This window comes from Burkholderia sp. BCC1638, assembly GCF_902833195.1.
Lineage (GTDB): Bacteria > Pseudomonadota > Gammaproteobacteria > Burkholderiales > Burkholderiaceae > Burkholderia > Burkholderia diffusa.
The window spans coordinates 1-48,607 of the sequence record NZ_CADFEC010000039.1 but is presented as its reverse complement, the minus strand read 5'-3'; the positions used below and the strand labels follow the sequence as shown (position 1 = coordinate 48,607).

Sequence of the window (48,607 nt, the reverse complement as noted above, 5' to 3'; positions counted from 1 at the left end):
ACGCCCTTCACGGCTTCCCCTTCGCAACCGAGACTCCCCGTACCCTAAAATGCAGCTTCCTTTAACGACCATCCAGCTCCAAGTACTCCGCTCCCGCCAGGCTCCTTTTGGTTTTGGAAAGTACTGAGGCGCGGACGGACCGCAACAGGCGCTGCCCGTCCGGTTGCCGCAAGCGGCGCGTGATGCGGGCCGTCAGCGGCGGCGCATCAGGAACACGAACGTCTTGTCCTGGGTCGTCACTTCGACGATCTCGTTGCCCGTCTGCTTCGCGAACGCCGCGAAATCGCGCTGCGAGCCCGGATCGGTCGCGAGCACCTTGAGGATCTGCCCGCTCTCCATATCGGCGAGCGCTTTCTTGGCGCGCAGGATCGGCAACGGGCAATTGAGCCCGCGCGCATCCACTTCCTTGTGAATCTGCATCGGCTGTCGACCTTCGAATGACGCGCCACACGGGCGCGGGAGGAAGCGGCGATTTTACCGCAGCGCGGCCACCCCTGCCCGCGCGGCCGGAGCCCGGCCATGCGACGCGGCGCGGCCGCCCTCGCCGGTCAGGCGCCCGTGAAACCGCCCGCGAGCCGCTCGCGCAGGTGCCTCACGAGCGCGCGCACCGCGCTCGGCACGACCGGGCTGTACGGCCGGATCGCGAAGATGTGGTCGCCGAACGCGCCCGACGGTCGCCAGCCGTCGAGCAGCGCGACGAGCCGGCCGGCGTCGAGATCGCGCCGCGCGCTGAAATCCGGCAGCAGCGCGATGCCGAGCCCGCCGAGCGCGGCTTCGCGCATCGCCTCGCTGTTGTTCGCCGCGAAGCTGCCGCGCACGGGCACACTCACGCGCTGGCGCCGGCGGCCGTCCGGCTCGAAGCTCCACGCCGCCGGTTCGTTGTCGCGCAGGTAGCACAGGCAGCTGTGGTCGACGAGCTCGCTCGGGTGGCGCGGCGTGCCGCGCGCGTCGAGGTAGTCCCGGCTCGCGACCAGCAACGAACGCGTGTCGCACAGCTTCCACGCGACGTGGGTTTGCGGCGCGGTCGTCGTATGGCGAATCGCGAGGTCGAAACCCTCCTGCGTCAGCGAATGCAGCCGGTCGGACAGGTCGAGTTCGATATGCACGCCCGGATGCTGCCGCAGGAAATCGGGCAAGTGCGGCACGACCTGCTGGCGCCCCAGCGCGACGGGCGCCGTCACGCGCAGCAGCCCGCGCGGCTCGCCGGCCAGGTCCTTCACGCGCGCGAAGTGCTGGCCGATCGATTCGAACGCGTCGCGCGTGCTGTCGACCAGCGTCTGCCCCGCGTCGGTGAGCCGCACGCTGCGCGTCGTGCGCCGCACCAGCGGCACGCCGGCCGCCTTCTCGAGATCGGCGATGCGCTGGCTCATCGCGGCCTTGCTGATGCCGAGCCGCTGCGCGGCGGCAGTGAAACTGCCTGCCGCCGCCAGCACCGTCAGCGAATGGATATGCGGCCAGAGCGCCTGGACATTTTGCTGATTCATTCGCTGATTATTCAGAATTCTGAACAGTGAATCAAGCTGCGCGGCCTTCTCCCGCCCCGCCGCTTTGCCTAGACTAGGTTCCGTCCACCCCCATATCAGGAGACACGATGAACCCGGTTCCCGCCTACACGTCCGACGCCGACGTCGGCCACTATGTCGACGGCGCGCCCGTTGCCGGCCGCAGCGGCCGCTTCCAGGACGTCCTCAATCCGGCGCTCGGCCGCGCGGTGCGCCGCGTCGCGCTCGCCGGCGACGACGAGGTGCAGCAGGCCGTCGCGTCCGCCCACGCCGCATTCCCGGCCTGGGCCGCCACGCCGCCGATCCGCCGCGCACGCGTGCTGCACCGCTTCCTGCAGCTGATGAACGAACACCGCGACGTGCTCGCGGCGATCATCACGGCCGAGCACGGCAAGGTGTTCTCCGACGCGCAGGGCGAAGTCGCGCGCGGCATCGACATCATCGAATTCGCATGCGGCGTGCCGCAGCTGCTGAAGGGCGACTTCACCGATCAGGTCAGCACCGGCATCGACAACTGGACCATGCGCCAGCCGCTCGGCGTCGTCGCCGGGATCACGCCGTTCAACTTCCCGTGCATGGTGCCGTGCTGGATGTTCCCGGTCGCGCTCGCGACGGGCAACACGTTCGTGCTGAAGCCGAGCGAACGCGACCCGTCGGCGGCGCTGTTCATGGCCGACCTGCTCACGCAGGCCGGCCTGCCCGCCGGCGTGTTCAACGTCGTGCAGGGCGACAAGGGCGCGGTCGACGCGCTGCTCGACCATCCGGACGTGCAGGCCGTCAGCTTCGTCGGCTCGACGCCGATCGCGGCCTACGTGCAGCAGCGCGCGGTGCAGTCGGGCAAGCGCGTGCAGGCGCTCGGCGGCGCGAAGAACCACCTCGTCGTGATGCCCGACGCGAACATCGAGCAGGCGGTCGACGCGCTGATCGGTGCCGCGTACGGCTCGGCGGGCGAACGCTGCATGGCGATCAGCGTCGCGGTGCTGGTCGGCGACGTGGCCGACAAGATCGTGCCGGCGGTCGCCGAGCGCGCGCGCAAGCTGGTGATCGGCGACGGGATGTCGCCGGAAGTCGAGATGGGCCCGATCGTCACCGGCGAAGCGCTCAAGCGTATCGAAGGCTATATCGAGCAAGGCGTCAGCGAAGGCGCGCAGCTGGTGGTCGACGGGCGCGGGCTGCGCGTGCCGGGCCGCGAGGCGGGCTTCTTCACCGGCGGCACGCTGTTCGATCATGTGACGCCCGACATGCGCATCTACAAGGAAGAAATCTTCGGGCCCGTGCTCGGCTGCGTGCGCGTAAAGGACTTCGGCGAAGCGGTCGACCTGATCAACGCGCACGAGTTCGGCAACGGCGTGTCGTGCTTCACGAGCGACGGCGGCATCGCGCGCGAATTCGCGCGGCGCATCCAGGTCGGCATGGTCGGCATCAACGTGCCGATCCCGGTGCCGATGGCATGGCACGGCTTCGGCGGCTGGAAGAAGAGCCTGTTCGGCGACATGCATGCATACGGCGAGGAAGGCGTGCGCTTCTACACGCGCCAGAAATCGGTGATGCAGCGCTGGGCGTCGAGCATCGGCAAGGGCGCGGAATTCGCGATGCCGACCGCGAAGTAAGCGCGATGGGCATGCCGCCCGCCGGATATGCCCGCGGGCGGCACGCATGCGCAAGGCCGGCGTCAGCCGGCCTTCGTGTCGTGGCCGCCGTCGGCGGTCGGCAGGTACGACAGCTCGAGCCGATAGGCGAGCGCCACGAACAGGCTCTGCGCGAGGCCCATCGTCGCGGTCAGCGCACGGAACCCGAACGTCGCGCTGTCCTGCACCATCAGCGTCACCTCCGCCTCCCGCGCCAGCGGGCTCATCCGGCTGTCGGTGATCGCGATCAGGCGCGCGCCGCGCTGCACGGCCTGCTGCGCGACCTGCACCGTCTCGTCCGCATACGGCATGAACGAAATCACGATCATCACGTCGCCCTCGCGCACTGACCGGATCTGCCCGAGATGCATACTGCCGAGCGCGCTGAACAGGCCGATGCGCTTGTCGGTGTGCTGCAGCGCGTAGTCGAGATAGACGGCGATCGGAAACGCGCGGCGCGAGCCGGCGATCCAGATCGCCTGCGTGTCGGCGAGCAGGTCGACGGCCTGCGCGAGCGCCTGCGGGTCGAGCGTCTGCCGCAACTGCTGCATCCCGGCAATGCTGCCCTTGATGAATTCGTCGGCGATCTGCTCGGGTTGCAGGCTCGACGAGCCCGATTCGATCACGTCGCGCAATCGCAGGTTGTACGCGCGGCCCGGCGCGATCTGCTGGGCCAGGCCCTCGCGGAACAATCGCTGCATCTCGGAGAAGCCGGAAAAGCCGAAATGCTTCGCGAACCGCACGACGGCCGACGGCTGGACCCCGCACGCCTCCGCGAGCGACTGGATGCCTTCCAGACCAAGCTGGTCCCGATGCGTTTCCACGTGACGCGCGATCACCTTCAGGCGATTGCTGAGGCCGTCGTACTCCTGCGTCAGATGCTGCAGGAACTGCTCGACGGTGGCGGGAGGTTTCTCGGATGAACTCATCGGATAGCGCGAAGTTGACGGCCCCGATGCGCGCGCGATACCGACGCACGCCGCCCGGGACTCACCTGTACACATGCATGAAGGGCGAATTTAATCACGTTTGCGGCACGGACCGCGCCGCACGCTCGCTCCCACGCGCTCGATCATCACCTGCACACGCTCCACGGCGGTAATGGAAACGATTTTCCAACGCGCTCGCCGTGCCGTAAAGATTAGGGCGTTTACCGACGCGGACGCCGACAACCGCCGCTGGCCGATGTCGCGCATCGGCCGTCCATGGCTCAACGATAGTCGACCCACACGCCGCCCGCATCGGCGGACCGCACGCAGTTCTCGACCCAGCGCACGCCTTCGACGCCCGCGTGGACGTCCGGAAAGCGGATTTGCTTCAATGCCTGCGCATCGCCGCGGTCGGCCGCGTCCATCGCGAGCGCGAAACGCGCATACAGGTTCGACCACGCTTCGAACAGCCCTTCCGGATGCCCGGCGCCGATGCGGTCCTCGCGCAAGGCGTGCGGATGCAGATAGCCCATTCCGCGATCGAGCACCTGCGCGGGTTGCCCCTGGATTTCGTAGCGCAACTGGTTCGGATGTTCGTCCCACCATTCGACGCTCGCCTTCGAGCCGATCACGCGCACCTTCTGCCCGTGCATCGAGCCCGCGTTCACCGCGCTCGACCAGACGTAGCCGATCGCGCCCGTGTCGTATTCCATGATCGTGAACGCGTTGTCCTCGAGCGGCGCGCGGCTCTTCACGAAGCTTTGCCGCGAGCACATCAGGCGGCGGATCTTCAGCTCGGGCGCCATCACTTCCGAGATGTACAGCGGATGCGTGCCGATGTCGCCGAGCACGTAGCTCGGGCCCGCGAATTTCGGGTCGACGCGCCAGCGGGCGGCCGCGCTCGCGGCCTCGACGCCCTCGCTGTGGAAGCCGTGCGCGAACTGCATCTGCACGATGCGAATCTCGCCGAGATCACCGCGCGCGATCATCTCGCGCGCCTGCTCGATCATCTGGTGACCTGAATAACCGTACGCGACGCCGACGATGCGGTTCTTCTCGACCGACAGCCGCTGCAGCGTCTCGGCCTCCTCGGTCGTGAAGCACAGCGGTTTCTCGCACACGACATGCAGCCCCGCGTTCAGCGCCGCGCGGCAAATTTCGAAGTGCGTGTTGTTCGGTGTCGCGATGGACACCGCGCGAATGCCGTCGGCGCGCTTCGCCTCGGCCTCGAACATCGTCCGATAGTCGGAATAGCAGCGCTCGGCGTCGACGCCGAGCTTCACACCGAACTGCCGGCCGCGCTCGGCATCGATGTCGAATGCGCCGGCGACCAGCCGAAAACTGCCGTCGCGCAACGCGGCCGACCGGTGGCTGTAGCCGATCTGGCTGCCGAGCCCGCCGCCGACCATGCCCCAGGGAATCGAATGTCCGAGCAGAATCTGTCCGTCGATCATGATTGTCGTGTTCCTGTCCGTGTTCAGTGTTCAGAATGTCGGGCCGACGGCCGATTACGCGAATCCGGCCGACGCGAGAAACGCGCGGCTCGCCGCGACGTCGCGCAGGCTCGTGCCGGCATTGCGCGGATCGCGCTCCTGTTCGATCGTGATGTAGCCCGCATAGCCGATGTCGTCGAGCGCGCGACGGATCGCTCGGTAGTCGAGCACGCCATTGCCGATCGGGCACATCACGCCGCGCGCGCACGCCGCGAAGAACGCAATGTGTTCGCCCATCACCGCGTGATACACGGCCGCGTCGATATCCTTGAAATGCACGTAGTCGAGCCGCGCCGCGTGACGGCGCAGCCACGTCTCGGGATCCATCCCCGAGTAGTACAGGTGCCCGGTGTCGAGACAGAGGCCCGCCGTATCGGCGGCGATGTCGGCGACGATACGGTCGATCTCGTCCGCGAACTCGATGTAGCCGCCCGCATGCGGATGGATCACCGCGCGCACGCCGAATTCGTCGCGCGCGATCGTCGCGATTTCGCGAATGTGGTCGACCATGCGCGCCCAGCGTTCGTCGGACAGGCGCGGCGCACGATCGGCATGGCCGGCCGCGTAGTCGCGTTCGTCGTGCCCCCAGTCCATCACGACCAGGTACGGGGCCGCATGGCGCTGACCCGGCTGCGTCGGCAACTTCGGCAAGCGCGAGATCAGCGCGCAAATCTCGCGCGTCTGGCGCAGCAGGTTCGGCAGGTTCTCCGGCGACACCAGGTCGTCGAAGATCGTGCCGGCGGTGATGCTCAAGCGCTGCCGTTCGAGCTCGGCGCTCACCACGTCGAGCTCGAGCGGGATGTAGCCGTACGGGCCGAGCTCGATGCCCGAATAGCCGGCCTCTGCAGCTTCGGCGAGCACGTGCCGCCACGGCGGCAAGTGCGGGTTCTTCACATCGTCGACGCCCCAGCAGCAGGGCGCGCAGCCAATCTTCATCGTCATGTCGTTCGGTTCATCAGGAAAGCGGCGCGCGGCCGCGAGCGTGGCCGCATGAACACGCGGCCCGGTATCAGCTTGTTCAGCCGGTTCAGCCGCGATAAAACGCCGGACGTTCGGCCATCGCGATCGGCTCGACCGCCCCGCTCTGCTGCGCGCGCACGCACGCATCGGCCGCGACTGCCGCCGCATAGCCGTCCCATGCGGACGGGCCGGTCAGCGCACCCTGTCGCACGCCGTCGATGAACGCCTGCAGTTCGACGTCGTACGACGCGATGAAGCGCTCCTTCCAGTCGGTCATGATCTCGACCGACTGCCGCGCGGCATGCTTGAGCCCGACCGCGGGCGGATCGGGCAGCTTCGCGATGCCGTTCTCGCCGACCACCTCGCATTGGATGTCATAGCCGTACTGGCAGTTGACGAAGATCTCGACGTCGATGCGCACGCCGCTCGCGGTTTCGAGCAGCACGATCTGCGGATCGGCGAGATGCGCGCTCGCATGACGCGTCTTCTTCGGGTAGACGACCTGCGCGCTCGTGTAGTCCTCGCCGAGCAGCCAGCGCAGCACGTCGAGCTCGTGGATCAGCGTGTCGGTGATCGCCATGTCGGTCGTGTAGCGCTCGCCGACCGACTGGTTGCGGTGCGCGCAATGCAGCATCAGCGGCGCGCCGATCTCGCCACCGTCGATCACGCGCTTCAGCGCGCGATAGCCTTCGTCGTACGGCCGCATGAAGCCGACCTGCACGAGCCGCTTGCCGTGCGCGACCTCGGCCTCGACGATGCGCATGCAACCGTCGGCCGTCACCGCGAGCGGCTTCTCGCAGAACACCGGCTTGCCGTGCGCGATCGCGTCGAGCACGAACGCTTCGTGCGTCGGCCCCCACGACGTGACGAGCACGGCCTGCACGTCGGCGGCCGCGACCACCTCGTGGCCATCGCCGTAGATTTCCGCGTCGAGCCCGTACTTCGTCACCGCGTCGCGCGCCTGCTGCGGATCGATGTCGTTGACGGCCACCACGCGCGCGCCGGACAGCGTGCGCGTGAGCCTGCGGATATGGTCCTGGCCGATCGCGCCGCAGCCGATCACGCCGATTTGCAAGGTCATCCGGATATCTCCAGTCTGTCGTTCATCAACGGCACGGCCCGTGCCGCGCCGGTCAGCAATGGTTCCAGGCGGGTCAGCGCGCGGTCGCCCGTTCGAAATGGCGCTCGACGTAGCGCTGGATCGTGTCGCGCATGTAGCGCGACGATGCTTCGGCGCGGTCCTCCCACGCGAACACGCACGACGACATCACGCCGTCGAAGCCGACGCTGCCGAGTGCGCGGAAAAACACGTCCCAGTCGATCTCGCCCTGCCCGATGTCGAGATGCTGGTGCACGCGGATCTGATTCGAGCCCGGCGGGTTCACGATGTAGCGTAGCTGGCTGCTCTTGCGGTGATCGAAGGTGTCGGCCACGCGCACGTGCGCGAGGATCGGCGCGGCGGCCGCGATCATCGCCGCCATGTCGTCGCCGTAGTAGAACGTGTGCGGCGCGATGTACGACAGTTTCAGCGACGGCGAGCCGATGTTCGTGACGATGTCGATCGCCGGCTGCAGCTGCTCGATCCAGTCCTCCGGATGCGGCTCGACCGACAGCACGATGCGTTCGCGCTCGAGGATCGGCAGCAGCTCGTCCATCGAACGGAACCACGCGGCTTCGCACAGCTCCTTCGGGTTCGCGCCCGGCCGTTCGCCGACCGAGCGCTCCGGCGACGCGCCGCGCCCGAATTCGGACACCATCAGCGGGCATTCCATCTCGAGCGCGACCTCGATCGCCTTCTTCCAGCAGCGCACGGCCCACTGCCGCTCGTCGTCGAACGGGCTGGCCCAGCGGTACATCGGCTGCAGCGACGCGAGACCCACGCCGCTTGCGCGCAACGCGTGCCGGAACGCGGCCATGCGCTCGCGCGTCGCGCGCGGCATCACCCACCAGTCGAGAAAGTCGCTGCGCGGCGACAGCTCGATCTGATCGTAGCCGAGCTCGGCGACGGCATGCGGCAGCCGGTCGAGCGGCAGGTGACGAATCATGTAGGGATCCAGAGCGATCTTCATCTTCTTCCCGGAAGGTTGAGCATTCGGCCGTGGCGAATCAGCGCCGCGACTTCTTGTTGCGATACTGGTCGGCGATCACGGCAGCGACGATGATCGCGCCCTTGACCATTTCCTGGTAATACGCGTCGATCCGGATGAACGTGAAGCCCGACGTCATCACGCCGAGGATCAGCACGCCGATCACGGTGCCCGTCACGCGCCCGAGACCGCCCGACAGCGACGTGCCGCCGATCACGACGGCCGCGATCGCGTCGAGCTCGTACATCACGCCCATGCCCGACTGACCGGAGATCGCACGCGCGGCCGTCACGGTGCCCGCGATCCCGCTCAGCAGGCCCGCGATCGCATAGACGAACACCAGGTGGCGCGTCACGTTGATGCCCGACACGACGGCCGCGTGGCGGTTCGCGCCGATCGCATACGTGTACTTGCCGAAGCGCGTGTAGCGCAGCACGACGTGGAAGATCGCCGCCACCACGACGAAGATGATCACCGGGTTCGCGCCCGCGCCGATCGCCGCGAACTGGTCGGTCAGCATCGACACCGGCATCCCGTTGGTGAACCACTTTGCGAAGCCGCGCGCGGCAACCATCGTGCCGAGCGTCGCGATGAACGGCGGGATCCCCGTCAGCGCGATCAGCGAGCCGTTCAGAAGGCCGACCAGCAGGCCGACGCACACGCCGGCCAGCACCGGCCAGATGATCGGCAGGTCGGTCAGGTGCGGGAACACCGCGCGCGGAAAATCGGACACCTGTGCGAGGCTGGCCGACACGACGGCCGCCGCGGCGACGACCGACCCCGACGACAGGTCGATCCCGCTGGTGATGATCACGAGGTTCACGCCGACTGCGATGATGCCGATCACGGCCATCTGCAACACGATGATCTCGAGCCGCTCCGCGTTGAACAGGAAGCTCTGGCCGACGACGAGCCAGCCGATCACCTCGAAGAACAGGCTGATGCCCACCAGCACGAGGAAGATGCTCAGTTCGGGCGGCCACTTCGCGTGCCGCGTCTTGATCGTCATGGACTGCGCGTCCGCGACCGGGTTCAGGTTGCCCATTTCAGTTGTCTCCATGCTTGTTGCGGCTCAGCGCGAGGCCAGGTCCATGATGCGGACCTGGTCGGCGTCCTTGCGCTCGACGATGCCGGTCATCCGGCCTTCGTGCATCACCATCACGCGGTCGCTCATGCCGAGCACTTCCGGCATTTCCGACGAGATCATCAGAACCGCGACGCCCTTGGCGGCGAGCGCGCTGACGAGCCGGTGGATCTCGGCCTTCGCGCCGACGTCGATCCCGCGCGTCGGCTCGTCGAGGATCAGGATGCGCGGTTGCGTCAGCAACCATCTGCCGATCAGCACCTTCTGCTGGTTGCCGCCCGACAGGTTCTGGATTTCCTCGTGCAGCCCCGGCGTCTTCACGCGCAGCATCCGGCTCATTTCCTCGCAATCGCGCTTCAACTGCGCCTGCCGCACGAAATTGAACTTCACGTAGCGGTTGCTGAGCACCGCCGCTTCCATGTTCGCGAGCAGGTCGAGATTCAGGAAGCAACCGGTGTCCTTGCGGTCCTCGGTGAGGAACGCCATCCCGTGCTTCATCGCCTGCGCGGGCGTGGAAATTCGCACCGGCTTGCCGTCGATCCGGATCTCGCCCGAGGTCGCCGGCACGACGCCGAACAGCGCCTCCGCGACGTTCGAGCGCCCCGAGCCGACGAGGCCCGCGACGCCGAGGATCTCGCCCGCGCGCAGCTCGAAGCTGACGTCGCGGAACACGCCGTCGACGCCGAGGTTCTTCACGGCCAGCACGACGTCGCCGATCGGCACCTCCTCCTTCGGGAACATCTGCGTGATCTCGCGGCCGACCATCATCCGGATGATGTCGTCGCGCGTGACGTCGGTCGACGCATGCGTGCCGATGTACTTGCCGTCGCGGAACACCGAGAACTCGTCGGCGATCTCGAACAGCTCGTTCATCTTGTGCGTGATGTAGACGATGCCCTTGCCCTGCTCGCGCAGCTGGCGAATGATCCGGAACAGGTGCGTGACTTCCTTGTCGGTCAGCGCGGAGGTCGGCTCGTCCATGATCAGCACGTCCGAGTCGAACGACACCGCCTTCGCGATCTCGACCATCTGGCGGCTCGCGACCGTCAGCGTGCGTACGTCGGCTTCGGGGTCGATGTCGATCGACAGCCGCTCGAACAGCGCGGCGGTGCGGCGGCGCAGCTCGGCGTGATCGATCAGGCCGAAGCGGTTCTTCGGTTCGCGGCGGATCCAGATGTTCTCCGCGACCGTCATGTACGGCATCAGGTTGAGTTCCTGGTGGATCATCGCGATCCCGCGATCGAGCGCGTCGAGCGGACCGCTCAGCACGACCGGCTCGCCGTTGATCAGGATCTCGCCCTGGTCGGGCGTGTAGACGCCAGCGATGATCTTCATCAGCGTCGACTTGCCGGCGCCGTTCTCGCCCATCAGCGCATGCACGGTGCCGCGGCGCACGCGGAACTGCACGCCGTCGAGCGCGACGACGCCGGGAAACGACTTGCCGACGCCGCGCACCTCGAGCAGGCAATCGTCGACGGGCGCACCGGACGAACCCGACGCGGCGAACGAGGCGGCCGGCGCGCTTTCGTTGGCCATCGAGCGCGCCATCCTGGCTGTAAACATGGACGTTCCTCGAAAGTCACACGCGAACCCGGACGCGCCGGGCTCGCGCAGTTCAGCGGAAAAACCGGTCAGTGCTTCGCGTACTGGTTCATGTTCTCCGGCGTGACCAGCTCGAACGGCACGTTCACGTAGCGGTCGACCGGCTGCTTCTTCGCGAGCTTCAGCGCGGTCGCGACGGCCTGCGCCCCCTGCCCGGCCGCATTCTGGTACACGGACACTTTCAGGTCGCCGCTCTTCATCGCCGCGAGCCCGTCCGGCGTCGCGTCGATGCCCGCGACGACCGTCTTCGGCGTCAGCTTGCGCGCGGCCTTCAGCGCGTTGATCGCGCCGATCGCCATTTCGTCGTTGTTCGACACGATCGCGTCGAACTTCGTCCCCGAGCTCAGCCAGTTCATCGTGATGTCCTGGCCCTGCGTGCGGCTCCACTTGCCTTCGCGCTTGTCGACGATCTTCATGCCGGAACAGTCCTTGGTCGCGATCACGTCCTCGATGTCCTTGGTGCGCGCACGTGCCGACTCGTTGGACAGCTCGCCCATCAGCACGAGAATGTCGCCCTTGCCGCCGAGCAGCTTGCACACTTGACGCGCCTGCAGCGTGCCCGACTGCTTCTCGTCGGACGCGACCACCGCGACGCCGGCCGGCAGCTTGTCGAAATCGACCGGCTTGCGGTTCACGTAGACGAGCGGAATCTTCGCGGCGGTCACCATCTTCGTGATCTTCGGCGTCGCGTCGGTGTCGACCGCATTCACGATGATCGCGTCGACCTTCTGCGCGATCATGTTCTGGACCTGGCTCAACTGCTTGCCGACGTCGTTGCCGCCGTCCTCGATCTGTACGGTCGCGCCGTCCTTCTTCGCCGCGTCGCCGATGCTGTTGCGCAGGATCGTCAGGAACGTGTCGTCGAACGATGCCATCGTCACGCCGATCTTCTCGGCATGCGCGAGCGGCATGGCCAGGATCGCGGCGGCCGCGGCGGCCATCAGCTTGGTCTTCATGATCACTCTGTCTCCTCATCTCCGGGGGGCGGAAAACGGCGCGTTGCGCGCCGCCGGGCCGAGTCCGATAACGGACTGAAGCATCCGGATGAAACTGTAGATCACTTCGTCGAAAATTTGGAAATTTATTTCTACGTGATTTCACCTAGGGAACTGGATTTCCAAAAAGTCTAGACTCCGTTCCGTAGCCCGAGTCGTTGCGGCACGCGCATTCGCGTCGCGTCGCGACATGCGACGAAGATCCGTCGCTGGATCGGTCCCCAATCCGCCGGCAAGGTCGAACGCCGGCCGCGAGCGTGATACGTGATATGAGCCCGTTGAACTTTCCGACTGACCGCCCCATCGATCTCGCCTGCCTCGGCCGCGTCGCCGTGGACCTTTACGCGCAACAGTACGGCAGCCGCCTGGAAGACGCGCGCAGCTTCCAGATGTATCTCGGCGGCTCGTCGGGCAACGTCGCGTTCGGCGTCGCCCGGCTCGGGCTGAAGACCGCGATGATCTCGCGCGTCGGCGACGAGCAGATGGGCCGCTTCGTGCGCGAGACGCTCGAGCGCGAAGGCTGCGACACGAGCCAGCTGCAGACGGATCCGGAACGGCTGACCGCGCTGGTGCTGCTCGGTCTGAAGGATCGCGACACGTTTCCGCTGCTGTTCGTGCGCGAGAACTGCGCGGACATGGCCGTGCGCGCCGACGAAATTCGCGAGGACTTCATCGCCGGTTGCCGCGCGCTCGCGATCACCGGCACCCATCTGTCGACGCCGGGCACCCGCGAGGCATCGCTGACCGCGCTCGGCTACGCGCGCCGCCACGGCGTCGTGCGCATTCTCGACATCGACTACCGGCCGGTGCTGTGGGGGCTGACCGCGCGCGGCGCGGGCGAGAACCGCTACGTGCCGGACACGCAGGTCACGCGCCAGTTGCAGCAGGTGCTCGGCGAGTTCGACCTGCTGGTCGGCACCGAGGAGGAATTCCTGATCGCGGGCGGCCTGCCGCACGACCTGATCGCATCGCTGCAGGCCGTGCGGCGCGCGAGCGGCGCGGCGCTGGTGGTCAAGCGCGGTGCGCTCGGCTGCTGCGTGATCGAGGGCGACATCCCCGCGCGCATCGAGGATGCGCCGACCTTCCACGGCGAGCGCGTCGACGTGCTGAACGTGCTCGGCGCGGGCGACGCGTTCCTGTCCGGCCTGCTGTCCGGGCTGCTGCGCGGGCGCGACTGGGCCGAATCGACGCGCATCGCGAACGCGTGCGGCGCGATCGTCGTGTCGCGCCACGCGTGTTCCGCCGCGATGCCGACGCCGGCCGAACTCGCGCACTGGTTCGGCGGCAGCCGCAATCCGCGGGTGGACGCCGATCGCACGCTCGCGCACCTGCATCGCGTGACGGTGCCGCGCCGCGAATGGGACGACCTGTGCGTGATGGCGTTCGACCATCGCAGCCAGTTCTACGAACTCGCGGTGCAGGCCGGCGCGGACGAGACGCGGATCAAGACGCTGAAGCGCCTGCTCGTGCGCGCGGCCGAACAGGTCGAACGCGATCGCCATATCGAAGGCCACGTCGGCGTGCTGATCGACGGCGGTGCGTACGGCAGCGACGCGCTCGCGTCGGCCACCGGCCGCGGCTGGTGGGTCGGGCGCCCGGTCGAATTGCCCGGCTCGCGGCCGCTGTGCTTCGACGACACGCGCTCGGTCGGCTCGTCGCTCACGCACTGGCCGACCGAGCAGGTCGTGAAGTGCCTCGTCCACTACCACCCCGACGACGACGTCGACCTGCGCGTCGCGCAGGAGCAGCGCGTGCTGGAGCTGTGGGAAGCCACGCGCGCGAGCGGCAACGAGCTGCTGCTGGAAATCATTCCGCCGCGCGCGGTCACGCCGGCCGGCACCGAGGACGACGCGGTGCTGCGCACGGTCGCGCGCTTCTACAACCTCGGCGTGATGCCCGAGTGGTGGAAGCTCGCGCCGATGAGCGCCGACGGCTGGGCGCGGCTCGAAGCGCTCGTAGCCGAGCGCGATCCGTACTGCCGCGGCGCGGTGATCCTCGGGCTGAACCAGCCGTTGCAGTATCTCGTCGACAGTTTCCGCTCGGCGACCAACCCGATCGTCAAGGGCTTCATGGTCGGCCGTACGCTGTGGGCCGACGCGTCGCTGCACTGGCTCGCCGGCCGGATCGACGACCAGGCGCTGATCGACGAAGTGGCCGGCAATTTCTCGCAGCTGGTCGACGCCTGGCTCGGCCGCCGTGCCGCCGCGCGCGCCGCGGCGGCAGCCTGATGCAGATGTCCGTGATGACCACCCGACTCCTCCTGATCGACAGACGATGACCACCACCGTGAGACTGACCGTCAGCCAGGCGCTCGTGCGCTACCTGGCCGCCCTGCGCGCCGAAGTCGTCCAGCCGGACGGCCGCACCGAAATCCTGCCGTATTGCGGCGGCGTGTTCGCGATCTTCGGGCACGGCAACGTGGCCGGGCTCGGCGAGGCGCTGCACGCCGAAAAGGACCGGCTGCCGACGTTCCGCGCGCACAACGAGCAAGGCATGGCGAATGCGGCCGTCGCGTTCGCGAAAGCGAATTTCCGCCAGCGGATGATGGCCGCGACGTCGAGCATCGGCCCCGGCGCGACCAACATGCTGACCTCCGCCGCGCTCGCGCACGTCGGCCGGCTGCCGCTGTTGCTGCTGCCCGGCGACGTGTTCGTGTCGCGGTTGCCCGACCCGGTGCTGCAGCAGGTCGAGGATTTCGAACAGGGCGACGTCAGCGCGAACGACTGCTTCCGGCCGGTGACGCGCTACTTCGACCGGATCACGTCGCCGGAACAGCTGCTCGTCGCGCTGCCGCGCGCGATCCAGGTGATGACCGACCCCGCGCAGTGCGGGCCCGTGTGCCTCGCGCTGCCGCAGGACGTGCAGACCTTCGCGTACGACTGGCCGGAAGATTTCTTCGCGCCGCCGGTGATCCGGATGCGCCGGCCGCCCGCCGACGCGCTCGAACTCGCGGACGCGCTGGACGTGCTGAAGGCCGCGAAGAAGCCGCTGATCGTCGCCGGCGGCGGCGTGCTGTACAGCCAGGCATGGGACGCGCTGCGCACGTTCGCCGACACGCACGGCGTGCCGGTCGCCGAATCGCAGGCCGGCAAGGGCAGCCTCGCGTGGGACCACCCGCTGAACCTCGGCTCGATCGGCGTGACGGGCTCGCCCGCCGCGAACCGCGCGGCCGCGCAGGCCGACGTGGTGTTCGCGGTCGGCACGCGCCTGCAGGACTTCACGACCGGCTCGCACGCGCTGTTCGGCAACGCGACGCTGCTGAGCCTGAACGTACAGCCGTTCGATGCGGGCAAGAAACGCGGCCGGCAACTGATCGCCGACGCGCGCACCGGCCTCGGCCAGTTGTCGGCCGCGCTCGCGGGCTGGCAGGCGGATGCGGCGTGGACCGCCGCGAACCGCGACCAGGCCGCCGCGTGGAACGCGCGTGTGACCGAGCTGACCACGCGCGTGCCGAAGGACACGCTGCCGTACGACGCGGAAGTGATCGGCGCGGTGCGCGACTCCGCGGCCGACGCGGGGCGCGACAGCGCGCGCGACGATCTCGTCGTGTGCGCGGCCGGCACGCTGCCGGCCGAGCTGCACAAGCTGTGGCGCAGCGGCGTGCCGGGCAACTATCACATGGACTACGCGTACTCGTGCATGGGTTACGAGGTCGCGGGCGGCCTCGGCGCGAAGCTCGCTCGGCCCGAGCGCGAAGTGATCGTGATCGTCGGCGACGGCTCGTACATGATGCTGAACGCGGAGCTCGCGACGTCCGTGATGCTCGGCCGCAAGATCATCGTCGTGATCCTCGACAACCGCGGCTACGGCTGCATCGAGCGGCTGCAACTGAACTGCGGCGGCGCGAGCTTCAACAACATGCTCGACGACTGCGTACCCGAAGGCGGCGAACGCTCGACGATCGACTTCGCGATGCATGCGCGCGCGATGGGCGCCGAAGCCGTGCACGTGCGCGACGTCGGCGAGCTGCGCAGCGAAATGAAGCGTGCGCGCGCGGCGAAGACGAGCCAGGTGATCGTGATCGACACGACGCACGAGCGCACGACCGCGGACGGCGGCGCATGGTGGGAAGTCGCGGTGCCGCAGGTGTCCGCGCGCGCCGGCGTCGGCGATGCGCATCGCGCGTATCTCGACGCGAAAACCCGGCAGCGGCGCTGACACGCTCTCCGTTTCAATCCTCCGCCCCGCGACGACAACAATCGAACCAAGGAAGCAAGTCATGAGCTGGAACGTTCGCATCGGTATCAATCCCCTGTCGTGGATGAACGACGACCTGCCGTCGCTCGGCGGCGAGACGCCGCTCGAGACGGCGCTGAAGGAAGGCGCCGAAATCGGCTATGCGGGCTTCGAGCTCGGCAACAAGTTTCCGAAAACGGGCCCCGAGCTGAAGGCGAAGCTCGCCGAGTTCGGGCTCGTATGCGTGTCGGGCTGGTATTCGGGCTTTCTCGCGGAAGTCGAACCCGGCATGAGCGACGCCGATGCGCTCGCCGCCGAAATCGAGCGCTGCCGCGCGCACATGACGAAGCTGCAGTTCAACGACGTGAAGGTCGTGGTGTACGGCGAATGCGCGGGCACGATCCAGGGCAACATCGACACGCCGGTCGCGAAGCGTCCGCGTTTCGTCGACGACGAAGCCTGGCGACGCTACGCGGCACGCCTCGACGCATTCGGCGCGCACCTGCTCGAGACCTACGGGATCAAGCTCGCCTACCATCACCACATGGGCGCATACGTCGAATCGCCCGCCGACGTCGACCGGCTGATGGCGCTGACCGATCCGGCGAAGGTGTTCCTGCTGTTCGACACGGGCCACGCGTATTTCGGCGGCGCGGCCGATCCGGTCGCACTGCTGAAGAAACACGTGTCGCGCGTCGTGCACGTGCACTGCAAGGACGTGCGGCCGCAGGTCGTCACGCAGGCGCGCAACGGCGGCTGGAGCTTCCTGAACGGCGTGATCAACGGCACCTTCACGGTGCCGGGCGACGGCGCGCTCGATTACGAAGCGACGCTGCGCACGCTGAAGGACGCCGGCTACGAAGGCTGGCTCGTGGTCGAGGCCGAGCAGGACCCGGCCGTCGCGCCGAGCTATCAGTATGCGAAGAAGGGCTACGAATCGCTGCGCGCGATCGTCGACCGGTTGAGCGCGTAAGCCCCGTCACCCCGCTGTCACCCCATTGTGGAGCCCCGTTCCATGACGATTTCTCCCCTGCTGGTCAAGGCATCCGCCGACCGCGAAATCTGCAACGTGACGCCCGAGTCGGCCGGCTGGAAACACGTCGGTTTTCGCGCGCTGCGCCTGAGGACCGGCGACACCGAAACGCTCGATACCGGCGCGCGCGAACTGTGCGTCGTCGTGCTCACGGGCACGCTGCGTGCGCAAGTCGACGGCGAAACCTACGATGCGCTCGGCAAGCGCGACAGCGTGTTCGAGGAAGTGTCGCCGGACGCGCTGTACGTGCCGGGCGGCAAGACCGTCACGCTGGTCGCAACGCGCGATGCGGAAGTCGCGCTGTGCACCGCGCCTTACGCGAGCGGCGACAAGCGCGTGCAGCGCCTCGACGGCGAACGGATGCGGCGCGCGGTGCGCGGGCAAGGCACCAACACGCGCTACGTGTGCGACATCCTGATGGGCGACAATCCGGCCGCCGATCGCCTGCTCGTCGTCGAAGTGATCACGCCCGCGAGCCACTCGAGCAGCTATCCGCCGCACAAGCACGATCGCGACGCGGCGCCGGACGAAACGTCGCTCGAGGAAACCTATTACCACCGGATCGATCCACCGCAGGGTTTCGCGTTTCAGCGCGTGTACACGGACGATCGCAGCCTCGACGAAACGTGCGCGGTCGAGAACCACGACGTGGTGATGGTGCCGCGCGGCTATCACCCGGTAGTCGCGCCGCATGGCTACAACCTGTATTACCTGAACGTGATGGCCGGGCCGAGCCGCGCATGGGCGTTCAAGAACGACCCCGCGCACGAATGGATGCTCGACGCGGCACCGAGGCGCTAACGCGCTGATGCGCTGAACGATCGACGGCTGGCACGCGACACGCAGGACGAGGACGCGCGTGAGCCGGATTTGCGACGACACGGAGCTGCCATGGCGACCACCTTCCCGCGCTTCGCACCCGCGCCCTTCTGCGACACCGCGTCGACTCCAACGCTGTCGCACTTCGATGCCGACGTCGCGCGCCGGCTCGGCGACATCGCCGTCAATCTCGCGGCGCGCCGCGGGCTGCCGATCGCGGTCGGCATCGTCGGCGAAGCCGCGCCGCTGTTCTACTGCGCGCTGGACGGCAGCCGCGCGAACGACAGCGACGCGATCCGCCGACGACAGAACACGGTGTTCCGTTTCGGCGTCAGTTCGCTCGAGGTCGGCGCGCGTTTTCGCCGCGCCGGCTGGTCGTTGCAGTCGCAGGGATTGTCGGACGCCGACTATGCGCTCGACGGCGGCGGCGTGCCGTTGCGGCTTGCTGGCGGCGGCATCGTCGGCGCGATGACGATCGCAGGGCTCGACGACGCATGCGATCACGCACTCGTCGTCGAAAGCCTGCGCTGGCATGTCGGCGCGAACGCGCTCGCGATGATCGCGTAGCCGCGCGCGCCGACTCGCGCGATCAGTGCAGCCCGCCGCTCGCGACGAGGCGCTCGCCGGTCAGCCAGCGGGAGTCGTCCGATGCGAGGAACACCGCGACCGACGCGATGTCGTCCGGCTCGCCGAGGCGGCCGAGCGGCGTTTCGCTGCGCACCTGCTTCTCGAGATCCGAACCGATGATGCCCGCGCTGTGCGTGCCTTCGGTCACGATCATGCCCGGGTTGATCGCGTTCACGCGGATCTTGCGCGGGCCGAGCTCGAGTGCGAGCACGCCGGTGATCGCGTCGACGGCGCCCTTCGTGCCGCTGTATACGGCGCTCGCGGGCGGCGTGATGCTCGTCACCACCGAGCTGATGTTGATGATGCTCGCGCCTTCGCCGAGATGCTTGACGGCAGCCTGCGTGGTCAGCAGCACGCCGAACACGTTCGTGTCGAATTGCCGGCGGTAGTGCTCTTCGGTGATCGCCTCGATCGGCGCGAATTCGTACACGCCGGAATTGTTGACCAGCACGTCGAGACGGCCATAGGTCTCGATCGCGGTGTCGACGATGCGCTGTGCGTCCGCTGCCTTCGACACGTCGCCGCCGACCGCGACCGCGCGGCCGCCCGCCTCGACGATCGCGCTCACGACCGCGTCGGCACCGGCCTTGCTGCTCGCGTAGTTGACCACGACCGCCGCGCCTTCGGCGGCCAGCGCCTTCGCGATCGCGGCGCCGATCCCCTTGGAGCCGCCCGTGACGATCGCTACCTTGCTTGCCAGCTTGCTCATGATTTCATTCCTCAGTCGGAAGACTTTCGATGGATGGGTGCCGATCGCGCCTGTCGCGGCGCACACCGGCCTTGCTGGCAATCTTGGCGGTTCGCGCGGCGGCGATAAAGCGGCTCGATGCGAATTGACTGGCGGAGTTATCCGAACAATCGGCGGACGGACGGTCAGCCGGCACTCAACCATGCACTGACGACGTCGGCGCCGAGCCCGTCGAGCGGGCCGTCGTAGACGATCCGACCGCGCCCCATCACCGCGACGCGCCGCGCGAGCCGCGGCGCGAGCTGCAGCCGCTGCTCGATCAGCAGGATCGCGACGCCGTCGGCCTGCAGCGCGGCGAGACACGCGCCGACCTCGTCGACCGCGCGCGGCGCGAGCCCTTCGGCCGGTTCGTCGACGATCAGCACGCGCGGGCGGCCGGCGAGCGCGCGCACCAGCGCGAGCACCTGCTGTTCGCCGCCCGACAGCCGTCCGGCCTTCACGTCCGCCCGCGCGGCCAGCAGCGGAAAGCGCGCGAGCAACCGGTCGAGCGCCGCGCGTTCGGCCGCGCCGTGCACGCCGCGCAGCCCGAGCCGCAGGTTGTCGCGCACGCTCAGCAGCGGAAACACGTCGCGGCTTTCAGCCACGTAAGCGACCCCGCGCCGCGCGACCTCGAACGTGCGCGCGCCCGCGCATTCGGCGCCGGCGACGCGCACCGAGCCCGCTGTGCGTACGAGCCCCATCACGGCCTTCGCGAGCGTCGAGCGGCCCGAGCCATTGCGGCCGAGCAGCGCGAGCGTCTCGCCCGGCGCGAGCGCGAGATCGACGCCGTCGAGCACGGGCTGCATTCCGTACCACGCGCGCAGGCCGCAAATGTCGAGCAGCACGCTCATGCGCCCTCGCCAAGATAGGCCGCACGCACGGCCGGGTCCGCGCGGATCGCGTCGGGTGCGCCGGTCGCGACCACCGCGCCGCGCACGAGCACCGTGATGCGCTCGGCGAAGCCGAACACCGCATCCATGTCGTGCTCGATCATCAGCACCGTGCGGCCCTGCGTCGTCGCGCGGATCAGCGCGATCATCCGCGCCGCCTGATCGCGGTTCATGCCGGCCGTCGGTTCGTCGAGCAGCAGCGTGCGCGCGCCGCTCGCGAGCGCGATGCCGAGATCGAGCGCGCGCTGTTCCGCATAGCCGAGTTCGCCGGCCGGCGTATCGCGCTGCGCATCGAGACCGATATCGCTCAGCACGCGCGCGGCCGCGCGATCGACCGACGCGGATTCGCGCAGCCGGTTCCACCAGCGCCGCCGCTCGGCCGGCGCATGCAGCGCCGCGCAGCGCAGGTTGTCGAACACACTCAATCGTGCGAACGCGCTCGTCTGCTGGAAACTGCGGCCGATGCCGAGCCGGCTCGCCACGACCGGCCCGCGCCCGCGCAGCTCGACGCCGTGCAGCATGACGCGCCCGCGCGTCGGCCGCGTCGCGCCGGCGATCACGCCGAACAGCGTCGACTTGCCCGCGCCGTTCGGCCCGATCAGCGCGTGACGCTCGCCGGCCGGGACGTTCAGCTCGATGCCGTCGAGCACGGTCTGCGCACCGAAGCGCTGCACGATCCCGTGCAGCGCGATCGCATTACCGTTCATCGCCCGTCCTCCCGCTTGCCGTGCCCGTGGTTCTGGAACCGCGCGCGCCAGCCCCACAGCAACGTGCCGATGCCGGCCGCCGAGCATGCGACGACCCAGCCCGCCGGCGCATCGGCGTCGATGCCCCACGCGCCGAACGCGATGCCCGCGCCGTCGTCCTGCGCGAAGCGCCATGCATAGCCCAGTTCGGCCGCGCAGACGATCGCGACGGCCCAGAACGCACATGCGCCAACGCCGCACAGCACGCGCCAGCGCTCGGCCGGCGGCGCGTCGCCGCGCGACGCAAGCGCAAGCGTCTGCGCGATGCCCGCGATCCCGCGCGGCGCGGCGACGACGACCGCGACGAACAGCACGCCGAGATACAGCGCCCATGCGCGCGACACGCCCACGACGACGATGCTCAGCGCGGTCAGCACCACCGCGCCGGCCGCCGGCCCGAAGAACGTGCCGGTGCCGCCGATCACCGCGGCGATCAGCACGGTCGCCGAACGCGCCATCGACACGCTGTCGGGCGTCGCGATCTCGACGTCGATCAGCGTCAGCGTGCCGGCAATGCCCGCGAAGAACGACGCGCAGGTCACCATTGCGAGCCGCACGCGACGCGGCTCGGTGCCGAGCGCGGCAACGCGCGCGGGGTTGTCGCGCACCGCGTTCGCGAGCCGCGCGAGCGGCGTGCGCGTCAACGCGTGCATCGCCACCGCGGAGACGATGCACCACGCGGCAATCACGGCGTAGGCCTGCGTTTCCGCGCCGAAATGCCAGCCGCCCAACGGCGTGCCGCTCGCGCGATCGATCGGTACGCCGCCGAGGCCGCCGAACCACGCGGGCACGCTCCACGCCGCGGCCGCGACGCACTCGCCGAGGCCGAGCGTGATCATCGCGAACACGGTGCCCGCGCGGCGTGTCGCGAGCAGGCCGGCGACGAACCCGAAGCCCGCGCCGGCCACCCCGCCGACGAGCGGCAACAACGGCAACGGGCCACCGACATGATTGAACCAATGCGCGGCGGCGAATGCGCCAAGGCCCGCGAACGCGGCATGACCGAACGACAGCAGCCCCGTCGTGCCGAGCTGCAGGTTGTACGACAGCGCGAGCACGACGAGCGCGGCCGTCTGTGCGAGATAGCCGAGCACCGCACCATGCGGCCACAGCCACGCCGGCAGGATCAGGCACGCGGCGAACAGCACCCAGCGCAGTGCGCCGGCCCGTGCGCGGCTAGCCATCGACACGCTCGCCGAACAGGCCGCGCGGACGGGCGACCAGCACCGCGACGAGCAGCAGGTACGGGACCAGCGGTGCGAGCTGCGCGATCGACACGGCGGCGACGCTGTCGGGCAGCGCGACGCCCGACCATTGCGCGAGGTCGCGCAACGACGTGTCGCTGGCCGCCGCGAAGGTCTGCGCGAAGCCGACCGCGAGCGATGCGACGAATGCGCCGCCGAGCGAGCCGAGCCCGCCGATCACGACGACCGCGAACACGACCGACCCGACGGTCTCGGCCAGCGCCGGTTCGATCACCGCGAGCGGCGCGCCGATCACGCCGGCCAGCGCCGCGAGCGCGGTGCCCGCGCCGAACAGCCCCGTCATCATGCGCGGCACGTCGTAGCCGAGCGCCTCTACGGCCGCGCGGTGCGTGAGCGCGGCGCGCACGACGAGCCCGATGCGCGACGCGCGCAGCAGCACGCCGAGCGCGACCAGCATCGCCGTGGACATCGCCATCATGAAGAGCCGGTAGCGCGGCAGCGCGAGGCCGAACACGGCCACGGGCGCGCCGTCGAACAGCGGCGGCACCGGGGCCGGCAGCGGCGCGAGGCCCCAAAAAAGTTTCGTGCCCTCGCCGATCAAGTATGCGAGCCCGAAGGTCAGCAGCAGCTCGCTCGTGTGCCCGTGCGGCTGTACGCGGCGCAGCAGCCAGCGCTCGCAGCCGGCACCGAGCAGCCCGACCGCGAGCGGCGCGAGCGCGAGCGCGGGCCAGAAACCCGCGCGGGCCGCGATGCTGTATCCGATGTAGGCGCCGAGCATGTAGAAGCTCGCATGCGCGAAGTTGAGCACGCCCTGCACGCTGAAGATCAGCGTGAGGCCGGCCGACAGCATGAACAGCAGCAACCCGTAGCTGAGGCCGTTGAACGCCTGGAGCGCGAACGCGTGCACCGCCACGCGCCCGTCAGCCGGCGAGCGGTTCGAGCGCCGCGCGCAGCGCGTCGGGCAGCGGCACCGGGCGGCGCGTGCCGCGATCGACGTACACATGCACGAAATGCCCCTGCGCGGCCGGCGCGGCCTCCCCTGCCGCGAACAACCCGATCTCATAGCGCACGCTCGACGTGCCGAGCTTCGCGACGCGCAGCCCCGCATCGACCGACTGCGGAAACACGAGCGGCGCGAAGTAGTTGCATTGCGTCTCGACCACGAGCCCGATCGTCTGCCCGTGCTCGACGTCGAGCACACCCGCGCGGATCAGGTATTCGTTCACGACGGTGTCGAAGTAGCTGTAGTACACGACGTTGTTCACGTGTCCGTAGACGTCGTTATCCATCCAGCGGGTCGTGATCGGCAGGAAGTGGCGATAGGCGTCGCGGGAACGCGGCTGCGGCTTGTCGGACATGGCGATGGCGGTCAGGTGGAAGAAGACGAAGCGGACGGCGCGTGGCGGCCGTGCGAAACGGCGCGGCGGCGAACGGCGGATTGCCGCGTCGCGACCGTGCGCGGCGCGGCGGATGACGTGCCGGGAACGGCGCGGCCCGTCACTGCCCCGCTCGATCGACGAATTCGAAATCGAGGCCGCGCGCGCGCATCCAGTCGGCCAGCGCGTAGCCTGTGCCGGCGCGCCACGGGCGCAGCAACGGCGGCTCGACGAGCCGGTATTCGAGCAGCTCCGGCGACAGCGCGACGGTGCCCGATGCGCGCACGTGATACGCGATGATCAGCTCGTTCTTGCGGATGAATTCATAAACGCCGACCAGCGTGACCTGCTCGGCCTTCAGCGCGGTTTCCTCGAACACCTCGCGCGCGATGCCGTCCTCGGGTGTCTCGCCGTTCTCGAGGAAACCGGTGATCAGCGCGAACATCCCCTCCGGCCAGGCCGCATTGCGCGCGAGCAGGATCTTGCCGTCGAGCTCGACGATCGCCGCCACCACCGGCAGCGGGTTGTTCCAATGGACGTAGCCGCACTCGTCGTCCGGGCAGGCCTGGCGGACACGCCCGCCCTCGTGTTCGGGATCGGCGCGCCCGGTCAGCGGACGCGCGCAGCGCGGGCAAAAACGGTAGTCGGCGATGGTCATCGATGAGGATCTGGCAAGCGCCGACGGCGGCCGGCAAGCCGCCTCGCACGCCTGCCCGGTGCGGGAAAGGCTTCATTCTAGCGAGTTTGCCCGCGTCGCTGACGATCCGGCCCCGATGATGTCAGGGTTGCATGCGCGGTTGCGCACGCCCGCGTGCGGCTGTCGCCGCGAAGCCGGCGGCACCGACGAGCAAGGCAGCCGCCGCGACCCACAACGCCGGCGAGAACGACCCGAAGCGCGCGGTCAGCGGTGCCGCGACGAGCGGGCCGAGAATCTGCCCGACCCCGTACGACGCGGTCGCATAGCCCATCAGCCCGGCCGCGCGCTCGCCGTGCAGCCGCCGCGCCTCGCGCATCGCAAACAGCGTGATCGCGGTGAACGGCAGGCCGAGCAGCGCGCTGCCGATCGAGAAGCCCGCCGCATTCGGCCACACGATCCCCGCTGCGATTCCGAGCGCCTGCGTCGCGCAACCGGCGGCGAGCAGCAGCCGGTTGTCCCAGTGGCCGGGCAGCCGCGCGGCCGCGATCGCGCCGACGATCAGCGCCGCGCCGAACATCGGCCAGAACAGATCCGGCCACGGCGAGCCGGCCGGCAGCGCGGCGCGCGCGATCACCGGCAGGAACGTCGCGGTGATGATGTAGCCGAAGCCCGGCATCCCGTACAGGACGACGAGCCATGCGGCGTCGGCGCGATGGCGCCGCGCGTCGTGCGGTGCAGCGTCCGTCGCCGCATGCCGGACGGGCGCGGCCGACGAAACGGTTGCCGCCGCCGGCACCGGCGCGCTGCCGAACGTGCGCCAGATCGCGATCGACAGCACCGCAGACAGCGCCGCGAAACCGAGCCAGCCGGGCGCCGCGCGATGGCCGGCCAGTGCGCTGCCGATCAGGCCCGTCAGCACGATGCCGACGCCGGGCCCCGCGTAGATCACCCCGCTCCACTCGGGCGCGTGCAGCTCGGCGAGCCGCCGCAGCCCCCATTGCGACACGAACACGAACGTCCATGCGCTGACGACGCCCGCGACGAAGCGCACCACCAGCCACACGGGCAGCAGGTGACCGACGCCCATCGCGGCGGTCAGCAGCACGGTGGCGCCAAGCCCGAAGCGCACCATCCGCGCATGCTCGACCCGCACCGCCGCGCAGCTGACCGCGCCGACGAAATAGCCCGCGTAGTTCGCCGACGCGAGCCAGCTGCCGGCCTTCAGGCCGATCGAACCGTCGGCGAGCATCAGCGGCAGCAGCGGTGTAAACGCGAAGCGGCCGACGCCGAGCGCGACCGCGAGCCCGATCATGCAGGCGAGCGCGGCCGCGCGGGCGCGGCGGTCGGCGTGATCGGACAGGTGTACGCCGGCGGCGCTCGGGGCATCGGAACGGGACATGGCGGCATGGGCCGCGCGGGTTGTGCGACGGCCGGAACGGGAATCGGATGGCTTGTATCGTAGCTTGACCGAATGTTCTCTAAAAATGAATAATTGAGAATCCATCCATCGCACGGAGAGAAACATGGACCTGGCGGCGCTGGCGATTTTCCGGGCCGTCGTGCGCGAGAACGGCATCACGCGCGCGGCGGCGAAGCTCAATCGCGTGCAATCGAACGTGACGACGCGCATCAAGCAGCTCGAGGAGGAACTCGGCGCGGCGCTGTTCGTGCGCGACGGCCGCCGGCTCGTGCTGACGCCGGCCGGGCACACGCTGCTGCCGTACGCGGAGCGGCTGCTCGAGCTTGCCGACGAGGCGCGCGATGCGGTGCGCGAGGACACGCCGCGCGGGCGGCTGCGGCTCGGCACGATGGAAAGCACGGCCGCGAGCCGGCTGCCGACCGTGCTCGCGCGCTATCACCATGCGTGGCCCGACGTGTCGCTGGAGCTCGTGACCGGCACGACCGGCTGGCTGATCGACAAGGTGCGCGACTTCGAGATCGACGCGGCGCTGTTCGCGCGGCCGCCCGAGCCGGACACGCTGCCCGACACGTTCGAGACGGTGCCCATCTTCCGCGAGGATCTGGTGCTGCTGACGCCGCGCGGCCATCCGCCGGTGCGCACGCCGCGCGACGTGATCCTGCCGACGCTGATCGCGTTCGAGCGCGGCTGCACGTACCGGAAGTATGTCGAGCGATGGTATGCGGCGCACGGGATGAAGCCCGCACGCGTGCTCGAACTGGGTTCGTATCACGCGATCGTCGCGTGCGTCGCGGCCGGTGCGGGCATCGCGGTCGCGCCGCGCTCGGTGCTCGAGCTTCAGCCCGAGACCGGCAACGTCGCCGCTCATACGATCGCGGAACTCGAAGGGATCGACACGCTGCTTGCGTGGCGGCACGGTTACGCGTCGGCGGCGCTCGCCGCGTTGCGCGATGCGCTCGGCGATGCTGCGCGGGAATCGGGGGATGCTGTGAAGCCGAGCGTGGCGACGCCGGTTTGAAGCAGTCAGCATTGCCTGCCGTGCCGACTGCTCGCAACCCGCAGTTACTGCGTTTGCCTGGAACCGGGGTTCGTTGAAAGCGCCAGCGACGTCGCGGCGATGCTCAGGCTCTGCACGTTACCGTCCCACTGCAGCCGCATATTCACCCGGCGCCCGTCGTCTCATCGCCGTTGCTGCGCTCCTCTGACTACACACTGATCGTGCGGATACCTGGAATTCCGGTTTCGTCGTTCGGGTTACCCAGATACGTCCATTGGACCTCTTCCATCGCAATATCGATGAAGCGGTCACTCGGGGCAGGGAAAGGGCTTCCCTGCTCGATGAAAGCTTGTTGATCCCAGCGGTTATAGAGGTTGGCCATGGGATGAGCCTCGGCAATCCGGCCTTCCCATATGCCAGTTTCCGGGCATGACCGTTCTCCAGCACATCGCACTCGCGACGGCTGCCCGGGAATTTCCCGCATCATTCCGGCACCGACAAGATGAGCAATGAAGTCAGCTCGTTGCGGCGGCAACTGGAAAGCCTCGCCAAGGTAATGCCAGTGCACGCGATCCGACGACAACCAGTCATGAGTCGCGAGTTCGAACTGCTCCCCGGCCTCGAAACGCTCCGGATGTCCGGCACGCGCTGCCAGCCAAGCATCAGACTCAGCCGACGAGCCGTACAACGCCAGCCAGTAGCCTGTTTTTGGTACACGTTGGTCGCCGGTGACGGTCAGCCCATTACCATCTTCCAATCGAGCAACGGCATATCCATCCGGGACAAATGCGCGGCCATCAAGCGCTGCGGCCTTTTGCGACTTGGGCGATGGTGTAACGGCCTTCGCAGCATCGAGCAACGTTTTGGCATTGCCGTCCCACTTGGGAAGAGCTGCTGGCGGCAGCGGCAAGACTTTATCAAGATTAGGGAGCCTCATACGCCCTTGATAACGCTCCAATGCGGCCTTTAGTGCGCGATACCTATCAGCGCGTGCTTTGTCAATGCTGCCCGGAAGATTTCGACCATTAGTCAGATTGAACCCGTCAAATTCAATAGACAGCTTCGTTGCACATTTTGCGCTTCCCAGCTTTACCCCTTCTTGAAGCATCGTCAGAGCGCGTCGTTTTGCGTCTGTCGTTCTTGGACGTGCATAAACAAAAGACAACTCTTCGGCGGCGTCTCCGTAACCTTGCGCAACAGCGCACTCAAGCATCTGAGTCGCGATCGGCAAATTGCCCCAAAATTCCCCATCGGAATCGTCATACGTTGCGTCGAGCTTTTCTCCGAGAAATGCCATCGCCGACGGACTACCCATGTCTGCCGCACGCTGGAAGAACGCATAGGCGGTGGTCGCATCGCCGCCCTTGACCAAGCCATTCTGGTGATAGACACCCATCATGTCATAGGCATCCGGCACACCCAGCTTCATCGCCTTTTCGATCCATTCAATCGCAATCTCAGGATCGTGCTGAGGCACGCCAGGATAGTTACTCCGAATCAGCGAGGCAACATTGAGCATGGCCTTCCAATGCCCGCGTTCAGCCGCCTGGACGTACAACTGATAGATCTTCGCGTAGTCACGCTTCTGGTAATACAGGTCGGGATCATCGAGCGCAAGCGCTTGCTGAAACCACAACTCCGCCTGCGGATCGATCGGCGGCACATGCTGTGCTTGATAAGTACATGTGAAGCTCTTTCGATGCGGATCGAACAGCGGCAGTTTTTCGTAGCGCGGAAGATCTGACATGGCAGTAGTTGACTTGATGTTCGATGGAGTTGACGTCTCTGCCTGCACATTGATCGCAAACAGGCATATGGCAATCGGAACAATTCTGAGAACAGCTATTATCGACATCAGATGGCCTCGATCACACAGTCGTGGAAGCGTTGGTTGACGACGGTACATCGATCTGAGCGTGCAACACCGTCTCGGCACGGCGATCGATGAACGGCAAAATGAACCCTTGCAAATTCTCGGTGCCAGCTTTTTGGATATCGCGATTGTCTTTCATTCGCCCCTCCCAAATATCAAAAACCACCGGCACCCGATCTCGGTCGCCACTACCCGAAGTAGCCCCTCCAGAAAGCAACGAAAACACGCGTCCGCGAAGCTTCGAAGCCCACTCGTGTCCCGTCGCCGCGATGTTGATCTCGCTGTCGACGGACATACTGCGCTGATTCATGTTCGCACTGCCCACCGTGACGAAGACATCATCGATAAGCATCAGCTTCGAGTGAATGTAAATTTCGCGGTAGGCCATCTGGTGATTCACCACGCCACTGGTCCGCAAGCGGGCGATGCTGACCTTGAGCCCCATCGTATCCTCAAGCTCTTTCAGGCTCTGCGGGTGGAATGTGTTTTCCCCTTTGGCATCCTTATAGACCTGCGCCGTCTTGCCGGCTCTCATCAGATCACCCTGCGCCTTCATGGCGTTGGCATGCCCCAGCTCCGCAAGTGTGTCATAAGTTCGAGGAATCATGCCCGGATCCTGCGGATGCGGCGTGACGACAAACAGATGCAGTATGGGCGCGTCAGGTTGTGGCTTGTTCGCCAGTTTGCTCCATGCATCATGAAATTTCTGCCGTTCCTCTTTCAAGTGTCGCGCAAACTCCGGATAGAAGAAGTACTGATTCTCCATGTAGATATAGTTGCGAGCAAAGCTGGTCGCCTGAAAGTAGACTCTCTTGATCGTCTTCTCCCGCTCATGCGGCTGGGTACGCACGATCTGCGCTCGCTTCGCCGGGTCATCCGGCAAGCTTGGAATCTTCGAAGGTAGCGTAGGTAGCTCATTCGTCTTCCATTCGGTGGGAGCAAACAAGTACCAGCCGCGCTCGAAATTCTGATGCACTCGCTTCAACGTTTTTCCGACCACCCGGCATCCGTAGTCCTGGTATGGATTGGTATGCCTGTATGTCGCCGTGCTGAGTGGCCCGTTCGGGTCCTGTGTTTCCTGTTCATGCTTCAGTTCATCATTAACGTACGAACCGACCCACTCCTCTCTTAACGGATCGTCGATTGCGTGATCCGTTCTATCCCAATAGTCGGTAACCGAATTCAGACCCATGACATAGCCCACGGCCTTGCTGCCTTCGTCGTAGCTGTAGTCGATCAGGATCGGCTTCTGATGGTGCGTGGGATAGTTCTCGAGCAAGTTCTTTTCATTGACGAGATAGTAATCAACCGACTCGCTGTGGGTACTGGGAGGATCGTCTTCCTTCAACGGAGCGGCAATCAACGCGTCGACATCTGCGCTAGCAATACTTCGCAGCACAATCTGCAACCGCTGATTCTTCGTCAGGATGCCGCTGCGCTTGCTCTCGCCGTCGGGCAAATTGCGATTCCACCAGTCGATGCAATACTGGGTCCGATTCGCATTTTTGTACGGCGGCGCCTGTTGCACTTTTTTTTGAACAGGACTGGTCCACCCCGACACTGGAACATCCGTAAATCCAGGCATGCTGTTTTGCTTGCGCGACGCACGCGGGTCGAACCAGATCAATAATCTGACGGTGACGGGGTTATCCTTGCGTTGCGTGATCTCTTCGAGAAGAGCGCCGTAAACCGTGCCGCGCGGCCACGTTCCGGGTGCAAAGGGCGTGTTGACCTGAGGATCACCGATCCAACACGCCGGACCATCCCCGCGCACAAGCTCCATGCCCGGGTCGAATCCCCAGCAACAAATATCGACCGTGGACTTCGCCGCCATAATGTCCGCGGCAATTGCCCGAAATCCCTCCTCGCCGCAGACGAAGAATTCCAGCTTGTTGCCAGTGGTCGGCAACACGTCGTCGTCGACATCTGTTTCGAGCAACCATTGAACGGTGCCTTTGGCTATTCGCCCGGCTTCGTCGATGGCCACATCCATTGCGTTATGGGATTCGAGAGGAAGCTTCGCCATATTCTTTTTCCTTGTTCTTTAGCTCGCCAGCGCGGCGGTCAGATCAGCCGTTCGCCGCGGTTCGTGCGTTGCTCGATATGATCCGGATCGCTCTGAAGCGCATCCTTCACTTTCAGATCGAACTGTCCACCGTTGGCGAGCTTGACCTGATAGGCCGGTGTGCCGGCCTGATGGTCCTTGACGACGATACGGCCGAACTGATCCGTAACGCCTTCGCCAATCTTCGCGCCCCCTCTGTACAGTTCGTAGGGCTCGCTCACGTACTGGTGCGCCTCGCCCGGCAATGCTCCCAACGCAAAATGCAATTGCCCCTTCTCCGGTGGCAGCGCCGGGATAGTTGGCGTACGCACGCTGTCTGGCCCGACGAACGTCTGACTTGCCGAGTGCACCTCGAAGCCGCCAGACGTACCGAACTTGATCTGCTCGGCCGACCATCGCGTATAACTTCCACCACCGTTGATCTCTACCTCCTGCTGCGCGCTGATCGTAATCTTGGTGGCCGTAACGGTCACGTTCAGCTTCGCCAGCAGGTTGATGCTGTCCTTCAACGCTTTCACGTCGATATCGCCTGCCGCAGCGACCAAACGCATGCCTGCTTCATAGGCAAACAGACGGAGCGCCCGGCGTGCACTGGCAAAAAAACCCCCACCCGTACTAACCGACATGTGCTCACCAGTCGTGATCGCTGTCGTCTTTCCGCTGCTCAAATGAATCTGTTGATCCGCGCTGGCAGCAATGCCTGCCGGGCTGGCCAAAACTAGATGCGGCTGCTCGAACTGCTTGAGCGTGCCGCCACCCTGAATGGCCTTTGCCTGCGCCTTCAATGCGCTGACCACTGCCTTCTGCTCGCCATCTTGCGCTCCGGCCGACTGTGCCGACTGGGCAAGGCTGGCAGCCGTATCCTGGGCGTTCGCTAGTTGAAGATTTACCTCGTCGACGTTGAACGCATCGCCGGTGGCACCCGAACGGGCGTGAGTTGACAACAGCAACCCGCGCGCGCCTCGCATCGCGGCATGTCCGTCGGTGCGCAATTCTGCGCCTTCACCACGCTTCTCGCCGCGCCCCGCAGGCTCGCTCACACGCGTGAGGTAGCCCATATGCAAACCGGATTCGAGGTGATCACTGCGAATCTGGGTTTGTACCTGCCCCTTCGTGTCGTCCTTCAGCCAGACATTATTCTGTTCGCCACCAATTTCCTTGCTGACGAAGCCTGACAACGCATGTTGATCGGGCAGGTTCCACTGCGGCCGGTTCGAGCCATTCCCCACGCGGGCCGTGATCACCGGCCGATCTGGGTCGCCGTCGAAAAATGACACGACAACCTCATCTCCGATTCTCGGCAACTGGATGCCGCCAAAACCTGCCGCAGACCAGGGCTGCGCAACCCGTATCCAGCACGAACTGCGCTCATTGCGCTGCCCGATCCGGTCCCAGTGAAACTGCACCTTGACCCGGCCCAATCGATCTGTATAGACCTCCTGGCCTTGCGTGCCGACCACTGTCGCGGTCTGCATTTGCATCACCGGCCTCTGATGTTCAAACGGGCTGCGATAAGGTACTGACTTACGCTGCACCTCGACTTCGATCCGGAAAAAACCTTTGGATCCATCCTCGTGCGTCACGACGAATGTACCCGACGCGTCACCGCCCTCCGCAGCTTCGCTCAACCTCTCCTTCAGGCTGTGCGGAAAGTTCGCGTGGTGACTCGCCCCCGGAATATTGTTTTCGATCTGCCACGTGGTTTCGATTACCGAGAACTGGCGCCGCTCAGCGGAATCCTTGTCATGCTCGGGGTGCCCGGAAAGCTCGAACCAACGCCCGGCGTCGATTCCGCGCAAACCGCCGATACCGTGATACCGCTTCGCTCGCGACTCCCATTCCTCCATGCGAACCTTGGCGAGATGATCGCCACGGTCCTGCTCGAGATATGAATAAGGCCCGCTGTATTCATACACTTCCAACTGTTCGGGCAGCTCGTTCGACACCGTTGGCAAAGTGACGCCTTTCGGATTGGCGAGAGACGACGGATTCTTGTAATCAAATGTGCGCGTCGTCAACACAGCGCTATGCAAAGTTCTGACGCCCGACCAATAAACCAGCGCATTCACTTCGCTGTTTGCGCCATAACGGGAAAACTGGACCGTCTGCGGAGCGAGCGACTCGCCAGCATCGAGGTGGTCGGTTATGGTCAGCGAATGCGACTTGCCGTCGTCGGCCTGCGTCCAGATACCGAACAGCCCTTCCGCTTCCATCAGTCGATGCACGAAGTTCCAGTCGTCCTCGTACTGGGTGCAATAAGATCTCGACGGCAGCGACTTTGAGAGCGCGAATTTAAATTGGCCTTTGGCCTGTGGGTGGGTGTTGAATACGTCGCTCAGAATTTCATCGACGGACTTGTCCTGCCAGATGCGCTGGTCGCGACGGAACTTCAGAAGATGCATCCACGATGCAAAGCAGATCTGATAGCTGGTCAACCCGCCTTCGGCACCCAGTCGCCGGACCGAATAAACGTAACCATGCCGAGGAAGGTAGGATTGGTTTGCCTGCTGAAGCCACAGGGTGATCGGTTGCCCAATCAGTTTCTTCAGCTTCAGATCGCTACGCGCCGATAGGACATCCAGCGTGAAATCAAAATGCCGACCGATGCGTGACCATCCCGCCACACGCTGCGGCAATAGCACGTCGTCCCCCAAAGGCGTGTCGAGTTTCAGCAAACGATCTTGCTGAATCACGCCCCCTTGAATCGCCCTCACGATGTCTTGCACGTCCATCTTCACCCCTTTATTACATTTTCCCTACTTATTGTCATTAATTTGACATGGGCTCTCTCGCGCGATTTTACAGTCGAATTTGTTGCTGAATGGGAAATCCGACGCCCCCCTCCTGTCAAGAATTGCAAACATTAAGTGACAACTGCCCAAGCGCGGTAAACGCAAAACGACCCGACCGGCACAACGTGCCGATCGGGTCGTTTTTGATGCGAAGCGATGTGTGATGCGGCGAGGTTAGTGCGACCGCACCGCGTCATCAACCATACCGATCAAAGACGCTCTTCGACCCAGCCCTTGACGCCTGCCAGCGCGCCCGGCAGATTCGCCGGTTCCGTGCCGCCTGCCTGCGCCATGTCCGGACGGCCGCCGCCCTTGCCGCCCACCTGCTGCGCGACGAAGTTCACGAGCTCGCCGGCCTTGACCTTCTTGCTCGCATCCGGCGTGACGCCCGCGATCAGGCTGACCTTGCCGCCTTCGACGGCCGCCAGCACGATCGCCGCGCTCTTAAGCTTGTCCTTCAGCTTGTCGACCGTTTCGCGCAGCGTCTTCGCGTCGGCGCCGTCGAGCGTCGCCGCAAGCACATACACGCCGCCGATTTCGACGGCCTGCTGCGCGAGTTCGTCACCCTGGCTCGACGCGAGCTTCGACTTCAGCGCACCCAGTTCCTTCTCGAGCGACTTCACCTGGTCCTGCACCTGCGCGATGCGCTGCGTGAGTTCCGACGGCTGCGCCTTCAGCGCGGCCGCGGCTTCGTTCACGCGGGCGTCGAGCTCCTGCACGTAACGCACCGCGTTGTCGCCGGTAATCGCCTCGACGCGGCGGATGCCGGCCGCGACACCACCTTCGACGACGATCTTGAAGAAGCCGATGTCGCCGGTGCGGTGCACGTGCGTGCCGCCGCACAGTTCGCGCGAGAAGCCGAGGTCGAGCACGCGCACTTCGTCGCCGTACTTCTCGCCGAACAGCGCCATCGCGCCACCCTTCACCGCTTCGTCATACGGCATCACGCGCACGATGCCCGGCGCGTTCGCGAGGATTTCGTTGTTGACGATCTGCTCGACGCGACGGATTTCATCGTCGGTCATCGGCGCGTTGTGCGCGAAGTCGAAGCGGGTTTTCTCCGCGTCGACGAGCGAACCCTTCTGTTGCACGTGCGCGCCGAGCACTTCGCGCAGCGCCTTGTGCATCAGGTGGGTGGCCGAGTGGTTGCGCTGCGTGCGCGCGCGGCGGTGCGCGTCGATTTCCGCGCGCAGCACGTCGCCGATCTTCAGCGTGCCCTGTTCGAGCGTGCCGTGATGGCCGATCACGTCGGCCTGCACCTTCAGCGTGTCGGCCACCGCGAAGCGCGTCGCGGCGTTCGCGAGCACGCCCTGGTCGCCGACCTGGCCGCCCGATTCCGCGTAGAACGGCGTGTGGTCGAGCACGACGACCGCATCCTGGCCGTGCTTCACTTCATTGACGGCCGAACCGTCGACGTACAGCGCGACGACCTTCGCGTCGTCGAACGCGATTTCCTCGTAGCCGTGGAACGTGGTCTTCGCGCCCGAGTATTCGAGGCCCTGCGTGGCCTTGAACTTGCCGGCCGCACGCGCCTGTTCGCGCTGGCGCGCCATCGCGTCGTCGAATGCCGGCTCGTCGACCGTCATCCCGCGCTCGCGGCACACGTCGGCCGTGAGGTCGAGCGGGAAGCCGTAGGTGTCGTGCAGCTTGAACGCGAGTTCGCCGTCGAGCACCTTGCCGCCCTTCGCCTCGACGTCCGCCAGCGCGGCCTCGAGGATCGACATCCCGTGCTCGATCGTCTCGAAGAAGCGCTCTTCCTCCTGGCGCAGCACGTCCGTCACGCGCTGTTCGGCTTCCTTCAGTTCCGGATACGCGGCGCCCATCTCGGCGACGAGGTCGGCCACCAGCTTGTGGAAGAACGAGCCCTTGCGGCCGAGCTTGTAGCCATGGCGGATCGCGCGGCGCACGATGCGGCGCAGCACGTAGCCGCGGCCTTCGTTGCCGGGAATCACGCCGTCGACGATCAGGAACGAGCACGCGCGGATGTGATCGGCGATCACCTTCAGCGAGTTGTTGGTGAGGTCGCTGATCTCGGTCACGCGCGCGGCGGCCTTGATCAGGTTCTGGAACAGGTCGATCTCGTAGTTGCTGTGCACGTGCTGCAGCACCGCGGCGAGACGCTCGAGCCCCATGCCGGTGTCGACCGACTGCTTCGGCAGGCGCGTCATGTTGCCCTGCGCGTCGCGGTTGAACTGCATGAACACGAGGTTCCAGATCTCGATGTAGCGGTCGCCGTCTTCTTCAGGCGACCCCGGCGGGCCGCCCCAGACGTCCGGGCCGTGGTCGTAGAAGATTTCCGTGCACGGGCCGCACGGGCCGGTGTCGCCCATCGTCCAGAAGTTGTCCGACGCGTAGCGCGCGCCCTTGTTGTCGCCGATGCGGATGATCCGCTCGGTCGGCACGCCGACTTCCTTCGCCCAGATGTCGTAGGCTTCGTCGTCTTCCTGGTAGACGGTGACCCACAGCTTTTCCTTCGGCAGCTGGTAGACCGTGGTCAGCAGCTCCCACGCGAACTTGATCGCGTCGTGCTTGAAGTAGTCGCCGAACGAGAAGTTGCCGAGCATCTCGAAGAACGTGTGGTGGCGCGCCGTGTAGCCGACGTTCTCGAGGTCGTTGTGCTTGCCGCCCGCGCGCACGCTGCGCTGCGCCGTGGTGGCGCGCGAGTACGGACGCGGGTCCGTGCCGAGGAACACGTCCTTGAACTGGACCATGCCCGAGTTCGTGAACATCAGCGTGGGGTCGTTACCGGGCACGAGGCTCGACGAGCGGACGATCGTGTGGCCCTTCGATTCGAAGAATTTGAGAAATTTCTCGCGGATTTCGGCAGCTTTCATGGCGTGCGGGGAATGTCTGGCTGAGACGGCTTCAAACGCCGGCCGTCCTCGCGGACGCACGGCGGGCAAATATCGTAAACGGTCGATTATACGATACAGATCGGCGGCCCTGACGGCAGCGGCCCGGCGCGGCGGACGACCGGCCTGGGCCACCCGTGCGGCCGATTCGCCTTAAGATGCTCGGCATGCCAATCCGCCTTGCCCCGGCCGGGCGAGCCATGAAAGGAGACGATTCGACGATGGGTGCCCTGAGCCATATCCGCGTGCTTGACCTGACCCGCGTGCTCGCGGGCCCGTGGTGCGCGCAGACGCTCGCCGACTTCGGCGCGGACGTGATCAAGGTCGAGCGCCCCGGCGCGGGCGACGACACGCGCCACTGGGGGCCGCCGTACCTGAAGGACGCGAACGGCGACGATACGGCGGAGGCCGCGTATTACCTCGCGGCGAACCGCAACAAACGCTCGGTGACGGTCGACATCGCGACGCCGGAAGGCCAGCAGATCGTGCGCGAGCTCGCCGCGCAGAGCGACGTCGTGCTCGAGAACTACAAGGTCGGGCAGTTGAAGAAGTACGGGCTCGATTACGAATCGCTGCGCGCGGTGAAGCCCGATCTCGTCTACTGCTCGGTCACGGGCTTCGGCCAGACGGGCCCGTACGCGCACCGCGCGGGCTACGACTTCATCGTCCAGGGAATCGGCGGCTTCATGAGCATCACCGGCGAGCGCGACAGCGAGCCGGGCGGCGGCCCGCAGAAAGCCGGCGTCGCGATCGCCGATCTCGCGACGGGCCTCTACTCGACGATCGCGGTGCTCGCCGCGCTCGCGCACCGCGACCGCACGGGCGAAGGCCAGTACATCGACATGGCGCTGCTCGACGTGCAGGTCGCGCTGCTCGCGAACATGAACACCAACTTCCTCGCGAGCGGCAAGCCGCCGGTGCGCTGGGGCAACGCGCATCCGAACATCGTGCCGTACCAGACGTTCCAGACGCGCGACGGCTGGATCATCGTCGCGGTCGGCAACGACGGGCAGTTCCGCAAGTTCGTCGAGGCCGGCGGCCGGCCCGAGCTGGCCGACGACGAACGGTTCGCGACCAACCCGTCGCGCGTGCGCCATCGCGACACGCTGGTGCCGATACTCGCGGAGATGGTGAAGACGCGCGGCAAGGCCGACTGGATCGGCGCGCTCGAAGCGGCCGGCGTGCCGTGCGGGCCGATCAACGAACTCGACGAGGTGTTCGACAACGAGCAGGTGGTCGCGCGCGGGATGCAGGTGTCGCTGCCGCACCCGTGCGGCGCGGACGTGAAGCTCGTGCGCAATCCGATCCGGATGAGCGCGACGCCGCCCGACGCGCGCACCGCCCCGCCGCTGCTCGGCGCGCAGACGGAAGACGTACTGCGCGACATGCTCGGCTACGACGAGGCGCGCATTGCGGCGCTGAAGGCGAAGCAGGCGATCTGAACCGACCCGGACGAGCGCGCCGCGACGCCTTCGGGCGCACGCGGCGGCGCGCCCGTGCACCGGCGGAAGCTGACGGGATCGATGGACCGACGGCTAGCGGTTAGCCGCTAGCGCATCGAGCCAGCCTCGCGCGTCGGGCCAGTCGCCGAGCCCGCTGTCCGCGTTGATGTGGCCGCGCGGGCCGAGGTCATGGAAAGTGCTGCCCCACGCGTGCGCGCAGCCGCGCGCGAACGCGATCGAGCCGTACGGATCGTCGCTGCTTGCCACCACGCAGGTCGGAAACGGCAGGCGCTCATGCGGCACCGGCCCGAAACCGTGCGCGTCGGCCGGAAACGCCGGCCCGCCCGGATCGGGCAACGCGACGAGCAACGCGCCGCGCACCTTCGCGAGCGCGGCCGGCCGCGCGTAGCGGGTCGCCCACCACGCGGTGGTCAACGTGCCGAGGCTGTGCGCGGCGATCGTCACGGGGCCCGGTGCGGCCTCGACCGCGCGGTCGAGCGCGAGACACCAGCCGTTGCGGAACGCACGGTCCCAGTCGGGCATCGCGACGCGCACGAAACGCGCGTCGGCGCGCTCCCAGCGGCTTTGCCAGTGGAGCGGACCGGAGTTGCCGTAGCCCGGCAGCACGAAAACGAGAGAATCGCTCATGGAAGGTTCGTCGACGAATGAAGTCGTTATGTGACGTCGACGAAGTGTCGCACACCCGCTCCTCCCTGATGCTGCCTGTCGAATCGCGGAATGGATGTGCGGAGCAAGAACGGGCCGTGATGCGGCAACGCCGTCACGACCAGCCGGCGCTCACGCGCGCCGGCTTCGATCAGCGCACGCCGGCGCCGACCAGGCCGCCTGCCGCGGCGCCGGCAACCGTGCCGACCGGGCCGCCCGTGATCAGGTAGCCGAGCGCGCCGCCCGCGGCCGCGCCGATACCGGCGTTACGTTGCGTATGCGTCATCGCGCATGCGCCGAGTTGCGACAGGGCCGCGACGATTACCGCGGTACGAACGAGAAAAGTGGTCTTCTTCATCATGATTGTTGGTGTCCTCCCGCCAGCAAAAAATACGAATGGCGGCATTGAATCGGTAAAGCCATCATAGGAAACGCCGAATGCGCCGGGCAATCCGATTTACGTCGTGTTACAGCCGACACACAATCGAGATATTGCGGTTCCGCACCGCGAACCGGCCCGCCCGGTGGCGCAACCCGCGCGGGACGGACCCCGGTCAGGTAGAATTACGGGATTAAACCGGCGCGACGCGCCGACACAACCTGACGCCAACCGCATGAGCACCGAACGCAACGACGCCCCCGCGGCTTCCAACTTCATCCGCAACATCATCGACGACGACAACCGCACCGGCAAATGGGGCGGCCGCGTCGAGACGCGCTTTCCGCCCGAGCCGAACGGCTATCTGCACATCGGCCATGCCAAGAGCATCTGCCTGAACTTCAGCGTCGCGCGCGACTACGGCGGCGTGTGCCACCTGCGCTTCGACGACACGAACCCGGAAAAGGAAAGCGTCGAATACGTCGACTCGATCGTCGACGCGGTCCGCTGGCTCGGCTTCGACTGGCGCAAGGACGCGGTCGATCACCAGTATTTCGCGAGCGACTACTACGACAAGCTGTACGAATTCGCCGAATTGCTGATCCAGCGCGGCAAGGCGTACGTCGACAGCCAGAGCGCCGAGGAAATGCGCGCGAACCGCGGCTCGCTGACCGAAGGCGGCAAGCCGTCGCCGTTCCGCGACCGTTCGCCCGACGAAAACCTCGACCTGTTCCGCCGGATGAAGGCCGGCGAGTTCAAGGAAGGCGAGCACGTGCTGCGCGCGAAGATCGACATGGCTTCGCCGAACATGAACATGCGCGACCCGGTGATCTACCGGATCCGCTACGCGCACCACTACCGCACCGGCGACGCATGGTGCGTGTATCCGATGTACGACTACACGCACTGCATCTCGGATGCGCTCGAAGGCATCACGCACTCGCTGTGCACGCTCGAGTTCGAGGATCACCGCCCGCTGTACGACTGGGTGCTGAACGAACTCGCGGACGCCGGCATGTTCACGCGTCCGCTGCCGCAACAGATCGAATTCTCGCGCCTGAACCTCACGTACGCGATCACCAGCAAGCGCAAGCTGCTGCAGCTCGTCACCGAAGGCCACGTCGAAGGCTGGGACGACCCGCGCATGCCGACCATCGTCGGGATCCGCCGCCGCGGCTTCACGCCGGAAAGCATCCACCTGTTCTGCGAGCGGATCGGCGTGACGAAGGTCGATTCGTGGATCGACATGAGCGTGTTCGAAGGCGCGCTGCGCGACGACCTCGACGACAAGGCGCCGCGCTCGGTCGCCGTGCTCGATCCGTTGAAGCTCGTGATCGACAACTACCCGGAAGACCTCGAGGAAGCGTGCACGGCCCCCGTGCATCCGCATCACCCGGAGCGCGGCGTGCGCACGTTCCCGATCTCGCGCGAGCTGTGGATCGAACGCGAGGACTTCGTCGAGAACCCGCCGAAGGGCTATTTCCGCTTGTTCCCGGGCAACAAGGTGCGCCTGCGCTACGGTTACGTGATCGAATGCACGGGCTTCGACAAGGACGCCGACGGCAACGTGACGGCCGTGCACTGCAACTACTTCCCGGACAGCAAGTCGGGCACCGAAGGCGCGAACAACTACAAGGTCAAGGGCAACATCCACTGGGTCAGCGTGAAGCATGCGCAGGCGGCCGAAGTGCGGATCTACGACCGGCTGTTCAAGGAGCCGCATCCGGACGCGGGCGGCGCGAACTTTCTCGAGGCGCTGAACCCGGATTCGAAGAAGGTCACGCAGGCCTATGTCGAACCGGGCGCCGGCGACGTCGCGCCGGAAACGCGCCTCCAGTTCGAGCGTCACGGCTATTTCGTCGCCGACCGCGTCGATTCGAAACCGGGCAAGCCCGTGTTCAACCGGATCGTCGGGCTGCGCGACAGCTGGGGCAAGCCGGCCTGACGGCGTGCTCCATGCGCGGCGCCGAGCCGGCGTCGCGTGACGATAAAAAAAACCGGCCTTCGGGCCGGTTTTTTTATTGCATGCGCGGGATCGTCGGGATCGAAGCGGCTGCGCTCACGCCCCCGCCAGCCGCCGATGCAAATCCGCGAGCGACAGCGTCGTGCGAAACAGCCGCGCGAGGCTGCGGCTCGCATACGCGTCGACGTCGCCGGGCGCGGTCCAGCGATATGCGTCCATCTCGGGAATCGGCGAGCCGTCGCGACGGCTCGGGAACAGCGACGTGCACGTGCAGTGCGCGGGATCGATCTCGTCGTCCGCGACCCGCACCGCGAACAGGTGCAGGTCCTTGTCGTGACGGTATGCGAAGCGGCCCAAGTCGAGCAGCCGCGCCGCCGCGAGTTCGATGCCGGTTTCCTCGCGCAGCTCCCGCAGCGCCGCGTCGGCCGGCGATTCGCCCGGCTCGCCCTGCCCCTTCGGAATATCCCAGTGCGTGGTGTCCGTCGCGTGCGCGAGGAACACGCGGCCAGCCCCGTCGAGAATCACGACGCCGCACGAAACCGTGCGCGGCGCACCGCTGCGCTTCATTGCTCGCGCGCTCAGCGCTTCTGCAGCTGCCACTTGCCCGCGGCGGTCTTGCAATAGACGGGCTTGAGCGTCATCGTCTGGCCCTTCGCGGAAATGTCGGTGGCGATTTCGCGGCAGGTCTTGCCGTCGTTCTCGGACGTCGACGGCGTCAGCTTCGCGTCGATCTGGGTGCCGCGACCGCTGCTCTGCCACGTCGTGGTCTCGCCGTCCTTGCCTTCGTCGCGCGCCTGCACGACGGCCTTGGCCAGCGACGCGCGGTCGGCCTTGCTGAAGTAGGCCAGCGGCGTGTCGTTCAGGAAGCCGAGGTTGCTTTGCGCGTGGGCGGGCAGCATCGCGGCTGCGCACGCGGCGCCGGCCAGCACGCGCGTGACGACGGAAAGGGATGCACGCATCGACATGTGTTGTTCTCCTTGGATGTTCGATCGAACGGCGTGGCGCACGGCCGGCACACCGGCACGCGCCACGCCCGTCAGCCAGCGAGCATAGCATGCGTGCCGCGAGGGTCGCGTTCTAGCGCGCGGCCGACGTGGCCGCCGGTTGATATCCGTCGGTCAGCGTGTTCAGGAACGCGATCACGTCCTTGATCTCGGCCGCGTTCAGCGCGGGGGCGTCGCCGCGCTTGCGGTCGAACGGCGGTTCGCGGTTGATGTTCGGCCAGTAGCGCTTCGGCAGGTCGTCGTACACCTGCACCTTGCCGTGCACGACCGGATAGAACTTCTCCGGATGGATGTCGCGCTCGACGTAGAAGCGCATCACGTCCTCGAGCGAGTGGTACACGCCGTTGTGGAAGAACGTCTTGCGCAACGCGACGTTGCGCAGCGACGGAGTGCGGAACAGCCCGCAGAATTCGTCGCGGCCCTTCAGGTCGGTGCGCTCGGGGCCGCACGCGCCGAGATCGTGGAAGCGCGGATCGCGATTGACCGGCAGCGCGCGGTTGCGCGGCACCGCGATCGCGATCAGACCGAAATCGCTGAACTGCGGCGGCCCGCCTTCGAGCGTGCGCTGGCTCACGTGACAGCTCGCGCAGTTGCCCTTCTTCTCGTCGTTGAACAGTTGCAGCCCGTGCAACTCGGCAGGCGTGAGCTGCGCGTGGCCGGCCAGATACGCGTCGTACTTGCTCGTGTACGGATCGAACAATGCAGGCTGCTGCTGGAATGCGTCGAGCGCACGCAGCACCGCACCGAAAGTTGCCTGGTCGTCGCCGAGGACCCGATCGCCGAACGCCTTGCGGAACGCATCGGCATAGGGCGCGGCACGCACCGCCTGCGCGACCCGCGCCGGCGAGCTGCTCATCTCGAATGGCGACGTGAGCGGAATGCGCGCCTGCGCATCGCGCGTGTCGACGCGACCGTCCCAGGTCAATCCGCCGGTCGGGCCTGCGTCGATGCTTTCGTCGCCTTCGTCGGGTGAATCGTGGAAGTGCTCGGTGAACGGCGGAATGCCGCGCACGTATTTCAGCGACGGCACCGCGCGAAAACCCATGCGATGCATGTCGTCGCCGCCGAGTTGCACCGACAGCGCGTTCGGCGGGCCGAACGCGTGCTCGACGCTATGACACGACGCACATGCGAGCTTGCCTGAGCCGGACAGCGACGGATCGAAGAACAATTGCTTGCCGAGCGCCGTCATCTGCTTCACGCCCTCGAATACCTGCGCGCGCGTCTGCGGCTGGCCGGCCGGCGCGACCGCCGGCGCGGCTGGAGCGGCCGGGGCGGCTTGCGCCGCCGACACGACGGAGACCGCCTGCGCGTTCGCGCCGGGCCGCGCATCGCAACCGGCGAGCGGCGCGAGCCCGCCCATCAGCGCGAGCGTCGCCGCGGCAGGGATCAACGATCGCGCGAACGCGAGGGATTTCAGAAGGCTGTGCATCGTCGTTCTTCTTGTAGCGGTGGGCAATCGGCCGGAGCTTATGTCAGTTCCGTGACCGGTGCATGACGTTCGACCGACAGTCAATTGAAAGCGCCCCTACACCCGGCTGTCAAACGGGTTCCAGATAATGCGCGCAGCCGGTCGGTGCCCCGTGGCCCCTGCTCCGGTCTGACGCCACCCGGTTCCCACACGCGACAAACGACGAATGAGAGAGAACATCGCATGAAGAAGCACGCCTGGATTCGCTACACGCCGATCGCCCTCGCGGCCGCGCTCAGCCTGACCGCCTGCGGCGGCGACGATGTCACGCAGCAAGGCCTGTCGGCCGTGAAGAACGTCGTCGTGATCTACGCGGAAAACCGCAGCTTCGACAACCTCTACGGCAACTTCCCGGGCGCGAACGGTCTGCAGAACGCAACGGCTGCGAACTCGGTGCAGAAGGATCGCGACGGCTCGACGATGGCGACGCTGCCGAAGATCTGGGGTGGTCTGACGGCAACCGGCATCACGCCCGCGGTCACCGAAGCGATGACGGCGAACCTGCCGAACGCCCCGTTCGCGATCGACGATCCCAACGGCTTCAACCAGTCGATGAGCATCGCGACGCGCGACATCGTGCACCGCTTCTACCAGGACCAGATGCAGATCGACGGCGGCAAGAACGACATGTATGCCGCATGGACCGATGCGGGCGGCCTGACGATGGGCCACTACACGCCGGATCCGTCGAAGCTGCCGCTGTGGAAGATCGCGCAGCAATACGTGCTCGCCGACAACTTCTTCATGGGCGCGTTCGGCGGCTCGTTCCTGAACCACCAGTACCTGATCTGCGCGTGCGCGCCGTTCTACGCGAACGCCGACAAGAGCCCGGCGGCCGGCAAGATCGCAGTCCTGAACGCCGACGGCAAGTCGCTGGCGGTCGCCGCGAACTCGCCGGCATCCGCGCTGAGCGGCCCGCCGAAGTTCGTCAACGACGGCGCACTGACGCCGGACTTCTACGGTGTCAACACGATGCAGCCGGCGTACCAGCCGAGCGGCAACAAGGCCGCGACGGGCGGCGACCCGCTGCTCGCCGACCCGGCCAACCCCTCGACGATGCCGCCGCAGACGGCGACCAACATCGGCGACCTGATGACCAATGCCAACGTGTCGTGGGCATGGTATAGCGGCGCATGGGGCCAGGCACTGCAGGCGAGCCAGAACGGCACGTCGAACGTGATCTACGGCGCCGACCTCTCGACGCCGAACTTCCAGCCGCACCATCAGCCGTTCAACTACTACGCGAACCAGGCACCGGGCACCGCGAACCGCGCGCAGCACCTGCTCGACGGCGGCGCGAACGGCGCGGAATTCATCAAGGCGATCGACGCGGGCGCGCTGCCGCAAGTCACGTTCTACAAGCCGCAGGGCAACCTGAACGAGCACCCGGGGTATACGGACGTCACCTCCGGCGATCAGCACATCGCGGACGTGATCGCGCACCTGCAGGCCAGCCCGCAGTGGAAGAACATGGTCGTGGTCGTCACGTACGACGAAAACGGCGGCTTCTGGGATCACGCCGCACCGCCGAGCGGCGATCGCTGGGGCCCCGGCACCCGCATTCCGGCGCTGATCGTGTCGCCGTTCGCGAAGAAGGGTTTCGTGGACCATACGCAATACGACACGGGTTCGATCCTGCGCTTCATCACGCGTCGCTTCTCGCTGCCGCGCCTCGCGGGCCTGCAGCAGCGCGACGACGCGCTGAAGGCAAATGGCGCGCAGCCGATGGGCGACCTGACGAACGCGCTCGCGCTGTCGCCGAACCTGTAACGGCATCGCGGCGAACGGGCCGGCCGCGCTGCCGGCCCGGACGAACGAAGGGCGGCCCCGCGGGGCCGCCCTTTTTGATACGCGCGCGGTTGCCGCGCGGTCGCGTCACCAACCGTACTTCAGCTCGACGCCGGCGTAGTCCGCGTTGTGCCCGCCGGCCTGCCGGATGGCATCGCCGACCTGGAAGTGCACGGCCTCGACCGAACCGATCAGGTTCGCGGCGATCGTCCAGTCCGCGCGCAGCTGCACGTACATCCCCGTCCACAGGCCACCCTTGCCTGCCGTGCCGGGCACCGCGACGTTCGGCTGCTGATAGACGGCGTCGCCGGTCGTCTCACGCCACTGGAAGCCGAGCGCACCGAGCAGCGACAGGTTCGGCGACGGCTTCAGCGTCACCGACGGCTTCACGTGGATCAGGTTCGAATAGCCCGTGTAGCCGGCCAGCGTGAAGTAATAGCCGTTCGGAAACAGCGGATTGAAGGTACCGACGCGGCCGTCGTGCGGATGCCGGTCGCCCGATGCCGCATCGAACTGCAGCGCGATGCGCGGCGACCACGGCGCATCGAGCTTGTAGCCGGCGATCGAGCCGACGGCCCACGCACCGATCGTGTCGTTACCGACCGTCCCCGTCTGCAGCATCGTCTCGAAATCCCAGTCGAAGCGGCCCTGCGTGCCCGTGTAGCGCAAGTCCCACACGTCGCGATGCTCGGGGCCGCTCGCATCGAGAAAACGCGCGTTGCTGCGGTTGTAGCGCGACCAGTAGCCCGACAGATCGCCCGGCCCGACCGACTGCCGCTCGAAGCGCACGCCGCTGAACGTGAGGTCGCGGTTCGACACGTCGTCGAACGCGGACACCGTGCGGTTCTGCACGGGCTGCGTCGCATACGCGATGAAGCGCCACTTTTGATATTCGTAGTCAGCCCACACTGCATCGAACGCCTGCCGCACGTTCGGACCGTCGCGCGTGGCGATGAAGCGCTGCAAGTCGAACGCCATTTCCTGCCGGCCGACGCGAAACTTGAACGTGCCGCCGCCGAGCGCGCCCGTGTAGGTCGCGAATGCCTGTTCGAGATCGAGCGGATTCCGGTCGACCGGCGAGATCGTGTTCTTGCCGAATGCGCGATCGTCCTGCAACTGCACGAAGAACTGCCAGTGCTGGCCCAGATGCGCATCGGCATGCACTTCGACGCGCTGGATCAGGTAGGTGTCCGATTGCGCGGAGCCGATCCCGAACAGCGGCGCGTCGTTGGTCTCCAGCCGCTCGCGCAGGTTCACGCCGAGCGATAGATAGGATGCCGGATCATTGCCGAGCGGAATGTATTTGAGCCCGTCGAGCGGCGCGCGCGGCACGCACGGATTCGCCAGCACCGACCAGTCTTCCTGCCAGCGGTTGAACAGCACCGTCGGCCGCTTCACCGTGCAGGTCGAGGCGGTTGCGTCACCGGATGTCGATGTCGACGTGGATGTCGCCGCCGATTCCGCGAACGCCGCGTCGGCGCCCGCGAGCAGCAGACCCGCGACGATCGACACGCGCGCGGCCCGCTCGAAGCGGCGGCCGTGGCGCCTCCCTTGTCTCCCCCGCGCCCGCGCGATCATGCGCGCTCCTGCGTGGCGGGTCCGGCCGCTTGCGCCGCACACAGTGCAAGGATCGCAAGCGCGCCGACGGGCACGAGCAGCGCCAGGAATCCGACATGGCGGAACCCGAGCGCACCGCCCGCCGCGCCGAGCGCGAACGCGACGATCGCCGGCAGCATCTTGCCGAAGCGCGCCCGTGCCGCCGCGCGCGCGGCGTCGGACGTGCCGGCCGACAGCAGGTCGACGACGTCGAGGATCGCTTGCGTCACGTTGCCCGTCATCACCGTATTCGGCACGCCGCCCGCGCGCGAAATCACGCGCGGATGCGCATTCTGGACGCCCATCGCGAACGTGCCGACAATGCCGGCCACGAGCGCCGGCAAGGCGTCCGGCTGCGTGACGGGCGTCGCCCACACGCCGGCCGCGCAGAAGCCGAGCAGCAGCACCGCCTGCACCGCGTGCAGCGCGCGCGCACCTTGCCACGCGGGTCGCCCGGACATCGACCGCGCGATCAGGCTCGCCGCGATCACGCCGCACACGAACGCGGGAAACACGCTGAGCTTCAGCACGACACCCTGGCCGAAGCCCGCGATGCCCGCGCCGATCAGCACGAAGTTGCCGGTCACGTGTGCAGTGAACAGCCCGAACAGCGCGACGAAGCTCAGCGTGTCGACGAAGCCGGCCACCGCGGCAAGAATCGTGTCTTCGTGCTTCATCGCGTCACGCTCGCGTGAATCTCGGCGACATAGCCACCCGGGAACTGCACGAGTGCAGCGTCGCGCCCATCCGCCGCGAACGGCGGCACGAGCACGGTCGCGCCCGCGGCTTCGGCCTTCTTCAGCGTCGCGGCGAGATCGGGCACTTCGTAGCCGGTCATCTCGCGCCCGAACGGATAAGGCAGATGGCCGTCGGTCACGAGCACGGTCATCTTGCCGAAGCCCGACTCGATGCGGATGCGGCGATACGTGTCGTTCGGACGGCCGATCTCGATGCCCGGCGCCTTCAAGTTGTCCGACACCACCTTGCCCTTCGAGAACTTGACGAAGTCGTGCACGAACTTGCGTACGCTTTGCGGCGACACGTAGACGCGGTTTTCGGGGATCGTCTGCAGCGCATCGTAGTTCGGCGTCTGCGTGTGCCAGTAGAGCTGCATCTTCACGCCGCCCGCCCACGCAATGACCGCATCACGGCCGATGGGATCCGGGAACGTGTCGACGATCACGTCGGCGCCATGCTCGCGCGCCGACTTCACGGCGACGTCCATGTCCGTGACGAGATAGCCGGTGCGCTCCGCGCAGAACGGATACGGGATCGGTGTCTTGAAGCCGAACACCGAGATCGTGCCGACGGGCGTCAACACGAGCTGCGACATCGTCTGGCTCGGTGTCGGCGTGACCTGGAACACGCCCTGCTTCGACTTGCTGCCGCCGAATGTCGCGACGAAGCTGTCGGTGAAGCGGTCGAAGTCTTCCGGTGCCACGCACACGTGCGTCGTATCGTACTGCGGACCGACGGCCACCGTGGGCGCGACGGCGGGCGGCACGGGCGGTTTCGCGAACGCGGCAGGCGCGGCGACGAGGCCGCTGGCAATCGCAAGCGCCAGCAACGCGGAACGAAGAAAGTTCATAACGGATGTCCTTGTTGTTTCATCGAATGGTGCAGCGGTTCAGGCGATCCCGGTCACTCTCGACCCGTCGCCGACCGGTTGTCGTCGACATGTCAGACCGCCCAGCACGAACAGCCGAACGCGCCCCAGAAGCCCTTCGCGTCCGACGTCGGCAATGCGCTGCCCCACGCGCTCGCATGCGCATGCTGGTGCACG

General features: G+C 66.7%; 40 protein-coding genes. 10 read left to right on the top strand and 30 right to left on the bottom strand.

Features of this window, described 5'->3' with window-relative positions; genetic code table 11:
• Positions 1–192: 192 nt before the first annotated feature.
• Both HWX22_RS28860 and HWX22_RS28855 read right to left on the bottom strand, forming a co-directional pair.
• Entirely contained in the window at positions 193–420 is a 228-nt protein-coding gene (locus HWX22_RS28860) for a sulfurtransferase TusA family protein (RefSeq protein WP_006753156.1), read from the bottom strand.
• A gap of 128 nt (positions 421–548) precedes the next feature.
• Positions 549–1,484: a LysR family transcriptional regulator gene (locus HWX22_RS28855; RefSeq protein WP_059690898.1), complete on the bottom strand. Its 936-nt coding sequence runs from the start codon at positions 1,482–1,484 to the stop codon at positions 549–551.
• 107 nt (positions 1,485–1,591) lie between these two features.
• Between HWX22_RS28855 and HWX22_RS28850 the strand changes: the two genes are divergently transcribed.
• Positions 1,592–3,112: a CoA-acylating methylmalonate-semialdehyde dehydrogenase gene (locus tag HWX22_RS28850; RefSeq protein WP_175916871.1), complete on the top strand. Its 1,521-nt coding sequence runs from the start codon at positions 1,592–1,594 to the stop codon at positions 3,110–3,112.
• Between the two features lie 62 nt (positions 3,113–3,174).
• Here the strand turns inward: HWX22_RS28850 and HWX22_RS28845 are convergent, their stop codons facing one another.
• The 8 genes from HWX22_RS28845 to HWX22_RS28810 form a co-directional block, all read right to left on the bottom strand.
• A complete protein-coding gene (locus tag HWX22_RS28845) occupies positions 3,175–4,059 on the bottom strand; it encodes a MurR/RpiR family transcriptional regulator (RefSeq protein ID WP_059524114.1) in 885 nt (294 codons plus the stop codon).
• A gap of 281 nt (positions 4,060–4,340) precedes the next feature.
• A complete protein-coding gene (locus HWX22_RS28840; protein WP_059817987.1) occupies positions 4,341–5,513 on the bottom strand; it encodes a Gfo/Idh/MocA family oxidoreductase in 1,173 nt (390 codons plus the stop codon).
• A gap of 54 nt (positions 5,514–5,567) precedes the next feature.
• Positions 5,568–6,494 (bottom strand): TIM barrel protein, encoded by a 927-nt coding sequence (locus HWX22_RS28835; protein ID WP_175916870.1) that lies wholly within the window; start codon positions 6,492–6,494, stop codon positions 5,568–5,570.
• Between the two features lie 85 nt (positions 6,495–6,579).
• On the bottom strand, positions 6,580–7,593 hold the full coding sequence (locus HWX22_RS28830) for a Gfo/Idh/MocA family oxidoreductase (RefSeq protein WP_059524106.1): 1,014 nt from the start codon (positions 7,591–7,593) through the stop codon (positions 6,580–6,582).
• Between the two features lie 73 nt (positions 7,594–7,666).
• Complete coding sequence (locus HWX22_RS28825; protein WP_059817984.1) at positions 7,667–8,581, bottom strand: sugar phosphate isomerase/epimerase; 915 nt, start codon at positions 8,579–8,581, stop codon at positions 7,667–7,669.
• 37 nt (positions 8,582–8,618) lie between these two features.
• Complete coding sequence (locus HWX22_RS28820) at positions 8,619–9,644, bottom strand: ABC transporter permease (protein ID WP_014722872.1); 1,026 nt, start codon at positions 9,642–9,644, stop codon at positions 8,619–8,621.
• Positions 9,645–9,671: 27 nt separating this feature from the next.
• Positions 9,672–11,246, bottom strand: a complete 1,575-nt coding sequence (locus HWX22_RS28815; protein WP_175908182.1) for a sugar ABC transporter ATP-binding protein — start codon at positions 11,244–11,246, stop codon at positions 9,672–9,674.
• 68 nt (positions 11,247–11,314) lie between these two features.
• Positions 11,315–12,241 carry a sugar ABC transporter substrate-binding protein gene (locus HWX22_RS28810; RefSeq protein WP_059690890.1) on the bottom strand — a complete coding sequence of 309 codons (927 nt, stop codon included), beginning with the start codon at positions 12,239–12,241 and terminating at the stop codon, positions 11,315–11,317.
• Positions 12,242–12,549: 308 nt separating this feature from the next.
• On the opposite strand from HWX22_RS28810, the gene iolC reads away from it, so the two are divergent.
• From iolC to HWX22_RS28785, 5 genes are all read left to right on the top strand, one after another.
• Complete coding sequence (iolC, locus tag HWX22_RS28805) at positions 12,550–14,508, top strand: 5-dehydro-2-deoxygluconokinase (RefSeq protein ID WP_175916869.1); 1,959 nt, start codon at positions 12,550–12,552, stop codon at positions 14,506–14,508.
• A gap of 46 nt (positions 14,509–14,554) precedes the next feature.
• Positions 14,555–16,438 carry a 3D-(3,5/4)-trihydroxycyclohexane-1,2-dione acylhydrolase (decyclizing) gene (gene iolD, locus HWX22_RS28800; protein WP_059817975.1) on the top strand — a complete coding sequence of 628 codons (1,884 nt, stop codon included), beginning with the start codon at positions 14,555–14,557 and terminating at the stop codon, positions 16,436–16,438.
• Between the two features lie 61 nt (positions 16,439–16,499).
• Complete coding sequence (gene iolE / locus HWX22_RS28795; RefSeq protein WP_059817974.1) at positions 16,500–17,429, top strand: myo-inosose-2 dehydratase; 930 nt, start codon at positions 16,500–16,502, stop codon at positions 17,427–17,429.
• 42 nt (positions 17,430–17,471) lie between these two features.
• Positions 17,472–18,290, top strand: coding sequence for a 5-deoxy-glucuronate isomerase (gene iolB / locus HWX22_RS28790; RefSeq protein WP_175916868.1), 819 nt, complete (start codon positions 17,472–17,474; stop codon positions 18,288–18,290).
• Positions 18,291–18,380: 90 nt separating this feature from the next.
• Entirely contained in the window at positions 18,381–18,875 is a 495-nt protein-coding gene (locus HWX22_RS28785) for a heme-degrading domain-containing protein (RefSeq protein WP_175916867.1), read from the top strand.
• Positions 18,876–18,897: 22 nt separating this feature from the next.
• Here the strand turns inward: HWX22_RS28785 and HWX22_RS28780 are convergent, their stop codons facing one another.
• The 8 genes from HWX22_RS28780 to HWX22_RS28745 all read right to left on the bottom strand — a co-directional run bounded on the left by HWX22_RS28780 (position 18,898) and on the right by HWX22_RS28745 (position 25,915).
• A complete protein-coding gene (locus tag HWX22_RS28780; RefSeq protein ID WP_175916866.1) occupies positions 18,898–19,644 on the bottom strand; it encodes a glucose 1-dehydrogenase in 747 nt (248 codons plus the stop codon).
• Positions 19,645–19,808: 164 nt separating this feature from the next.
• The gene (locus HWX22_RS28775) at positions 19,809–20,513 is read right to left on the bottom strand and encodes an ABC transporter ATP-binding protein (RefSeq protein ID WP_175916865.1); all 705 of its coding nucleotides are present in this window, start codon (positions 20,511–20,513) and stop codon (positions 19,809–19,811) included.
• Positions 20,510–21,259, bottom strand: a complete 750-nt coding sequence (locus tag HWX22_RS28770) for an ABC transporter ATP-binding protein (protein ID WP_175916864.1) — start codon at positions 21,257–21,259, stop codon at positions 20,510–20,512. Before HWX22_RS28770 ends, HWX22_RS28775 begins: the two co-directional genes overlap by 4 nt.
• A complete protein-coding gene (locus HWX22_RS28765; RefSeq protein WP_175916863.1) occupies positions 21,256–22,482 on the bottom strand; it encodes a branched-chain amino acid ABC transporter permease in 1,227 nt (408 codons plus the stop codon). The genes HWX22_RS28770 and HWX22_RS28765 overlap by 4 nt, the downstream gene beginning before the upstream one ends.
• Complete coding sequence (locus HWX22_RS28760) at positions 22,475–23,410, bottom strand: branched-chain amino acid ABC transporter permease (protein WP_059818276.1); 936 nt, start codon at positions 23,408–23,410, stop codon at positions 22,475–22,477. The genes HWX22_RS28765 and HWX22_RS28760 overlap by 8 nt, the downstream gene beginning before the upstream one ends.
• Positions 23,411–23,423: 13 nt before the next feature.
• The gene (locus HWX22_RS28755; protein ID WP_059606502.1) at positions 23,424–23,861 is read right to left on the bottom strand and encodes a thioesterase family protein; all 438 of its coding nucleotides are present in this window, start codon (positions 23,859–23,861) and stop codon (positions 23,424–23,426) included.
• Positions 23,862–24,000: 139 nt separating this feature from the next.
• Complete coding sequence (locus tag HWX22_RS28750; RefSeq protein WP_175916862.1) at positions 24,001–24,537, bottom strand: NUDIX domain-containing protein; 537 nt, start codon at positions 24,535–24,537, stop codon at positions 24,001–24,003.
• A 121-nt stretch (positions 24,538–24,658) separates the two neighbouring features.
• Positions 24,659–25,915 (bottom strand): YbfB/YjiJ family MFS transporter, encoded by a 1,257-nt coding sequence (locus HWX22_RS28745; RefSeq protein WP_175916861.1) that lies wholly within the window; start codon positions 25,913–25,915, stop codon positions 24,659–24,661.
• Between the two features lie 124 nt (positions 25,916–26,039).
• Between HWX22_RS28745 and HWX22_RS28740 the strand changes: the two genes are divergently transcribed.
• A complete protein-coding gene (locus HWX22_RS28740) occupies positions 26,040–26,954 on the top strand; it encodes a LysR family transcriptional regulator (protein WP_175916860.1) in 915 nt (304 codons plus the stop codon).
• Positions 26,955–27,141: 187 nt separating this feature from the next.
• Here the strand turns inward: HWX22_RS28740 and HWX22_RS28735 are convergent, their stop codons facing one another.
• From HWX22_RS28735 to alaS, 4 genes are all read right to left on the bottom strand, one after another.
• Positions 27,142–28,788 (bottom strand): DUF6396 domain-containing protein, encoded by a 1,647-nt coding sequence (locus tag HWX22_RS28735; protein ID WP_175916859.1) that lies wholly within the window; start codon positions 28,786–28,788, stop codon positions 27,142–27,144.
• A 13-nt stretch (positions 28,789–28,801) separates the two neighbouring features.
• Positions 28,802–30,832: a phospholipase D-like domain-containing protein gene (locus HWX22_RS28730; protein WP_175916858.1), complete on the bottom strand. Its 2,031-nt coding sequence runs from the start codon at positions 30,830–30,832 to the stop codon at positions 28,802–28,804.
• A gap of 38 nt (positions 30,833–30,870) precedes the next feature.
• Positions 30,871–33,603 (bottom strand): type VI secretion system Vgr family protein, encoded by a 2,733-nt coding sequence (locus HWX22_RS28725; RefSeq protein WP_175916857.1) that lies wholly within the window; start codon positions 33,601–33,603, stop codon positions 30,871–30,873.
• A gap of 269 nt (positions 33,604–33,872) precedes the next feature.
• Positions 33,873–36,497, bottom strand: coding sequence for an alanine--tRNA ligase (gene alaS, locus HWX22_RS28720; protein ID WP_175908160.1), 2,625 nt, complete (start codon positions 36,495–36,497; stop codon positions 33,873–33,875).
• 239 nt (positions 36,498–36,736) lie between these two features.
• On the opposite strand from alaS, the gene HWX22_RS28715 reads away from it, so the two are divergent.
• Positions 36,737–37,957: a CaiB/BaiF CoA-transferase family protein gene (locus HWX22_RS28715; RefSeq protein WP_059697813.1), complete on the top strand. Its 1,221-nt coding sequence runs from the start codon at positions 36,737–36,739 to the stop codon at positions 37,955–37,957.
• A 93-nt stretch (positions 37,958–38,050) separates the two neighbouring features.
• On the opposite strand, the gene HWX22_RS28710 is transcribed toward HWX22_RS28715, so the two are convergent.
• Together HWX22_RS28710 and HWX22_RS28705 are read right to left on the bottom strand one after the other, a co-directional pair.
• Positions 38,051–38,605 (bottom strand): alpha/beta hydrolase, encoded by a 555-nt coding sequence (locus HWX22_RS28710; RefSeq protein WP_175916856.1) that lies wholly within the window; start codon positions 38,603–38,605, stop codon positions 38,051–38,053.
• A 169-nt stretch (positions 38,606–38,774) separates the two neighbouring features.
• Positions 38,775–38,984 carry an ornithine acetyltransferase gene (locus tag HWX22_RS28705; protein ID WP_006497729.1) on the bottom strand — a complete coding sequence of 70 codons (210 nt, stop codon included), beginning with the start codon at positions 38,982–38,984 and terminating at the stop codon, positions 38,775–38,777.
• Positions 38,985–39,237: 253 nt separating this feature from the next.
• Between HWX22_RS28705 and HWX22_RS28700 the strand changes: the two genes are divergently transcribed.
• The gene (locus tag HWX22_RS28700; protein WP_175916855.1) at positions 39,238–40,947 is read left to right on the top strand and encodes a glutamine--tRNA ligase/YqeY domain fusion protein; all 1,710 of its coding nucleotides are present in this window, start codon (positions 39,238–39,240) and stop codon (positions 40,945–40,947) included.
• Between the two features lie 114 nt (positions 40,948–41,061).
• On the opposite strand, the gene HWX22_RS28695 is transcribed toward HWX22_RS28700, so the two are convergent.
• The 3 genes from HWX22_RS28695 to HWX22_RS28685 all read right to left on the bottom strand — a co-directional run bounded on the left by HWX22_RS28695 (position 41,062) and on the right by HWX22_RS28685 (position 43,401).
• The gene (locus HWX22_RS28695; protein ID WP_059524067.1) at positions 41,062–41,532 is read right to left on the bottom strand and encodes an NUDIX hydrolase; all 471 of its coding nucleotides are present in this window, start codon (positions 41,530–41,532) and stop codon (positions 41,062–41,064) included.
• Between the two features lie 11 nt (positions 41,533–41,543).
• Positions 41,544–41,930, bottom strand: a complete 387-nt coding sequence (locus tag HWX22_RS28690) for a hypothetical protein (protein WP_059524065.1) — start codon at positions 41,928–41,930, stop codon at positions 41,544–41,546.
• Positions 41,931–42,042: 112 nt separating this feature from the next.
• Positions 42,043–43,401 carry a cytochrome c peroxidase gene (locus HWX22_RS28685; protein ID WP_175916854.1) on the bottom strand — a complete coding sequence of 453 codons (1,359 nt, stop codon included), beginning with the start codon at positions 43,399–43,401 and terminating at the stop codon, positions 42,043–42,045.
• Positions 43,402–43,623: 222 nt separating this feature from the next.
• Here HWX22_RS28685 and HWX22_RS28680 point away from each other — a divergent pair, with 222 nt between their 5' ends.
• Positions 43,624–45,210, top strand: coding sequence for an acid phosphatase (locus HWX22_RS28680; protein ID WP_175916853.1), 1,587 nt, complete (start codon positions 43,624–43,626; stop codon positions 45,208–45,210).
• Positions 45,211–45,315: 105 nt separating this feature from the next.
• On the opposite strand, the gene HWX22_RS28675 is transcribed toward HWX22_RS28680, so the two are convergent.
• The 3 genes from HWX22_RS28675 to HWX22_RS28665 are packed head-to-tail and all read right to left on the bottom strand — an operon-like array spanning position 45,316 to position 48,412.
• Positions 45,316–46,806 carry an alginate export family protein gene (locus tag HWX22_RS28675; protein ID WP_175908148.1) on the bottom strand — a complete coding sequence of 497 codons (1,491 nt, stop codon included), beginning with the start codon at positions 46,804–46,806 and terminating at the stop codon, positions 45,316–45,318.
• A complete protein-coding gene (locus HWX22_RS28670) occupies positions 46,803–47,501 on the bottom strand; it encodes a DUF1275 family protein (RefSeq protein ID WP_175908146.1) in 699 nt (232 codons plus the stop codon). The genes HWX22_RS28675 and HWX22_RS28670 overlap by 4 nt, the downstream gene beginning before the upstream one ends.
• Positions 47,498–48,412: a glyoxalase gene (locus HWX22_RS28665; RefSeq protein ID WP_175908144.1), complete on the bottom strand. Its 915-nt coding sequence runs from the start codon at positions 48,410–48,412 to the stop codon at positions 47,498–47,500. Before HWX22_RS28665 ends, HWX22_RS28670 begins: the two co-directional genes overlap by 4 nt.
• Positions 48,413–48,607: the final 195 nt, after the last annotated feature.

Coding starts and splice junctions, on each gene's coding strand:
- HWX22_RS28780 (WP_175916866.1), bottom strand. CDS start 19,644: ATGAGCAAGCTGGCAAGCAAGGTAGCGATCGTCACGGGCGGCTCCAAG.
- HWX22_RS28785 (WP_175916867.1), top strand. CDS start 18,381: ATGGCGACCACCTTCCCGCGCTTCGCACCCGCGCCCTTCTGCGACACC.
- HWX22_RS28680 (WP_175916853.1), top strand. CDS start 43,624: ATGAAGAAGCACGCCTGGATTCGCTACACGCCGATCGCCCTCGCGGCC.
- HWX22_RS28835 (WP_175916870.1), bottom strand. CDS start 6,494: ATGACGATGAAGATTGGCTGCGCGCCCTGCTGCTGGGGCGTCGACGAT.
- HWX22_RS28830 (WP_059524106.1), bottom strand. CDS start 7,593: ATGACCTTGCAAATCGGCGTGATCGGCTGCGGCGCGATCGGCCAGGAC.
- HWX22_RS28765 (WP_175916863.1), bottom strand. CDS start 22,482: ATGGCTAGCCGCGCACGGGCCGGCGCACTGCGCTGGGTGCTGTTCGCC.
- HWX22_RS28860 (WP_006753156.1), bottom strand. CDS start 420: ATGCAGATTCACAAGGAAGTGGATGCGCGCGGGCTCAATTGCCCGTTG.
- iolE (WP_059817974.1), top strand. CDS start 16,500: ATGAGCTGGAACGTTCGCATCGGTATCAATCCCCTGTCGTGGATGAAC.
- HWX22_RS28750 (WP_175916862.1), bottom strand. CDS start 24,537: ATGACCATCGCCGACTACCGTTTTTGCCCGCGCTGCGCGCGTCCGCTG.
- iolB (WP_175916868.1), top strand. CDS start 17,472: ATGACGATTTCTCCCCTGCTGGTCAAGGCATCCGCCGACCGCGAAATC.
- HWX22_RS28710 (WP_175916856.1), bottom strand. CDS start 38,605: ATGAGCGATTCTCTCGTTTTCGTGCTGCCGGGCTACGGCAACTCCGGT.
- HWX22_RS28770 (WP_175916864.1), bottom strand. CDS start 21,259: ATGAACGGTAATGCGATCGCGCTGCACGGGATCGTGCAGCGCTTCGGT.
- HWX22_RS28715 (WP_059697813.1), top strand. CDS start 36,737: ATGGGTGCCCTGAGCCATATCCGCGTGCTTGACCTGACCCGCGTGCTC.
- HWX22_RS28665 (WP_175908144.1), bottom strand. CDS start 48,412: ATGAACTTTCTTCGTTCCGCGTTGCTGGCGCTTGCGATTGCCAGCGGC.
- HWX22_RS28815 (WP_175908182.1), bottom strand. CDS start 11,246: ATGTTTACAGCCAGGATGGCGCGCTCGATGGCCAACGAAAGCGCGCCG.
- HWX22_RS28850 (WP_175916871.1), top strand. CDS start 1,592: ATGAACCCGGTTCCCGCCTACACGTCCGACGCCGACGTCGGCCACTAT.
- HWX22_RS28740 (WP_175916860.1), top strand. CDS start 26,040: ATGGACCTGGCGGCGCTGGCGATTTTCCGGGCCGTCGTGCGCGAGAAC.
- HWX22_RS28755 (WP_059606502.1), bottom strand. CDS start 23,861: ATGTCCGACAAGCCGCAGCCGCGTTCCCGCGACGCCTATCGCCACTTC.
- iolD (WP_059817975.1), top strand. CDS start 14,555: ATGACCACCACCGTGAGACTGACCGTCAGCCAGGCGCTCGTGCGCTAC.
- HWX22_RS28840 (WP_059817987.1), bottom strand. CDS start 5,513: ATGATCGACGGACAGATTCTGCTCGGACATTCGATTCCCTGGGGCATG.
- HWX22_RS28700 (WP_175916855.1), top strand. CDS start 39,238: ATGAGCACCGAACGCAACGACGCCCCCGCGGCTTCCAACTTCATCCGC.
- HWX22_RS28725 (WP_175916857.1), bottom strand. CDS start 33,603: ATGGACGTGCAAGACATCGTGAGGGCGATTCAAGGGGGCGTGATTCAG.
- HWX22_RS28855 (WP_059690898.1), bottom strand. CDS start 1,484: ATGAATCAGCAAAATGTCCAGGCGCTCTGGCCGCATATCCATTCGCTG.
- HWX22_RS28745 (WP_175916861.1), bottom strand. CDS start 25,915: ATGTCCCGTTCCGATGCCCCGAGCGCCGCCGGCGTACACCTGTCCGAT.
- HWX22_RS28735 (WP_175916859.1), bottom strand. CDS start 28,788: ATGTCGATAATAGCTGTTCTCAGAATTGTTCCGATTGCCATATGCCTG.
- HWX22_RS28685 (WP_175916854.1), bottom strand. CDS start 43,401: ATGCACAGCCTTCTGAAATCCCTCGCGTTCGCGCGATCGTTGATCCCT.
- HWX22_RS28775 (WP_175916865.1), bottom strand. CDS start 20,513: ATGAGCGTGCTGCTCGACATTTGCGGCCTGCGCGCGTGGTACGGAATG.
- HWX22_RS28825 (WP_059817984.1), bottom strand. CDS start 8,581: ATGAAGATCGCTCTGGATCCCTACATGATTCGTCACCTGCCGCTCGAC.
- HWX22_RS28695 (WP_059524067.1), bottom strand. CDS start 41,532: ATGAAGCGCAGCGGTGCGCCGCGCACGGTTTCGTGCGGCGTCGTGATT.
- HWX22_RS28820 (WP_014722872.1), bottom strand. CDS start 9,644: ATGGGCAACCTGAACCCGGTCGCGGACGCGCAGTCCATGACGATCAAG.
- alaS (WP_175908160.1), bottom strand. CDS start 36,497: ATGAAAGCTGCCGAAATCCGCGAGAAATTTCTCAAATTCTTCGAATCG.
- iolC (WP_175916869.1), top strand. CDS start 12,550: ATGAGCCCGTTGAACTTTCCGACTGACCGCCCCATCGATCTCGCCTGC.
- HWX22_RS28705 (WP_006497729.1), bottom strand. CDS start 38,984: ATGATGAAGAAGACCACTTTTCTCGTTCGTACCGCGGTAATCGTCGCG.
- HWX22_RS28845 (WP_059524114.1), bottom strand. CDS start 4,059: ATGAGTTCATCCGAGAAACCTCCCGCCACCGTCGAGCAGTTCCTGCAG.
- HWX22_RS28690 (WP_059524065.1), bottom strand. CDS start 41,930: ATGTCGATGCGTGCATCCCTTTCCGTCGTCACGCGCGTGCTGGCCGGC.
- HWX22_RS28670 (WP_175908146.1), bottom strand. CDS start 47,501: ATGAAGCACGAAGACACGATTCTTGCCGCGGTGGCCGGCTTCGTCGAC.
- HWX22_RS28675 (WP_175908148.1), bottom strand. CDS start 46,806: ATGATCGCGCGGGCGCGGGGGAGACAAGGGAGGCGCCACGGCCGCCGC.
- HWX22_RS28810 (WP_059690890.1), bottom strand. CDS start 12,241: ATGAAGACCAAGCTGATGGCCGCCGCGGCCGCCGCGATCCTGGCCATG.
- HWX22_RS28730 (WP_175916858.1), bottom strand. CDS start 30,832: ATGGCGAAGCTTCCTCTCGAATCCCATAACGCAATGGATGTGGCCATC.